This is a genomic window from Nocardioides sp. NPDC023903, assembly GCF_040639295.1.
GTDB lineage: Bacteria > Actinomycetota > Actinomycetes > Propionibacteriales > Nocardioidaceae > Nocardioides.
This window is the reverse complement of the sequence record NZ_JBEZZS010000015.1, coordinates 1-55,250: the sequence shown is the minus strand read 5'-3', so window position 1 is coordinate 55,250 and position 55,250 is coordinate 1. Positions and strand designations below refer to the sequence as shown.

General features: G+C 68.1%; 58 protein-coding genes (1 of these 58 running past the window's edge). 23 read left to right on the top strand and 35 right to left on the bottom strand.

Annotated elements, in window-relative coordinates; genetic code table 11:
• The 7 genes from AB0F44_RS16915 to AB0F44_RS16885 all read right to left on the bottom strand — a co-directional run.
• Positions 1–230, bottom strand: partial view of an enoyl-CoA hydratase/isomerase family protein gene (locus AB0F44_RS16915; RefSeq protein ID WP_357357292.1) — the 5' end (the start) only. It extends 568 nt beyond the left edge of the window; only the first 230 of its 798 coding nucleotides appear in the window; it begins with the start codon at positions 228–230; the stop codon falls past the left edge of the window.
• A 41-nt stretch (positions 231–271) separates the two neighbouring features.
• Positions 272–1,696 (bottom strand): MFS transporter, encoded by a 1,425-nt coding sequence (locus AB0F44_RS16910; protein WP_357357290.1) that lies wholly within the window; start codon positions 1,694–1,696, stop codon positions 272–274.
• Between the two features lie 87 nt (positions 1,697–1,783).
• Complete coding sequence (locus tag AB0F44_RS16905; RefSeq protein ID WP_357357288.1) at positions 1,784–3,001, bottom strand: acetyl-CoA C-acetyltransferase; 1,218 nt, start codon at positions 2,999–3,001, stop codon at positions 1,784–1,786.
• Between the two features lie 112 nt (positions 3,002–3,113).
• The gene (locus tag AB0F44_RS16900) at positions 3,114–3,581 is read right to left on the bottom strand and encodes a tautomerase family protein (RefSeq protein WP_357357286.1); all 468 of its coding nucleotides are present in this window, start codon (positions 3,579–3,581) and stop codon (positions 3,114–3,116) included.
• Positions 3,582–3,657: 76 nt separating this feature from the next.
• The gene (locus AB0F44_RS16895) at positions 3,658–5,661 is read right to left on the bottom strand and encodes an acetoacetate--CoA ligase (protein ID WP_357357284.1); all 2,004 of its coding nucleotides are present in this window, start codon (positions 5,659–5,661) and stop codon (positions 3,658–3,660) included.
• 12 nt (positions 5,662–5,673) lie between these two features.
• Positions 5,674–6,579, bottom strand: a complete 906-nt coding sequence (locus AB0F44_RS16890) for an alpha/beta hydrolase (protein WP_357357283.1) — start codon at positions 6,577–6,579, stop codon at positions 5,674–5,676.
• 131 nt (positions 6,580–6,710) lie between these two features.
• Positions 6,711–7,673 (bottom strand): AraC family transcriptional regulator, encoded by a 963-nt coding sequence (locus tag AB0F44_RS16885; RefSeq protein WP_357357417.1) that lies wholly within the window; start codon positions 7,671–7,673, stop codon positions 6,711–6,713.
• Between the two features lie 103 nt (positions 7,674–7,776).
• Here AB0F44_RS16885 and AB0F44_RS16880 point away from each other — a divergent pair, with 103 nt between their 5' ends.
• Both AB0F44_RS16880 and AB0F44_RS16875 read left to right on the top strand, forming a co-directional pair.
• The gene (locus AB0F44_RS16880) at positions 7,777–8,820 is read left to right on the top strand and encodes an AraC family transcriptional regulator (protein ID WP_357357281.1); all 1,044 of its coding nucleotides are present in this window, start codon (positions 7,777–7,779) and stop codon (positions 8,818–8,820) included.
• Between the two features lie 61 nt (positions 8,821–8,881).
• Entirely contained in the window at positions 8,882–9,724 is an 843-nt protein-coding gene (locus tag AB0F44_RS16875; protein WP_357357279.1) for an enoyl-CoA hydratase/isomerase family protein, read from the top strand.
• Here the strand turns inward: AB0F44_RS16875 and AB0F44_RS16870 are convergent.
• The 4 genes from AB0F44_RS16870 to AB0F44_RS16855 all read right to left on the bottom strand — a co-directional run bounded on the left by AB0F44_RS16870 (position 9,682) and on the right by AB0F44_RS16855 (position 15,436).
• Positions 9,682–10,563, bottom strand: coding sequence for an SGNH/GDSL hydrolase family protein (locus tag AB0F44_RS16870; protein WP_357357277.1), 882 nt, complete (start codon positions 10,561–10,563; stop codon positions 9,682–9,684). The genes AB0F44_RS16875 and AB0F44_RS16870 overlap by 43 nt on opposite strands.
• A gap of 176 nt (positions 10,564–10,739) precedes the next feature.
• Complete coding sequence (locus AB0F44_RS16865; RefSeq protein ID WP_357357275.1) at positions 10,740–13,070, bottom strand: LuxR C-terminal-related transcriptional regulator; 2,331 nt, start codon at positions 13,068–13,070, stop codon at positions 10,740–10,742.
• Positions 13,071–13,102: 32 nt separating this feature from the next.
• On the bottom strand, positions 13,103–13,267 hold the full coding sequence (locus AB0F44_RS16860) for a hypothetical protein (protein WP_357357273.1): 165 nt from the start codon (positions 13,265–13,267) through the stop codon (positions 13,103–13,105).
• Between the two features lie 54 nt (positions 13,268–13,321).
• A complete protein-coding gene (locus tag AB0F44_RS16855) occupies positions 13,322–15,436 on the bottom strand; it encodes an MBL fold metallo-hydrolase (RefSeq protein WP_357357271.1) in 2,115 nt (704 codons plus the stop codon).
• A gap of 401 nt (positions 15,437–15,837) precedes the next feature.
• Here AB0F44_RS16855 and AB0F44_RS16850 point away from each other — a divergent pair, with 401 nt between their 5' ends.
• Entirely contained in the window at positions 15,838–16,764 is a 927-nt protein-coding gene (locus AB0F44_RS16850) for an MBL fold metallo-hydrolase (protein WP_357357270.1), read from the top strand.
• A 94-nt stretch (positions 16,765–16,858) separates the two neighbouring features.
• Here AB0F44_RS16850 and AB0F44_RS16845 read toward each other — a convergent pair whose 3' ends face one another.
• The 10 genes from AB0F44_RS16845 to AB0F44_RS16800 all read right to left on the bottom strand — a co-directional run bounded on the left by AB0F44_RS16845 (position 16,859) and on the right by AB0F44_RS16800 (position 22,231).
• Complete coding sequence (locus tag AB0F44_RS16845; protein WP_357357268.1) at positions 16,859–17,128, bottom strand: hypothetical protein; 270 nt, start codon at positions 17,126–17,128, stop codon at positions 16,859–16,861.
• Complete coding sequence (locus tag AB0F44_RS16840; RefSeq protein WP_357357266.1) at positions 17,125–17,403, bottom strand: hypothetical protein; 279 nt, start codon at positions 17,401–17,403, stop codon at positions 17,125–17,127. The genes AB0F44_RS16845 and AB0F44_RS16840 overlap by 4 nt, the downstream gene beginning before the upstream one ends.
• Positions 17,400–17,675 (bottom strand): hypothetical protein, encoded by a 276-nt coding sequence (locus AB0F44_RS16835; protein WP_357357264.1) that lies wholly within the window; start codon positions 17,673–17,675, stop codon positions 17,400–17,402. Before AB0F44_RS16835 ends, AB0F44_RS16840 begins: the two co-directional genes overlap by 4 nt.
• On the bottom strand, positions 17,672–18,415 hold the full coding sequence (locus AB0F44_RS16830) for a hypothetical protein (RefSeq protein WP_357357262.1): 744 nt from the start codon (positions 18,413–18,415) through the stop codon (positions 17,672–17,674). The genes AB0F44_RS16835 and AB0F44_RS16830 overlap by 4 nt, the downstream gene beginning before the upstream one ends.
• A complete protein-coding gene (locus AB0F44_RS16825) occupies positions 18,409–19,131 on the bottom strand; it encodes a hypothetical protein (protein WP_357357260.1) in 723 nt (240 codons plus the stop codon). Before AB0F44_RS16825 ends, AB0F44_RS16830 begins: the two co-directional genes overlap by 7 nt.
• Entirely contained in the window at positions 19,128–20,009 is an 882-nt protein-coding gene (locus tag AB0F44_RS16820; protein ID WP_357357258.1) for a DUF1059 domain-containing protein, read from the bottom strand. The genes AB0F44_RS16825 and AB0F44_RS16820 overlap by 4 nt, the downstream gene beginning before the upstream one ends.
• Positions 20,006–20,329 carry a hypothetical protein gene (locus AB0F44_RS16815; RefSeq protein ID WP_357357256.1) on the bottom strand — a complete coding sequence of 108 codons (324 nt, stop codon included), beginning with the start codon at positions 20,327–20,329 and terminating at the stop codon, positions 20,006–20,008. The genes AB0F44_RS16820 and AB0F44_RS16815 overlap by 4 nt, the downstream gene beginning before the upstream one ends.
• Positions 20,326–20,571: a hypothetical protein gene (locus AB0F44_RS16810; RefSeq protein WP_357357254.1), complete on the bottom strand. Its 246-nt coding sequence runs from the start codon at positions 20,569–20,571 to the stop codon at positions 20,326–20,328. The genes AB0F44_RS16815 and AB0F44_RS16810 overlap by 4 nt, the downstream gene beginning before the upstream one ends.
• Entirely contained in the window at positions 20,571–21,146 is a 576-nt protein-coding gene (locus AB0F44_RS16805) for a hypothetical protein (RefSeq protein ID WP_357357253.1), read from the bottom strand. Before AB0F44_RS16805 ends, AB0F44_RS16810 begins: the two co-directional genes overlap by 1 nt.
• Before the next feature lie 470 nt (positions 21,147–21,616).
• A complete protein-coding gene (locus tag AB0F44_RS16800; RefSeq protein ID WP_357357251.1) occupies positions 21,617–22,231 on the bottom strand; it encodes a TetR/AcrR family transcriptional regulator in 615 nt (204 codons plus the stop codon).
• A 711-nt stretch (positions 22,232–22,942) separates the two neighbouring features.
• Between AB0F44_RS16800 and AB0F44_RS16795 the strand changes: the two genes are divergently transcribed.
• Positions 22,943–23,107, top strand: coding sequence for a hypothetical protein (locus AB0F44_RS16795; RefSeq protein WP_357357250.1), 165 nt, complete (start codon positions 22,943–22,945; stop codon positions 23,105–23,107).
• Positions 23,108–23,138: 31 nt separating this feature from the next.
• Here the strand turns inward: AB0F44_RS16795 and AB0F44_RS16790 are convergent, their stop codons facing one another.
• A complete protein-coding gene (locus AB0F44_RS16790; protein WP_357357248.1) occupies positions 23,139–24,428 on the bottom strand; it encodes a nucleotide disphospho-sugar-binding domain-containing protein in 1,290 nt (429 codons plus the stop codon).
• A gap of 51 nt (positions 24,429–24,479) precedes the next feature.
• On the opposite strand from AB0F44_RS16790, the gene AB0F44_RS16785 reads away from it, so the two are divergent.
• The 4 genes from AB0F44_RS16785 (at position 24,480) to AB0F44_RS16770 (ending at position 27,081) form a co-directional block, all read left to right on the top strand.
• Positions 24,480–25,136, top strand: coding sequence for a helix-turn-helix domain-containing protein (locus AB0F44_RS16785; protein ID WP_357357246.1), 657 nt, complete (start codon positions 24,480–24,482; stop codon positions 25,134–25,136).
• A 217-nt stretch (positions 25,137–25,353) separates the two neighbouring features.
• Complete coding sequence (locus tag AB0F44_RS16780) at positions 25,354–25,482, top strand: hypothetical protein (protein ID WP_357357244.1); 129 nt, start codon at positions 25,354–25,356, stop codon at positions 25,480–25,482.
• The gene (locus AB0F44_RS16775; RefSeq protein ID WP_357357242.1) at positions 25,483–26,205 is read left to right on the top strand and encodes a hypothetical protein; all 723 of its coding nucleotides are present in this window, start codon (positions 25,483–25,485) and stop codon (positions 26,203–26,205) included.
• 57 nt (positions 26,206–26,262) lie between these two features.
• Positions 26,263–27,081, top strand: coding sequence for an arylamine N-acetyltransferase (locus tag AB0F44_RS16770; protein ID WP_357357240.1), 819 nt, complete (start codon positions 26,263–26,265; stop codon positions 27,079–27,081).
• Here AB0F44_RS16770 and AB0F44_RS16765 read toward each other — a convergent pair.
• Both AB0F44_RS16765 and AB0F44_RS16760 read right to left on the bottom strand, forming a co-directional pair.
• On the bottom strand, positions 27,078–27,509 hold the full coding sequence (locus tag AB0F44_RS16765) for a hypothetical protein (RefSeq protein ID WP_357357238.1): 432 nt from the start codon (positions 27,507–27,509) through the stop codon (positions 27,078–27,080). The genes AB0F44_RS16770 and AB0F44_RS16765 overlap by 4 nt on opposite strands.
• A complete protein-coding gene (locus tag AB0F44_RS16760) occupies positions 27,496–27,867 on the bottom strand; it encodes a hypothetical protein (protein WP_141804792.1) in 372 nt (123 codons plus the stop codon). Before AB0F44_RS16760 ends, AB0F44_RS16765 begins: the two co-directional genes overlap by 14 nt.
• A 283-nt stretch (positions 27,868–28,150) precedes the next feature.
• On the opposite strand from AB0F44_RS16760, the gene acnA reads away from it, so the two are divergent.
• Positions 28,151–30,841 (top strand): aconitate hydratase AcnA, encoded by a 2,691-nt coding sequence (acnA, locus tag AB0F44_RS16755; RefSeq protein WP_357357236.1) that lies wholly within the window; start codon positions 28,151–28,153, stop codon positions 30,839–30,841.
• Positions 30,842–30,915: 74 nt separating this feature from the next.
• Here acnA and AB0F44_RS16750 read toward each other — a convergent pair whose 3' ends face one another.
• The 3 genes from AB0F44_RS16750 to AB0F44_RS16740 form a co-directional block, all read right to left on the bottom strand.
• The gene (locus AB0F44_RS16750) at positions 30,916–31,722 is read right to left on the bottom strand and encodes an endonuclease/exonuclease/phosphatase family protein (RefSeq protein ID WP_357357234.1); all 807 of its coding nucleotides are present in this window, start codon (positions 31,720–31,722) and stop codon (positions 30,916–30,918) included.
• 115 nt (positions 31,723–31,837) lie between these two features.
• A complete protein-coding gene (locus AB0F44_RS16745) occupies positions 31,838–32,524 on the bottom strand; it encodes a hypothetical protein (protein WP_357357233.1) in 687 nt (228 codons plus the stop codon).
• The gene (locus AB0F44_RS16740; RefSeq protein ID WP_350658669.1) at positions 32,521–32,748 is read right to left on the bottom strand and encodes a hypothetical protein; all 228 of its coding nucleotides are present in this window, start codon (positions 32,746–32,748) and stop codon (positions 32,521–32,523) included. The genes AB0F44_RS16745 and AB0F44_RS16740 overlap by 4 nt, the downstream gene beginning before the upstream one ends.
• A gap of 95 nt (positions 32,749–32,843) precedes the next feature.
• Here AB0F44_RS16740 and AB0F44_RS16735 point away from each other — a divergent pair, with 95 nt between their 5' ends.
• Complete coding sequence (locus AB0F44_RS16735) at positions 32,844–33,149, top strand: thiamine-binding protein (protein ID WP_357357231.1); 306 nt, start codon at positions 32,844–32,846, stop codon at positions 33,147–33,149.
• Between the two features lie 180 nt (positions 33,150–33,329).
• Here AB0F44_RS16735 and AB0F44_RS16730 read toward each other — a convergent pair whose 3' ends face one another.
• Together AB0F44_RS16730 and AB0F44_RS16725 are read right to left on the bottom strand one after the other, a co-directional pair.
• The gene (locus tag AB0F44_RS16730; RefSeq protein WP_350658667.1) at positions 33,330–33,821 is read right to left on the bottom strand and encodes a (2Fe-2S)-binding protein; all 492 of its coding nucleotides are present in this window, start codon (positions 33,819–33,821) and stop codon (positions 33,330–33,332) included.
• An 8-nt stretch (positions 33,822–33,829) separates the two neighbouring features.
• The gene (locus AB0F44_RS16725) at positions 33,830–36,151 is read right to left on the bottom strand and encodes a molybdopterin cofactor-binding domain-containing protein (protein WP_357357229.1); all 2,322 of its coding nucleotides are present in this window, start codon (positions 36,149–36,151) and stop codon (positions 33,830–33,832) included.
• Between the two features lie 224 nt (positions 36,152–36,375).
• On the opposite strand from AB0F44_RS16725, the gene AB0F44_RS16720 reads away from it, so the two are divergent.
• Positions 36,376–37,611, top strand: a complete 1,236-nt coding sequence (locus tag AB0F44_RS16720; RefSeq protein ID WP_357357227.1) for a helix-turn-helix domain-containing protein — start codon at positions 36,376–36,378, stop codon at positions 37,609–37,611.
• On the opposite strand, the gene AB0F44_RS16715 is transcribed toward AB0F44_RS16720, so the two are convergent.
• From AB0F44_RS16715 to AB0F44_RS16705, 3 genes are read right to left on the bottom strand one after another with little or no spacing between them, the layout of a single operon-like run.
• On the bottom strand, positions 37,608–37,823 hold the full coding sequence (locus AB0F44_RS16715) for a hypothetical protein (RefSeq protein ID WP_350658663.1): 216 nt from the start codon (positions 37,821–37,823) through the stop codon (positions 37,608–37,610). The genes AB0F44_RS16720 and AB0F44_RS16715 overlap by 4 nt on opposite strands.
• A 47-nt stretch (positions 37,824–37,870) precedes the next feature.
• On the bottom strand, positions 37,871–38,563 hold the full coding sequence (locus AB0F44_RS16710; protein WP_357357225.1) for a phosphonatase-like hydrolase: 693 nt from the start codon (positions 38,561–38,563) through the stop codon (positions 37,871–37,873).
• The gene (locus AB0F44_RS16705) at positions 38,560–39,318 is read right to left on the bottom strand and encodes a GntR family transcriptional regulator (RefSeq protein WP_357357223.1); all 759 of its coding nucleotides are present in this window, start codon (positions 39,316–39,318) and stop codon (positions 38,560–38,562) included. Before AB0F44_RS16705 ends, AB0F44_RS16710 begins: the two co-directional genes overlap by 4 nt.
• Before the next feature lie 168 nt (positions 39,319–39,486).
• On the opposite strand from AB0F44_RS16705, the gene AB0F44_RS16700 reads away from it, so the two are divergent.
• The 10 genes from AB0F44_RS16700 (at position 39,487) to AB0F44_RS16655 (ending at position 49,596) form a co-directional block, all read left to right on the top strand.
• A complete protein-coding gene (locus AB0F44_RS16700) occupies positions 39,487–40,644 on the top strand; it encodes a TIGR03364 family FAD-dependent oxidoreductase (protein ID WP_357357221.1) in 1,158 nt (385 codons plus the stop codon).
• 18 nt (positions 40,645–40,662) lie between these two features.
• Entirely contained in the window at positions 40,663–41,604 is a 942-nt protein-coding gene (locus AB0F44_RS16695) for a phosphate/phosphite/phosphonate ABC transporter substrate-binding protein (RefSeq protein WP_357357219.1), read from the top strand.
• Positions 41,604–42,416 (top strand): ATP-binding cassette domain-containing protein, encoded by an 813-nt coding sequence (locus AB0F44_RS16690; protein WP_357357217.1) that lies wholly within the window; start codon positions 41,604–41,606, stop codon positions 42,414–42,416. The genes AB0F44_RS16695 and AB0F44_RS16690 overlap by 1 nt, the downstream gene beginning before the upstream one ends.
• Entirely contained in the window at positions 42,413–43,288 is an 876-nt protein-coding gene (gene phnE, locus AB0F44_RS16685; protein WP_357357215.1) for a phosphonate ABC transporter, permease protein PhnE, read from the top strand. Before AB0F44_RS16690 ends, phnE begins: the two co-directional genes overlap by 4 nt.
• Entirely contained in the window at positions 43,288–44,277 is a 990-nt protein-coding gene (locus AB0F44_RS16680; RefSeq protein ID WP_357357213.1) for a zinc-binding dehydrogenase, read from the top strand. The genes phnE and AB0F44_RS16680 overlap by 1 nt, the downstream gene beginning before the upstream one ends.
• 11 nt (positions 44,278–44,288) lie before the next feature.
• Positions 44,289–44,741 (top strand): NUDIX domain-containing protein, encoded by a 453-nt coding sequence (locus AB0F44_RS16675; protein WP_357357212.1) that lies wholly within the window; start codon positions 44,289–44,291, stop codon positions 44,739–44,741.
• A 10-nt stretch (positions 44,742–44,751) separates the two neighbouring features.
• The gene (dxs, locus tag AB0F44_RS16670; RefSeq protein ID WP_357357210.1) at positions 44,752–46,707 is read left to right on the top strand and encodes a 1-deoxy-D-xylulose-5-phosphate synthase; all 1,956 of its coding nucleotides are present in this window, start codon (positions 44,752–44,754) and stop codon (positions 46,705–46,707) included.
• 8 nt (positions 46,708–46,715) lie between these two features.
• The gene (locus tag AB0F44_RS16665; RefSeq protein WP_357357208.1) at positions 46,716–47,831 is read left to right on the top strand and encodes a sugar diacid recognition domain-containing protein; all 1,116 of its coding nucleotides are present in this window, start codon (positions 46,716–46,718) and stop codon (positions 47,829–47,831) included.
• A 184-nt stretch (positions 47,832–48,015) separates the two neighbouring features.
• The gene (locus AB0F44_RS16660; RefSeq protein WP_357357206.1) at positions 48,016–49,161 is read left to right on the top strand and encodes a glycerate kinase; all 1,146 of its coding nucleotides are present in this window, start codon (positions 48,016–48,018) and stop codon (positions 49,159–49,161) included.
• Between the two features lie 213 nt (positions 49,162–49,374).
• Positions 49,375–49,596 carry a hypothetical protein gene (locus AB0F44_RS16655; RefSeq protein ID WP_357357205.1) on the top strand — a complete coding sequence of 74 codons (222 nt, stop codon included), beginning with the start codon at positions 49,375–49,377 and terminating at the stop codon, positions 49,594–49,596.
• 66 nt (positions 49,597–49,662) lie between these two features.
• On the opposite strand, the gene AB0F44_RS16650 is transcribed toward AB0F44_RS16655, so the two are convergent.
• Complete coding sequence (locus AB0F44_RS16650; RefSeq protein ID WP_357357203.1) at positions 49,663–51,756, bottom strand: 3-hydroxyacyl-CoA dehydrogenase NAD-binding domain-containing protein; 2,094 nt, start codon at positions 51,754–51,756, stop codon at positions 49,663–49,665.
• Positions 51,753–52,952 (bottom strand): acetyl-CoA C-acyltransferase, encoded by a 1,200-nt coding sequence (locus AB0F44_RS16645; RefSeq protein WP_357357201.1) that lies wholly within the window; start codon positions 52,950–52,952, stop codon positions 51,753–51,755. The genes AB0F44_RS16650 and AB0F44_RS16645 overlap by 4 nt, the downstream gene beginning before the upstream one ends.
• Before the next feature lie 217 nt (positions 52,953–53,169).
• Here AB0F44_RS16645 and AB0F44_RS16640 point away from each other — a divergent pair, with 217 nt between their 5' ends.
• Positions 53,170–54,210, top strand: coding sequence for a PAC2 family protein (locus AB0F44_RS16640; RefSeq protein ID WP_350658644.1), 1,041 nt, complete (start codon positions 53,170–53,172; stop codon positions 54,208–54,210).
• A 15-nt stretch (positions 54,211–54,225) separates the two neighbouring features.
• The gene (locus AB0F44_RS16635) at positions 54,226–55,104 is read left to right on the top strand and encodes an acyl-CoA thioesterase II (RefSeq protein WP_357357199.1); all 879 of its coding nucleotides are present in this window, start codon (positions 54,226–54,228) and stop codon (positions 55,102–55,104) included.
• On the opposite strand, the gene AB0F44_RS16630 is transcribed toward AB0F44_RS16635, so the two are convergent.
• On the bottom strand, positions 55,071–55,250 hold a 180-nt coding region (locus AB0F44_RS16630), incomplete at its 5' end, for a hypothetical protein (protein WP_357357197.1). The two genes, AB0F44_RS16635 and AB0F44_RS16630, sit on opposite strands and share 34 nt — an antisense overlap.

The following is a 55,250-nucleotide window of genomic DNA, read 5'->3' as shown; positions in this document are numbered from 1 at the left end:
CCGAACTCGGCCAGGTCTCCGCCGACGCTGAAAGTACGGCCCTGAGCGCTGACCACGACCACACGGGCATCGTGGAGTCGTACGTCTGCTTCGGCGCGCTGGGCCGCCTGGCGCAGGGCCTGGCCCATCTGACCGTCCAGGCTGTTGTGCGCTTGGCCGTGTGCTAGCTCGATCCGGACGACGCGGTCGACGAAGGCGTAGGTGATCCGGTCGTTGATGGTTTCGGGCACGCATGGCTCCTTGATGTGAGGGGCGATCGGTGAAGAGCTGGTCAGCTTGGGGTGCCGGCGGTGACCGGCGCCGCGACCGGCGCGGCAGAGCGGGACCCTCGTGGCAGGGCGTGGGCAGCGATCGAAGCCAGCACGCCGCAGGTGAGAATCAGGATCCACACCCTTTGGAAGTGCGCCACGGCGTCGGAGGGCGTCGCGCCGGCGAGGAGCGCGACCGTCAGTGCGATCCCGAACGTCGCGCCGAACTGGCGGATGGCCTGGTTGACCGCCGCGCCCGCGCCGAACTCGTCCGATGACAGCTCGCGCACGGCGGCACTCGTCAGCTGGGGAAGGACCAGGGACGCGCCGAGCCCGGTGAGCAACGAGGAGGGCAGAAGGTCGGTGAACCACGACGGATCGGTGTCGAGCGATAGCAGGAGGAGCACGCCGGACGCGGCGTACACGAGGCCGCCGGGGATCAGCAGCCTGCGCTGTCCGTACCGCGCCGCGACCCGACCCGTCAGAGGAGCCAGCACCATGACGGTGAAGGCCGCGGGCATCATCGCCAATCCCGCCTCGACGACGCTGTACTGCCACACGTGGGTCATGAATTGGATCAGCGCGAAGAACATCGCTGTGAAGCCGATCGTGAAGACAGCCGTGGTGATGTTCGCCCACCTGAACGACGGCCGCGTGAATAGGCTCAGGTCGAGCGCGGGGTGCGGCACGGATAGTGAGCGCCGGACGAACCAGAGGAGGACGACGAGACCGCACGCGACGACGGCGGCGGTGGGGAGACTGAGCGCGCCCCAATGCTCACTCTGCACGATGCCGAGGGAGAGCAGGGTGAGCGAGCCGGCGAGCAGAAGAATCCCCAGCACATCTGGGAAGCGCTCGCGGACAGCCTCACGAGACTCGGGCAGCAGGCTGGTCGACAGGGCCAGGGCGACGATGCCCACAGGCACGTTGGCAAGGAACACAGATCGCCAGCCGAATGCCTCGACGAGGAGTGCTCCGGCTGTCGGGCCCACTCCTGCCGCGAAGGCGCCGGCCGCACCCCACGTGGCGACTGCGACGGGGACCCTCGCTGGTGGGAAGACGGAGAGGACCAGGGCAAGGGATGAGGGCATCAACGCCGCTGCGCCGAATGCCTGAACCACGCGGAAGGCGACAAGCAGGCCCGGTGCGGGGGCTAGCCCGCAGACCAACGACGCAACGGTGAAGACGACCAGCCCGGTGACGAAGGTGCGTCGGCGGCCGAAGCGATCGGTCATCCGGCCGGCAGCGACAAGCGTCGCCGCGAGCGCGATCGTGTAGGCCGACAGCGTCCACGACATCGTCGCGATGGACACTGCCGGGAAGCTCGCCCGGATGTCGTCGAAGGCGACGAAGAGCACCTGTGTGTCAAGCATCACCATGAAGCCGGCTGCGCTCGCGATCGCGAGAACGGTCCACGGGTTGACCTCGCGGGTGGTGGAAGGCGTCATGGCGGGCCTCACGTAGTCGGGCGAAGAGGGAAGTGTGGGCAGACATGAGGCCCGGGCGGCGGTGGATCCGCCCGGGCCTCACACGGCTCAGCTGAGGCGCTCGATGACCATCGCCATGCCCTGGCCACCGCCGACGCACATCGTCTCGAGGCCGATCGTCTTGTCGGTCGACCGCAGGTTGTTGATCAGGGTGCCGGTGATGCGGGCACCGCTCATGCCGAACGGGTGGCCCAACGCGATCGCGCCGCCGTTGATGTTCAGCTTGTCCTCGTCGAGCTTCAACGCGTCGGCAGACCCGAGCACCTGCACCGCGAAGGCTTCGTTGATCTCCGCGAGGTCGATGTCGCCGATGCTCATGCCGGCGTGGGTCAGGGCCTGCTTGGTCGCCTCGATCGGGCCCAGGCCCATGATCTCCGGCGACAGGCCGGTGACGCCGGTGGAGAGGATTCGTGCGAGCGGGGTGAGGCCGAGTTCGCGGGCACGGACGTCGGACATCACGACGAGAGCGGCCGCGCCGTCGTTGAGCGGGCAGGCGTTGCCAGCGGTGACGGAGCCGTCCTCGCGGAATACCGGCTTGAGTCCGGCGAGCGCCTCGGGGGTCGTGCCGAAGCGCGGGCAGTCGTCGTCGGAGACGAAGGTGCCGTCGGCCAGGGTGATGCCGGTCATCTCGGCGGCAAAGTGGCCACGCTTGGTGGCCGCCTCGGCGCGCTGCTGGGATCGCAGCGCCCACTCGTCCTGCCTCTCGCGCGAGATGCCGGTGAACGAAGCGACGTTCTCGGCGGTCTCGCCCATGTCGAGGTACACGTCGGGAACCAGGCCATCCTCACGCGGATCGTGCCACGGCGAGTTGTTCGCCTTGCGGGCCGCAGTGCGCTCCATGGCGGTGGCGAAGATCGGGTTCTCGGTGCCCGGGAAGTGGTCGGAGCTGCCGCGGGCGAAACTCGAGACGGACTCGACGCCGGCGGACAGGTAGGCGGTTCCCTCGCCGGCCTTGATCGCATGGAAGGCCATGCGCGTGGTCTGCAGCGAGGAGGAGCAGTAGCGGGTGATCGTCGTGCCTGGGACGGTGTCCAGTCCGAGCTGAACGGCGACCCGGCGGGCCATGTTCCATCCCTGCTCGCCGCCAGGCAGACCGCAGCCGACCATGAGGTCGCCGATCTCCTGGGGCGACAGCTCGGGAAGGTCTGCCAGGAGCGACCCGATGACCTGGGTGAGGAGGTCGTCGGCGCGGATGTCTTTCAGGCTGCCCTTGAAGGCGCGGCCGATAGGGGAGCGGGTGTGGGCGACGATGACTGCTTCGGGCATGGGAATCACTCTCTGTGGTGGTCGGTGAAGCGGGGGTGGACGGGGCAGATGGATGAGGTCCTGGGGCGCGGAATGCGCGCCGCGCCCCAGGACCTCGCTCGTGGGGCCTCGGTCAGGAGGCGGAGACGGGCTCGAGCGGAAGCATCGTGGCCTCGTCGTAGGGGATCGGACGGTTCTCCTTGGCCCAGAGCTTCTCCATGTCGGAGTCTTCAGGGGGAGCCGTCAGGCCCTGAACTCGCCACAGGTCGATGGGAGTCTCATCGAAGTGGATCTCCCAACCGAAGCCGCGGTCCTTGACGTATGGAGCGAGTGTCGCTTCAAAGGTGGCCATGGCGAGCTTGCGGAACTCCGGGTCGTCCATCTGGCGGGCGATGTGGTCCACGACGATGCGGACGAAGTTGTTCTGCGGCTCGCCTCCGACGTACATCGTGTTCTCCGGCATCTCCTGGAAGCGGATGACGACATAGAACTCCGGAAGGTTGACGTAGTCGGCGTACACCTTGGTGAGGTCCTTGGTCAGCTGCTGCTTGTCCTCGGGCGTGAAGGCGTTCTCCGGCGTAAAGATTTCCCAGTACGGCATTGCAGTTCCTCCTAGTGAGTGTTTCCAGCCCGCCACGCGGTCTGATCTGGTCGACCTCTCGGGTCGGGGTGCATGGTCACGCGTTCGTCGACGCCGCGATCCGGTAGGCCTCGATGGCTTCGTAGCTGGTGACAGCACCTGGGGAGACGACCTGCTCCGGCGGGGCGCCGGCCAGGATCTTCTTGATGGGTGTCTCGAGCTTCTTGCCGGTGAGTGTCCGCGGTACTGCCGGGACGGCAGCCACGAGGTCGGGGACGTGCCGGGGCGACAGCTCCTTACGAATGACGCCCTTGAGCGCCTTCACGGTGTCCTCGTTCATCGTGTGGCCTTCTGCGAGCTGGACGAACAGCATCAGCTCACCGGGGCCTCCCGCGGAGTCCTCGAGATGGACGACGAGGCTGTCCTGGATCTCCGGAAGTGCCTCGACGAGGTTGTAGAACTCGGCCGTGCCGATCCGGACGCCACCGCGGTTGAGCGTGGCGTCTGAACGGCCTTGGATGACGACGCTCTGGCGGTCTGACACGGTGACCCAGTCGCCGTGCCTCCAGACTCCCGGGTAGATGTCGAAGTACGCCGCGAGGTAGCGCTCCATGTTGACGTCGTTCCAGAACGCCACCGGCATCGAGGGCATCGGGGATCGGACGACGAGCTCTCCGACCCGGTTGACGACTGCTTCGCCCCCGTCGTCGAAAGCCGCCACATCGGCTCCGAGCGCAGGGGCCGATAGCTCGCCCCGGTAGATCGGGACCCAGGGGTTGCCCGATACGAAGTTGGAGCAGATGTCGGTGCCGCCGCTCATGGAGTTCAGGTAGACCTCGGCCGGTAGGACCTCGTAGATCCAGTCGTAGGCCTCCGGGGGGAGCACCGCACCTGTCACCCCGAGGGTGCGGAGGGCGCTCAGGTCGAAGTGGTCGGCAGGTCGCACCGACTCAGTGCGACAGGCCATCAGGTATCCGGGGCTGGTGCCGAAGTTGGTGGCACCGGTCTCAGCCGCGATTCGCCAAGGCTCCTCGAGGTCTGGATAGAAGGGGTTTCCGTCCGTGACCACGATGCTCGCCCCTACCATGAGGGCGCTGACCATGCAGTTCCACACGGTCCACCCGGTGGTGCTCATCAGCATCACCCGGTCGCCGGCGCGGGTGTCGAGGTGCAGGGCATGCATCTTGCGGTGCTCGAGGACGATGCCTCCGTGACTGTGGACGACGGCCTTGGGCAGACCGGTCGTCCCCGAGGAGAACAACGTCCACAGGGGGTGGTCGAAAGAGACCGGCTCGAACGCGAGCGGCTCGTCCGTGCCATGCGTCTCGAGCAAGGACGCCCAGTCATGGGCGTCGCTGACCTCATGCGGCCCGTAGGACATGCCGACGACGTTCTCCACCGTCGGGAGTGAGCCCCGGATCGTCTGCAGCTCAGCGGTCCGGTCGACCTCCTTCGCCCCGTAGTTGTAGCCGGAGACGGCAAGGAGGAGCTTCGGTTCGAGCTGGGCCAGCCGGTCGACGACGCTCTTGGCGCCGAACTCCGGCGGGCAGCAGGCCCACGTCGCGCCGAGCGAGACGGTGGCGAGCATCGCGACGACGGTCTCCGGGATGTTCGGGAGGTAGCCGACGACGCGATCACCCTTGCGGACACCGAGTGCGCGAAACGCTGCGCGAGCTCGGCGGACCTGCTCGGCGAGCTCGCCGAAGGTCAGCTCGAGCGTCCCCCGCGCCTGTGATCTGCCCACGATGGCCACGCGGTCGGGATCATCAATTGACCCCAGAATCGTCTCGGCGTAGTTCACGCGAGCCGTCGGGAACCAGCTGGCGCCTGGCATGGTTCGGTCGCCGAGGGCGCAGTTGCCGGGCGATCCGGGGACCTCGAAGTATTCCCACATCGAGGTCCAGAAGCCGTCCAGGTCCTCTACTGACCAGCTCCACAGATCGTGATAGGAGTCGAAGAGCTGGCCGCGGTCGGCGAGCCAGGCGGCGTACTTGCCGATCCCGGTCTCAGCAAGCGCTGCTCCCTCGAAAGCGGGCCTCATGACCGCGCCGAGATCCGCGGCGAGGCCGGTGGGATCGGGGCGGTCGGTAGCGGTACTCATCATCGAGCTCGATCAGGCGCCGAGGTGCTTGACGAAGTGGTCACGGCCCGCCGACGCGCACTCCTCGAAACCGGGTCCGCCGTACGCATCGAAGTGACCACCCGAGAGCACCTTGAGCTCCTTGGGCTCGCGGGCGTCCTCGAAGGCATCCAGTGCGAACTGGAACGGGGCGACGGTGTCGTTGTCGGCAACGAGCATCAGCAGCGGGGTCGGGGAGATCCGGCTGATATAGCTGCCCGGCTCGTACTCCGAGGCCCACTCCAGGCTCCGTGCGGTGACCTCGTTCTTCCAGTTGGGCGCACGGTCGGCGGAGCCCTTGCTGAACCACTCGTAGGCGTCGGGTGCCGGCATCATCGCCTGGCCGGCGGGATCCTCGGTGATCGCTGGGAGCTTTGCCGGCTCGCCTCCGTTGAAGCGGTTCAGCCGGTCGCCGTTGAACTGGTCGCGGACGTGGGACACGAAGTCGGGCCGCACCTGAGCAGCGAAAGACCGGGATCCCGAGATGAACGGCACCTGCGACACGACCGCTTTGACGCGCTTGTCGATAGCAGCGACCAGGAGGGCATGCCCACCGGCGAAGCTCGTCCCCCACAGGCCGATCCGCGAGGCGTCGACCTCGGGGCGGGTGGTCGCGTAGGTGATGGCGTTGCGGATGTCGCGGTGCTGCAGGATCGGGTCGGTCTCCTGGCGGGGGAGGCCGTCGCTCTCGCCGTAGTTGCGGTGGTCGTAGACGACCACGTTGAGGCCGGCCGCCGAGAAGTACTCCGCGTAGTCGTCGAGGTAGAGCTCCTTGACAGCCGTCATCCCGTGCGTCATCACCACGGCCGGGGCCGGGCCCGTGGCGTTCTCGGCAGGGTAGAACCAGCCGCGGAGGGTGACGCCGCCCTCACCGGTGAACTCAATGTTTTCGCGAGTCATTTCAGTGCCGCCTTCTGTCGTGATGTCTGACACAACGACCGTATGAAACTGTGACGTCCGCCTCATATGACGATCGCGCCCGCCGGTGGAACCGGAGCGCCACGCCGATGGCAGCGCACGCCGACGGGTGCTCAGACGATGCCGTGGGCGGCGCGGTAGTCACCCGGAGACATCGCGAACTCGCGGCGGAACTCGCGCCCGAGGTGGCTGGCGTCGCAGAATCCCCAGCGGTGTGCGATGGCCGCCACGGAGGCAGACGTGTGCACCAGGTCGTTCCTGGCAGCAGCGAGACGGTGGGCTCGCACGACCGATCCCATGGTGTCGCCGGTCGCCGCGAACGCGCGGTGGACCGTGCGGGGGGCGACGTTGTAGGCGGAGGCCAGATCCCCCACCCGGATCACGCCGTCGGTGAGGTGCTCGGAGATCCAGTGCTCCATCTGCTTGCGTAGGACGGGGAGGAAGTCGGACTCGTTGGCGTCGGGAGCGTGCCCCGAGCGAATCATGCCTGCGATCAGCGTCAGCAGGGCGGCGCGAGCGCCTTCGACCTCGGTCGGCGTCAGTCGGTCGAGCTGGGCGACGACGCCGCTCATGAAGTCCCGGGTGAGTTGCGCCAGCCGGTTCTCTCGGGTGTCCAGCAGCAAGAAGTCGGGGATGCCCACGCCGGTGTCGTAGGGAGCGATAGCGGTGAGGGGCACCCGGAGGGTGCGCTTGGTGGCCGCCTCCGGGATCACGAAGCTGCCCGTCGCGCGAGTGCTCATCAGCAGCAGCCCGCCGGGCCGCAGGACCGCGGTCTCCTCTGGCGTCTGGATGATCTGGCGACCGGTCGTCACGGTGAACAGGACGAGGGAGTAGGCGTCGTTCCTCGCCTCGGAGCCGCGGCGCACGCCCTCGACCTCCGGGCACTGCCAGTCCGTGATCAGCAGGTCACCCAGGTCCCGTGCTTCCAGTGACCCGACTCCTGGGCTCGCTCCGGTCGATCGGAGGTTCATGGGCGCAAGGCGGTTGTGGACGGCGTCGCGCCAGCGCGCGTCGAGCTCGTCATACGAGGATCCCTGCTTCGGCGCGATGGAGAGTGCGGATCGGAGTTGGGTCATGGTCACGGTGATGCTCCTGCGGTCGGACTTGACTTCATCGTTCTCTTGAAGTGTGCTTCGATGTGACGTGCGTTACTTGCCCTCAGACGACAAGGATTTGGCCTTGCGTGACAGTGACCTGCCGATCCGGGCGGGCATCCTGCGTGGCCTTCCGGCGCTGGTCACCGAGCTCGGAGGCCAGGGCGAGGAGCTGCTCGCGGCTTTTGGCTTCGATGCCAGGGTGGTCACTCAGCACGACGCCTTCGTCAGCCTGCGCAGGGTGGAACGGCTCCTCGAGGACGCGGCGAGCCGACTCGGCGTACCTGACCTCGGCCTGCGCATGGCCGCCCAGCAAGACCTACACATCCTGGGCCCGTTAGCCATCGCGATGGAGAACGCGCAGACGGTCGGTGAGGCGCTCCGGTCGGCGGAGCGGTTCCTGTTCGTCCTCAGCCCGGCCCTCTCACATGAGGTCATCGCGGACCCGCTGGACAACCCTGCCCTCCTCGCGCTCCGCTACTCGAGTAAGACGGGCACGGCTTCGCCCCAGTCGATCGACTACGGCCTCGGCCTGGTCCACCGGGTGGTCACGCTGGTCAGCGGCGGGAACTACGGCCTGCGCTCCGTCCACCTACCGCACGGGCGGATCGCCCCGGAGGCGGTCTATCGGGAGCACTTCGGAGCCGACGTCGTGTTCGACAGTGCCGAAGCGCTCCTGCGGCTCCCGCGACAGTTCCTCACTGTCCCGGTCAGCGGCGGCAACGAACTGCTGCGGGACATCGCGATCGACTTCCTGGAGACGCACTTCGGGCACGACGAGGTGCCGGTGACCGACCTCGTCCTCGCGATCCTCGAGGGTCAGCCAGGACCGGACCGGCCCGACCTGGCCAAGGTGGCGCGCCTGCTGAGTATGCATCCGCGCTCCCTCCAGCGCCTGCTCGTCGCCGAAGGTGCGGGTTTCAAGGAGCTGGTCGACCGGGTGCGACGCGACCAGGCCCGCACGTTGATCACGACGACAAACTTGTCGTTTTCGCAGATCGCCGCCCAAGTCGGCCTACGAGAGCAGTCGAGTCTGACTCGCGCGGTACGACGGTGGTTCGGGACGTCGCCTTCAGCGCTCCGGAACGATGCGGCGCGGGAGTCCCAGGTGCGGGCGCAGCCGTTCTAGTGGGATCGGTCACAGCGTTCATAGCCTGCAAGGACAGCCCAACGATGAAAGGCGTTTGCTCATGTCTCTGCCGGAATCCACGGAGCAGTTCACGTTGGAGGATGCCGACGGCGTCCTGATCGTGACCTTCTCGTCCGAACCCCTGAACTACCTCAACGTCAACAGCCTCGACCAGCTCGGCAAGCTCGTCCCGGTGATGGCTGACCCGAAGTACCGCGCGGTCGTCTTCCAGTCGCGGCCCGAGGAGGTCGGCAACTTCACCCACTTCTCCGTCGAGGAGATCTACGAGCTGATCGTCAAGTCGCCCGAGACCTCTCGGTACGCCGCTGAGGTGGTGCGTCAGTTCAAGGCCCTCCTCGACCAGATCGCCGCCCTGCCCAAGGTGACGATCGCCGCTCTCAACGGCGACACCATGGGCGGCGGCCAGGAGCTGGCGTTGGCCTGCGACATCCGTATCGGCGAGCGCGGCGACTACCGCTACGGCCAACCGGAGGTCCGGCTGGGCATCATTCCCGGCGCAGGCGGCAGCCAGCGTCTCGCCCGCCTCATCGGCCTGGGCAAGGCGCTCAACATGATCCTCCGGGGTCGCGTGGTGGCGCCCGAGGAGGCCCTCGACATGGGCATCGTCACCGAGCTGGTCGATGACGCACCGGCGCGAGCGCTCGAGATCGCCCGCGAGATCGCGCAGCTCCCGCCCATCGGCATCGCCAAGGCGAAGGCCTCGATCTACAAGGGCTTCGACACCAACATCCAGGCCGGCTTCGAGATGGAGAGCCTCTTCTGGATGGAGGCCATGCAGTCCGACGACGCGAAGGCCGCGATGATCCACTTCCTCGACCTGCCCTACGAGAAGCGCCGCGACTACATCGAGAACGGCCCGTTCCCGGCCAGCACCGGCGTCTGACCGACTCCCTGCCGCAAACGCCGCGGACCCGCTGCGCACCAGACTGCGGGTTCGCGGCGTTGTCGATGGCGTGCGTCGACGAGGCATCGAACGACAGCCTCGACGACGGCGGGACCAAGGTCGCGCGCCCTGCGGGCGATCCAGGGAACGATGTCGTGAACGAGGGTACGGACTGCGTCGCGCCGGGTAGGGGGAGCGCTGGTACAGACCAGCGACGGCAGTCGAATGGCCACGCCCTCACCGCGGAGCAGTATGCCGGCCTGCCGGGCCAGCCATCGGTGGCCGAGTTCGGAGGGGTGCAGACGGTCGAGGGCCCAGAACGATCGGTCGTAGATGATCGGGTCGGCCGCCAGGTCAAGCCGTAGGGCGCCGTACCTCCCCTGGATCTCGTCGTAGATCTCGTTGAGGACCTGAATCCGCCGGCGCATCGGCCGAGCGAGCACCCCTGGAAGGCCCAGCGCCCGGGTGTGGTCATGGAACCGAACGCAGAGGAGAAGCGTGCCCTGGCGGGCCAGCTCATCGGCGCAGTGGAGCAGGTCAGCCCGGACTTGGTCGGGATCCCAGGTCGAGCGCATCGCGTCGTTGAGCCCGACGACGAGCGACGTCACGTCCGAATGGTGAGCGAGGGCGTCGGGCAGTTGGTCGTGCCGCACGTCGGCGACGGTTGCACCGGGGACGGCGAGCTTGCGGAAGGAGACGCGACCCTCGGAGTCGAGGGCGTCGGCGAGGATCTGGGCCCAGCCGCGCCACCCGTCTGGCGTGGGATCGCCGACGCCGCAGGAGGCCGAGTCACCGAGCGCGGTGAACCGGGTGTGGTCGTGTGTTGTCGTGGTGACCATGACGGGCGTCCCTCCTGGGCTTGCCGACCGAGGCGTTTGACCTCATTGAAGATCCGGCAGGTCGTCGTTGCCACGGGAGGACTACGCGCGTCGGTACCTGTTCCCTCCGTATCGTCCGATGCTCGCGAGCATCTGGGGCCTCATGTCGCCCGAAGGATGCCCAAGGGGCCTGTTGTTCAGGACCTCGACTGGTCCGAGACCCAGACCGCGAGCTGTGTGCGCGACGTGAACCCGAGCTTGGTCAGAGCCTTCTCGACATGGCCCTCTACGGTCCGCCGCGAGAGGGTGAGCTTGCTGGCGATGTCCTGGTTCGTCAGCCCGGTCGCGACCAGCTCCGCGATCTGCTGCTCTCGTCTGGTCAGACGCGCGAGTCCGGACGCAGTCACCGGCACGGCGGATGCCTGCATCTTCTTCTCTTCGTTCAGCGCGCAGCCGATCGCGGCGTCTTCGTCCATCGCGATTCCTGCGGCGTACGCCGCCTCGTACGCATCCGGCCCGAGCGACTCTCGCAACGCCGACTCGCAGCGCTGCCGCAACGACGTGAGCCCAGGTAGCACCTCGAGGGAGGTCGCCATGAAGCGCCAGAGGTGGTCGGCCGCACCGAGCAATGTGGCAGCTCGCACGGGAGCGCCCGCGGCGTGCATCCAGGCGCAGGCCTCGAGGCAGAGCGCCACTCCGAGCCGCTCACTCAGGCGCCGTTTGAGCGCGAGGCTCTTCCCCTCCAGATCGAGCGCCATGACCAGGTCTCCGCTCGCCCAGACGACCAGACCGAGGTGCCACAGCGAGAACGACCGACACCACGACTCACCGCTGGACTCGCAGATCTCCAGGCTCATCTCGTGGGATTCGGCAGCTCCGGTCAGATCGCCGGCGAAGCCACGAGCCATGCCGATCAGCATGTGGGTCTCCGCGATGTCGCGGAGGGCGCCACCATGCTCGAGGAGGGTTGCAAGCGCACGGCCGTGGCTCTCCACACAACCCTCGTGGTCGCCCAGGAACATCAGGTGCCAACCGGTCGCCTGGTCGGCCAGCCAGGTGGCTTCCAGAGGAAGCCGGTCTGCAAGCTCGCGAGCCTCGGAAGCGAGGGCCGCGCTCGACTCCCGATCACCCTGAATCGCCGCCAGCACGCACCCGGCGCGCAGCCCTCTGAGGCATACGAGGCTGTCGTCGGTCGCCAGGGCGGTGAGTCGGCGCAGCCAGTACCGCACCTCGGTGAAGGCGCCGTAGGCCATGGCGTACTTACGCATCCGGGCGGCCAGCTCGAGACCGGCTGTGGCCGCACCGTGCTCCATGCACGCGTACTCGAGTGCGATTCTGATGTTGGCGTCCTCCCGCCGCACCCGGCGCATCCACCTGATCTGTCGGGGACTCATCCAGTCCTCATCGATTCGCCCCAGCAGGGAGACGTAGAAGTCGAGGACCCGCTGCCGTATCGGGGCCGTGGAGCCCGCGATCGCCAGGTGGGCCGCGCCGAACTGCCGCAACACCTCGTGCATCCGGAACTGGGTGCGGCCGTCCACGAACTCCGCGGTGAGGATCGACTTGTCCACGAGCGCCTGCGCGCGGAGGGCGATCGACTCCGGTGTTGCAGACGGGTCGTCGCCGCGGGTGACATGCTCGATCGCGTCGATCTCTACGCCACTGGCGAAGCTCGACAGCAGCGCCCACATCCGGCGCTCCGCAGGCGAGCACTGTGCGTAGCTCCACTCGATGCACGCACTCATCGTGCGGTGCCGTGCGGGTGCGTTGCGGTCGCCGAGATCGAGCAGCTCCCAATGAGCCCGAAGTCGCTCGAGAAGCTCGACCGGGGACATCGCGCGCAGCCTCGTAGCGGCAAGTTCGAGCGCGAGGGGGATGCCCTCGAGATGGCGGCAGATCTCCAGCACCGCCGCCCTGTTCTCACCATCGAAGTCAAGACCTGGCGCCACATGACGGACCCGTTCCACGAAGAAGCGCACAGCTTCGTGGTCGTGAAGGGATGCATCGTCGGCGGAGGCGTCCGGGACCGCCAATGGCCCGACGGGATGGATGACCTCACCCGAGATTCGCAGGGGCTCTCTGCTCGTGGCGAGAATGCGCAACCGCGGACAGGTGCGCAGGAGCGTGTCGGCAATGACCGCGCAGTGCTCGATCAAGTGCTCACAATTGTCCAGCACGAGAATCAGGTCGCGCTCGCGGAGGTATTCGGTGAGCCGGATCATTCCGAACTGGCTCGAACGGTCGTGGATGCCGAGCACCGCTCCGGTCGCCTCCGGAATCAGTAGGGGATCGGACAGTTCAGCGAGCGGAACGAACCAGACACCGTCGCGGACACTCCGCTGCAGTTCTCGTGCGACCCGCAGCGCCAGCCGAGTCTTGCCGACGCCTCCCAGGCCGGTCAGCGTCACGAGCCGCCCCTCTGTCACCAGCTGCCGAACCTCGGCGCGGTCCTGCCGCCGGCCGATGAACTCGGTCAACTCGGCGGGCAGACTCGACGAGATCGCCGGGGCAGGGGCCAACTGGCTCACATCGCCAGCGTATGCCCCGGCTCAGCTGCGCGTCAGTGGTAGACGGCGACCCGGGATGGGTGATCGACGACGTACGTGACGGCGACATCGCCGTTGTCATGTGGCTTGCTGTGCGTGATGGTGCCGCCGCCGAGGCCGATCGCGGCCTGGAGAAGCGCCAGGTCCTTGGCTGGGACGACTTGTGTTCGGTACTCCATGACCTGATCGTGCGCCGAGCCGAGGCTCCGAAGGAGCGGGGTTTATACGTGAGTTCATACCTGGTCGGGCACCTGTGCGAAGGTCACCACGCCGTCCGGCGAGATGCTGCGCGTGGCCAGCCCGCGGGCGACCAAGAGCTCCAGGTGGGCCTTGGTCTCCATGGCAGCGATTCCCTGGTTGAACTGGTCGAGCTCATCGAATGACCGCTCGTGACGGGTCCAGCCGAGCATGTGCGCAGCATCGAAGGCAGTCAGAGGACCGTCGGTGAGTGTTGCCAGGCTCTTCGTCAGCCGTACCTCGTGGTGGGTGAGGAGTTCGTCGATCCGTGCGTGTGTCGACGGTGCCACCGGCCCGTGTGCTGGAAGCAACATCAGGTCGGGCAAGGCCCGCACCTTGGTCAACGAGGCCATGAAGTCGCCCAACGGGTCGGGTGCCGGAGGCATCGTGAAGCCGATGGATGGGGTGATCGTGGGGAGGACGTGGTCGCCGGCGAAGAGCAGCGCGGCCGTCTTGTCTGCGAAGACGTAGTGTCCCGCGGTGTGCCCCGGCGTGTGGACCGCATTGAGAGTCCGATTGCCGACCGCGAACTCGTGGTCACCGTCGAGCCAGGTGTCGGGATAGCGCCACACCGTCTGGGCGGGGACGGCATCGTGCAGGCCGTTCCACCGCTCGGCCAGGTCGGCGGCGCCGGCGCTCACGAGGCTCGCGAAGAACGGGGTCGACTCGCGCGGCCGCCCCTGGTCGTTCAGCAGATCGAGGGTGGCCTTTTCGGCTGCACCGAGGGCTACGTCTGCGCCGTACTCGTCGCCGATCTCCGCGGCCAGGCTGTAGTGGTCGCGGTGCACGTGGGTGACCAGAAACCGGTCGATGTCGCCGAACTTGCCGCCGATCTGGCCCAAGCCGCGCTTCAGCACGTCGCGCGCGGCCTTGATCGCCCAACCGCCGTCCACGAGGGTGAGCCCGCTGGGTGTCTCGATGGCGTAGACATTGACGGCCTTGAGTACGTCGGACGGCAGCGGCAGTGGGATCCTGTGGATCCCCGGGGCAACCGGCCACGCGCCCTCGTCGGCCCAGTGCCTGCCTGAGTCCGGCGACACTGCATACGCCGTGGGAGTGGTGCTGAACGGTGTTGTCGCAGGTGCGTCGGAGCGGACCGGCTCGCCGACGTCGATGAGAACCTTGCCGATCGCCCCGGCCTCCACCGCGTCGTGGGCCGCGGCGGTCTGCTCGAGGGGGAAGTGGTGCAACGGCAGTCCCGCCTGCTCGCCAACCCGCAGCGCACCACTCGCGACAGCGGCGGTCACGTCTTCCGCCGCCGCCTGCAGGAGGGTGGGGTCCAGCGGGTAGAGGAGGACGAACTGGTACCGGACGTTGAGCCACATGTTCTCGAGGATGTCGGGGGAGAAGGTGCCGCCGCCGTTGTCGGCGTAGACCGCGATCGTGCCGTGGTTCTTCAGGACAGCCAGGTTCAGCGCGTTGTTCTGCGACGGCGCGACCTCGATGACGAGATCCACTCCCTCGGGGCTGTTGGCCCGGATCTCGGCGGCCGCGTCGCCCGTGCGGTAGTTCACGACGTGGTGAGCACCCGCTGCGGTGGCCAGAGTGGCCTTCTCTTCGCTCGAAACTGTCGTGATGACCGTGGCACCTGCCCATCGCGCCAGCTGGATCGCGGCGTTTCCGACCGCCCCCGCCCCACCGGCGACGAGCACCACATGATCCGTGAGCGCGTCTGGGGCGAGCCGGGACGGACCGTCCTGGCTCGAGGTCAGTGCGCGGTGCGCTGTGATGGCAGGAACGCCGAGTGAGGCGCCGAGGTCGAAGTCCGCGCCTGTGGGCAGGGAGACGATGCGCTCGATGGGCTGGACGGTGTAGTCAGCGGAGGTGCCGTGAGGACGTCCGTGCTGGGCGAGGAGAAGCCAGACCGGGTCACCGACAGAGAACGTGACGACGCCCTCTCCGACGGCGTCGACGAGTCCGGCACCATCCTGACCTGGCACGACCTCGTCGTACGCGTTGGGGAAGCGCGCGCGGAACTTCCAGTCGGTCGGATTGACCCCCGATCGCAGGACTCGGATCCGGACCTCGCCGGGTCCGGGTTCGGGGACCGGCCGATCGACGAGACGGAGGACCGACGACGGTCCGTTTTCGGAGTACGTGATGGCTCTCATGCCTGCCGTTCCTCTTTGGTTGCAGTTCGGTCCCGGTCCCCGGCGGTCGGTTCGGCCGTCCGGCGCGGCTGGTCCTGGGGCCGGTTGACCGTCAACGACCAGAACCTCGTGCATCAGCTGTCCTGCGCTCACCGCTGCTCCTCTCCCGGAGCCTCGGCCGAGAAACCGAGATGCGCGCATCGGATCGTCGAATGTGGCGACATCGCAACAGTAGGAATCGGCGAGCAGCGGCTACTAGTACGCCTGTGCCCGGCATTGGTATCGACGCGCCACAGTGGTCATCTGACCTTGCATCGACCTCTGTCCCGCGCCGACGCTGCACTTGCGGACGACCAGTTCCGAACAACTGATGGATTCGACCCTCTGCACCCTCGTGCGGACGTGTGAAGGTGGAGCAACTGATGGCACACAGCGACCTTGGCCGGTTCGGTCAGGTGGTGGAGGTCAGCGACGGCGTCTACGCCTACATCCAGAGCGATGGGAGCTGGTGGATCAACAACACGGGCTTCATGGTCGGATCGCGCGGCGTCATCAGCGTCGACGCCTGCTCGACGGAAGCCCGCTCCAGGGCCTACATCGAAGCGATCGAGGAGCTCAGCGACCAGCCAGTGCGCACCTTGATCAACACGCACCACCACGGTGACCACACGTTCGGGAACTATCTGTTCCCCGAGGCGACCATCGTCGGTCAGGAACGTACGCGTGCCGCCATCCAGGCGTGGGGACCGCCTCGGTCCGCGCCCTTCTGGACCGAGGCGGAATGGGGCGACATCGAACTCGCGCCGCCGTTCCTGACCTTCGAGGAGTCCGTGACCGTCTACGTTGATGACCTCGCCTGCAAGGTCATGCACATGGGCGTGCCTGCACACACGAACAACGACGCTGTCGTCTGGCTGCCCGAGCGGAAGGTCCTCTTCAGCGGAGACCTGCTCTTCCAGGACGTCACGCCCTTCATTCTGCAGTGCTCGCTCGGCGGCATGCTCGAGACCCTGGCCGTGGTCGAGCAGCTCGGTGCCGAGACGATCGTCCCCGGTCACGGACCGGTCAGTGGGCCGCAGGTGTTCGCTGAGGTCGCCGAGTATCTTCGCTTCGTCAAGCGCGTCGCCGCTGAGGGGGTCGCCGCGGGGCTCACGCCTCTGCAGGTCGCTCTCGAGACGGACCTCGGTGAGTTCGGTGACCTGCTCGACAATGAGAGAATCGTCGGCAATCTCCATCGCGCGTACTCCGAGGTGCGGGGTGAACCCTGGGGAACGTCGTTGGACGTGGCGGCCGTGCTCGCCGACATGGTCACCTACAACGGCGGCAAGCCCCTGAGCTGCCACGCCTGAACCGAGGGATCCCTGACAGAGATCCGTGCGTTCCATCACCGGGTTGTTCGGGCCCGCTCGTGTGAGGAACAACGGATCTCGACTGCCCGTGAGGTCATGCCTTCGGCCGCTCCGCGAGTGCTTCGCTCTGGTCGCCGACCTCGGCCAGGTTCGCGCCGACCTCGTAGAGGTTCATGTTCATTGATCGGATGGCGGGGCTGATGGTCGCGCAGCTACGGCGAATGTCGTTGGTGGTGGCCGAGACGGCGTCCAGACGGTTCGCTGTGCTGTCGAGCACGCGCCGCAGGCTGTGCAGGAATCCGCAGATGACGGCGATGAAGCCGATGAGGACGGCGAGGCTTGCGCCGATAAGTATTCCGGTCATCGCGCGGACCTTTCTGCGAGCGCCTCGACGTGTCGTCCAAGCTCCTCCGCCATGGCAGCGATTCCGCCGGCGGTGCGGTCCAGCAGGCCGCTGGTTGCGGTGTTGCGTGCGAGGGCGGTGATTTCGGCGTCGAGATCTGCGATCTGGTTGTCGATGTCGATCAACAAGGCGCGTAGCAGACAGAGCAGGATGGCGACGCATGCGATCACCACGATGCCGATGCCGATGGTGATGGCCCAGATCAGGGCGACCGCGTCGGGAAGGGTGCTGTTCACCGCTGGCCTCCGGAGTAGATGGTGCCGAGACTGCGCCTCAGGGCGGCAAGCTGAACGTTGACCTGGTGGGTCTCGACGTTGATGCTCATGACCTCGGGCATCGCGTCGGTGTTGCGACGGGCTTGGCGCAGGGTGAGCGCCACGTCTCTCGACTTCGATCCCAGCGTGCGGGCGAGTGCGAGGATCATGGCCACGAGGACGACGACCGCGAGGATCGCGACCGCGCCGATGACAAGACCGGCGTACCAGCCAGTGAGGTCGGGTTCGTTCATGGCTGCCCGAGTAGGCCGTTGAGGATGGACTGCAAGACGTTGCCGAGTCGGATGATCCCGTTGTTCTCGATGCGCTGGGTGTGTACGCCGATCGCGTCCAGGTCGCTGCCGATGCCGTCGACAACTGGGTGCAGGTCGTCAACCGTGCCCCGGATCCGAGCGAGTGCAGTGTTGGACGAGGCAATGTCCCGCTCCATCGCAGCGGTCAGATCGGCGGTTCCGGACAACGAAGTGGTCATGGAGCCAGAGTGGGAGCGGATGTCGCCGACCCCGTCGTGAAGACGTCCGACAGGTCTGCGCATATTGGCGACGGACTTGTCGATGCCGCGTGCGGAGCGTTCGATGTTGGCAACGGAGTCATCGGTGGTGGCCAAATCCCCCCGGAGGCTGTGGAGTGCCACGACGGTCTTGGACAGGTGTCCCGCGAGCGGCTCGACCGTTCTGGCGATCTCACTCGTGCCGGCGACCGTGTGGTCGAGCTTCCCAACCAGTCGGGTGTCGTGGGCCATGCCCGAGGTCTCGAGGTTGATCGCCGCCTCGACGGAGTCATTGAGCTGGGCCGTGGAAACCGCTGCGCGGGTCAGGAAGACCAGCGCGGCGAGCGCGAAGGCGAAGACCACGACCAGGTTGACGTTGATGGCGCGCACGGCGGTGGTCGCAGGTGTCTCCCAAGCCGAGCGCCACGCGCGGATCATGCGACCGTGCAGCGACCGGCCGCTGGACCTAGGTGTTCTCAGCACGCCTGCCTCCCATGGAGAAGGTTGACGGGCGCGGAGGTACATACTCCGTGGAGGTGTCCGTTGACCAGCTCGATGAGTGTCAGCACGTCGGTGAGACTCGTGTGGGTGCCGTCGAGCGACGTGGTGACGGTGTTCACCTCTCGGCCGAGACGTCGAACACCGGTCTGGTCTGAGGAGCCGTACATCGCCTGGAGGCTCTTCTCGATGTCGCCGGTGCTCGCGAGGGTGGCGGCCAGGAGCGCAGAGGTTTCGTTCAGTTGCTTCGCGACCGGGTCCAAGGTTTCCGATGTGCCCTCGAGGTTCTTCGAGACTGTGGTGAGGCGAGTGGCCGTGCGGTCGAGCGAGTCGCTGGTCGTGCCGGAGTCTCGTTGGATGCTGGCGAGATCCGTGCGGATGTCGGCGGCATGACCGGACAGTGGCTCGACGGCGTCGCTGACCTCGGTCAGGTTCTGGTTCACGGCGTGGAGCTGATCGGGCAGGGTCTTGACGTTGCCCTCAGAGTCGGTCACCGCGCTCTGTGCGACTCCCATGTTGTCGTCGATGTCAGCCAAGGAGTTGCTGATGATCAGCAAGTAGGCGCAGATGACAGCGACGATGCCCGCACCAAGCGCGACCCAGGTGTTGACCCATCGGCGCACGTAGTCTTCGCGATCGCGCAGGTCACTGAGCTGACGGTGCTTCTCGGCGTCATCGGTCGGAATCGTCGTGGTTGTCATGGGGTGTGCTTCCTCTCGCATTCGCTGCCGCCGTTGAGCCCGTTGTCGATGCAGGATGCGTAGTGGTTCGTGGTACTCAGGCGGGTGCGGATGCCTTGGGCGTCGCGGAGCACCTGGGTTGCGAGTCCGGCTGTCGAGTCCAGGTCGGACCCGATGAGATCGATGCCGCGGGCAAGCGACTCCGCGGTGGAGAGAATGCCGGTGGCGTTGCCGTTGATACCTTCGAGCCTGGTGCTGACCGCTGGGATCGCGTCGGCGATGGACTTCGCGTCGCGATCGATCGCACGGGTGCTGGTGTCGATCGAGCTCGAACTGCCCTCGATGGACCGCGAGCTGGACTCGATCGACTCCAGATTCGAGGCAGCCGCACCCGACAGCGACGAGATGCCACGCAGATCACGGTTGAGGGGGGTCAGGGAGTCCCGGATGTCACCGGTGAGCTCGTTGGTCTTGTTGAGCTGAAGCAGTGAATCGGTGTACTCGTTGATGCCGCGGCCACTCTGTGCGATGGTCGCAGACTTCTCCTGGATCGCCGCGGCGTGCATCTGCGTTCGGTACAGAAGCGCGATCATCAGCAGCGCCGCGAGGCTCGCCATGACGATCGAGACACGTCCAGCCATCGTGATGCTGCGGTACCGAGTTGCGGCGCGACCGACTGGCGCCGGCAGTCGGTCGCGGCCGAGCCGTTGCCCCGACTCGCCGTGAACTTCCTCCGCGTGAGCCTGAACGTAGGACCGCAAGACCGGAGAGTCCACAGCGACGCGATGCTCCTCGCGCAGGTGGTCTACCGCGTGCCCGACGACCTCGCTGATCTCGGCACCTGCGGTCATCCAGTCGCAGCTGTAGCCAAGGTCAGCGCACACAAGGCGAGTTGTCATGTCAGCTCCTGCGGATCGAGGGCGGGCGTATCGGTTGCCAGGGAACGACGGCTGGAAGCGGTCGGTGGCTCTGTGCGAAGGGCGTCGACGAAGGCTGCGATTCCTTCGGTCTCTTCCAGGATTCCGTTGACGTTGGCTCCGATCCCGCGCACGTGCCTGTTGACGTTCTCGGTGGCGCCGACGACGGCTTCGGTGAGGATCCGGATCGAGGTCAGCGCCTCTGATACGCGAGCCATCAGCCGAATGAGCGCGACCAACCCCACGGTGAGGACGATCCCGGAGGCGAGCGCGAGCAGTCCTGCGACCATTGCGCCGATCATCGTGCTCTCCTCAGTGCTTCGCCGTAGCGTTCGACTCCTGGACGACCAAAGCCGGTGAGCATGACTGTTTCGGCCAGATCGGGGATGGCGTCCAACGATCCGACGGTCTCGTTCAGGTCGTCGACCACACGCTCGAGATGTTCAGCGATCTGCCGAATCGGTCGCAACAGAGAGGCGATCGACCACGCGAGCGCAGGCAGCAACAGGATTGCGACGATCAGGTCTGCGATCCACCACCACATCATTTGGACCTCGATTCTTTGGGTGGCTCCGAGGCGTCCGTCGGGCCGAAGGTCTCGAGGACGATGTCGAAAGATGGTGCGAGCGTGGCGAAGCGCTCGGCGCGCCCCGTTTGGAAAACCAGCGTGTAGAGGTCGCGGCCCTTGAATACGAAGTACTGGGCCTGCATGCCGCGCCCGGACTCGAATGGGAAGGTGTAGAGGTAGAACACCCCCGGGAGATCACCAACCTGTATGCCGCCGGTGTCGAGCACATCAAGGTTCGCCTTTGGGTCTCCGAGGATCCCGTCGGTGACGGTACGAAAGTCGGCGACGTTGGTGGCATTGACCTCTGCGTGCAGGATTGTCTTCCGGACCAGCACCAGATCGTCGGCATGCCCTGCCTCCAGAACCAGGAGATCGGCGCGAGAGTGAACCACGCGCCACGTCTTTGGATGATTGAACTCGACGCCGAGCTGCCCATCCTCATGGAAGGCGACGTCGTCGCCAGCGGTGGATGCCGTGGTGCCCGCAGGATCGGTGTGGTCGGACTTCGAGGGCTCCGATGCGGTTCGCGTGGCCGACTGGGCACCGATCATGACAATGAGCAGCAGCGCGATCAGGGCCCATCGCCGTCTGTCAGATACGAGTCTCGGCAGCATAGAAGCGGATCACGCATCCCAGCCGGTCGGCACGATCGTCCCATCGCGAACGGCGCCGTCGGGGCCGTCGGGGACGTCGGCACTTCCGTCGATGGCGAACGAACTCTCCAGTTCCACTGCCTGACGCTCCTGACTCTCACTGGGGCGGGCCCGTCCTCGATTCGGCACATGACCAGCGTCTGTGGGCTCCGTCACCGTGACGGTAGAGAACGCTCGCTCTCATGTCAAGGATGCGAATGCCTTCTTGAGCCGCGCGGGATCCGCCCGGTCCTGGGGACGACGATCGGCTCGGCGTGACTGCGCTGCGGCCTCATGTGCACAGATGGCTGCGGAGGCGTCGCGGCGCAATCAAACTCCCGCCGTTCGAGACTGACGGCGGGAGCGGTGGTACCAGTATCTGTAAAGCCCTAGCTCGCGACTCGCGCATGCTGGGCCGCAAGGGCGGCGTCGACTAGTGACTCCGCTGCGGCGCGCGCATGGCGGGCGTGGTCCTTCCGATGGGCTTGCATCTGCGCCCCAACAAAGACGCCATCCATCAGCATCAGCAGCTGGGTAGCGAGCGGCTCAGTCTGCTCGATGCCGGCATCGGCGAGATAGCCCGCGAAAGCCGTACGCACAAAGTCCTTATGTGCAGCCGCGATGTCGACGAACGGATGATGTGGATCCGCCATCTCGACGGCGACGTTGACGAACGCGCAGCCCCGGTAGTCGTCAGCCGAAACGAGGAGGTCGAGCACGTCAAAGACGGCCAGGACCTTCTCCTTGCCGGTCGAGGCGCGCTTGTCGATCTCGCGCTCAAACATGGCACGGGTGTTCTCGTCGCGATTGCGGAGGTAGGCCTCTACAAGTCCCTCCTTGGAGCCGAAGAGCCGGTACAGGCTCATGATGGGCGTCCCTGCTTCCTCCAGCACCCTGTTGACGCCCACAGCGCGAATGCCGTCCGTGTAGAACAGTTCCGCGGCGGACATGAGTCGCTCGCGTGGCGGAATCCGAGTCGGGTCCTTGCTCTTCGCCGCAGGCATGCGCCAAGGATAGCGAATGTTCTCACTCCCGAGTAGTGGATGGAGTCTTAGGTGTCCGGCCACGGTCGCTATCGCCCGTTCATGGACCGGCGTGGCGCTCGCACTCGTCGGAGCTGGCCCTTCGGCAACGCATGGGCGGCCGCCCTGACTGAGGTTTCCCGGGTCGCGGACGCAAGCCATGCGTTTGAGTCTTTGAGGCACTGCCGTGCTCGCGCGCCGGTAGAGCGAAGTGGGGTGCGCAGTTCCGCGAAGCGTTGCTCCAGGAGCGAACGATTCCTTCAGCTACGCTGACATGGACAGATGAAGAGGGGATGTGTGCCCGCCGTTGTGCCCAACTGGTGCCCAACTAGGCGAAAACGAAGTGTGGCCCCGACCCGGTTCTCCCAGGTCAGGGCCACAATCCAGTGCGTGCGCGAGGGGGGACTTGAACCCCAGACACCTGCGAGATCAGTGCGAGACCCGGCCATCGAAGTTCTCACCAGTAGGAAGTGAATCGCCCAAGAAGTCTTCGGGCTCGAGTACCTCCTCGGTGTATCCGAGTGGAAGTTTGTCGAGACTCATCTGAGCTCGCCCGGGACGACCGACCAGTGGGTCACGTTTCCCAGCGCAACTTCGGTGGCGCACGGGCCATCGGTCGTTTGCGATCGTCGGATCCCATTAACAGGAGGGCTCGGATTGGGCTCGCTTTGGTTCGCAAGAGACTGCAACCGTGTGTCGTCGCCGACAGATGCATCGGTCGACATCATCGCAGGTCAGCGGAACAGTTTGCCGCAGGAAGGCAGACGATCGCAAAGGATCGCGTTCACGCTCGCCAGCATCAAGGTCTTCCCGATGACCCACCACGTCGAGGCCGTCGCGCTGCTCGAGAAAGCCTGACTCTCGCGATCCGGAACAGCCGGATGACGACTCAAGTTGCTAGATCATGGCCGCGGGTAGCGATTGCGTTCTCGATGATCGTGATGGGGTCGTAGGCCAGGAGCTCCGCTCTGAGGGCTGCGACGGTTGCTGCGTAGCTGGGATCCCGTACGACCCGGTGGACCGCCTTGCGGATCGCCGCCGGCTTCGGGCGCTCGCTGCGCAGGTCGATTCCGAGCCCGTTGTGGCCGATCCGGGCGTTGATGTCGTTCTTGCCCTCGCGCTTGCCCGCGCCCACGACAGGGACGCCGTGCAGGAACGCAGCGAGATTGCTTCCGAAACCACCGCTGGTGACGAAGACGTCGACGTGCGGAAACAGGTCGTCGTAGTTGATGAAGTCGGTGACGACGACGTTCGGCTGGGAGAACCGCGTGCGAAGCTCCTCGGTACGGGCTCCGGAGGTGGTGGCCACCACGACGTACTCGGAGTCCTTGAATGCCTCGATGGTGGGGACGATCAGCTTGTCCGGATCGGTGTTGTCGACCGTGCCCTGAGATACGGCGACAACTCTGGTCGCAGGGTCGGTGACGACCTCCGGCATCGGGCTGGAGGAGCTCAGCGCTCGGCGGGCCGGAACGAGGGGGCCGACGTACTCGGCATTGGCGAGCGGTTGGTAACCCGGAAACTCCAGCCCGGGGGAGCCGTTCAGGAAGACCCGGCGCGTCCTGAGCATCGGTTCGTGCGGGAAGCCGTCGAGTGGGATGGGCGCAATGTCATGCCTGGCCAAGATGTCGTTGTAGTGAGTCGTGCCGGCCTTCATCGCACCGGCCAACATCCGGCGCACGATCGCGTGATGCACCCGGCCCACGGGCGTGCGTGCAGGACGCAGTCCGAAGAATGGTGGCGGACCCTTCTCGTCAGGCATCACCGTCGTCAGGCCCACGGCGAACACCGGTAGACGCAGGGACTCGGCGACGAGCTGCTCGGCGTAGAGAGCGCCGTCGCAGAGCAGCGCCTCGAACGGCCACTCGTCCATGACCGCGACGATGTCCCGGAAGTGGTTCTCGACCTGGCCCACGAAGAACTTGTCCAGCTCGAACGAGATCAGCTTGGGACCCCTGAGTCGCGCCCGCTCGGGATACAGGTCACCGAGGTTGCCGGCCATGACCTCGGTGGCCGCCCGGTAGGGAAACCACTGCATGCCGAGTCGGTCCAGCCTCGCGCCGTACGTCGGACCGGCGTACCAGCGGACGTCGTGCCCCCGCTCCGCGAGCCGCACCGCGACCCCGGTCAGGGGGTTGAAGTGCCCGTCTGCGGGCATCGATGCGCACAGGATCCTCATCCGCCGCCACCTCTCACTACAGTATGACTATAGTGAGTTATCCTCGAGTGTGTGTCTATAGCCTCCTCGACTAGAGCGGACCGAGCGCTGGTCACTCGTCGTCGCATGGTCCGCGCCGCCTATGACCTGTTCTGTGCCAACGGGTATCTCGGAACCACCATCTCCACGGTCGCCAGGGAGGCCGGGGTTGCCGTTCCGACCATCTACTACACCTTCGGGAACAAGGCGGCGTTGCTCAGCGAGGCGCTGGGGGCCGCGATCGTGGGATTCGATCGATGGCGCCCGCCGCCGGCGGACCCGCAGATCGATGAGCTCTTGCCCTGGAACCACTGGTGGGAAGAGTTCGAGTCGTCTCCGACCTCGGACGCCGCCTTCGACACCTTCTTCTCCCACGGCGTCAGGATCCTCGAGCGCGCAGCGCCACTTGTCGCCACGCTGCACGGTGCCAGTGGTGACCCGGAAGCAGCCGAAGTGTTGAGAATCAGCGAGGAACGACGTCTCGGTGCCTACCGGGAGTCGGTCCGGATCATGGCCGCCAAGCCGGGCGGCTTGCGCCCCGGGCTCACGGTGGCCGAGGCAACCGACATCCTCCTGGTGCTGTTCAGTGCCGAGCTCTACCAGTCCATCCGGACCGGCCGGGGATGGTCGGCCGACCGAACCGAAGCATTCCTCCACCAACTGCTCACCACCCAGCTGCTCGCCACCTGATTCGCCGCCGGCGCGGGTACGCAAGATTGAGGATGATTCCGGGCCCGCGCTGCAGGTTAATTGCTAGTAGTAAGCAGCGAATCAAATCCGAGAGTGCCGGGCCCACGTGTCGGCGACTCGGTTCCTGTGGCGCAAACGCCATCTAATCGCCAGGCCCCGATTCGTAGGGGCTCCGAATGGCTACGAGCTGCTAGAGCCTCTCAACGAGGGATGAGTAATGAGTGAGAAGACGATCGAAGAGCCTGGCGTGGTGGCGGAGCCCGAAGACGAGCGCAACCCGGACGACCTGGCCGGTGACTACGTGGACGACGTCTTCGTAGCCGAAGAGGAGAAGGAGGGGTTCTAGATGTCCTTTTTCCTGGTGCCTGCGCTCGTGACGCTGCGTGATGAGGTGAACACCCGTTTCTCGCACCGCGACAAGGCCAGTGATGGCTGGATCGGGGACCCGTCGCACCAAGCCCGGAAGTCCTCCCACAACCCTGACTGGGCGCACGGAGGCGCTGTGCGTGCGATCGACGTCGACATCGACGACAAGGACCCGACTGCTGACCTGCGTCTGATGGTCGTCGAGGCCGCCCGTCACGACAAGCGTGTCTGGTACGTCATCAGCAACGGCGTCATCTACTCCCGCACCTATGGTTTCGCGCCCCGGAAGTACAAGGGCAGCAACGGCCACTTCAAGCACGTCCACGTATCCGTGGTGGAGAACCCCGCGAAGTGGACCGACACCACCCGATGGCTCAGCTCGGAGCCGGTGTGGAAGTGGAACCCCGAGGCGGTCTCTGACCTGGCGCTGGTGCAGAAACAGTTCCAGATCGCCGCCGGCGCGAGGAAGGGCGCTCGGAAGCGGTACCACGGTGTCGCTACGATCCAGAACGCTCTGAACGTCAGCTTTCTCCCTAAGGGCCAGAAGCTCGCTGTGGACGGCTGGGCTGGTCGGGCGACGGTGAACGCGTGGCGTGGTTTCGAGGCGAAGAAAGGTGGGACGGGTCGGGAGATCACGCCCGACCCGGTGTCCCTGAAGCATCTTCGCATCCTGGACCGGTTCCGTGGGCAGGAAGCACAGTAGGCTCGCATTCGTCTGATATCGGTTGCGCGTCTCGCGCATCGGCGTTGAGATGCTCCCGTGAGCGATGACCTGTGGGGGACCGACCGGCTCGACCTGACGGCGTACCTGGAGCGGATCGGGGTGACCGAGCCACCCGGCCCGTCGCGGGAGGCGCTGGAGGAGATCTACGACGCCCACCTGCGCACCTTCACCTTCGACAACATCGACGTGCTGCTCGACCAGCATCCCGGCGTCGACCTGCTCGACGTACAGCAGAAGTTCGTGGGCCGGGGGAGAGGCGGCTACTGCTTCGAGCACGGGACGCTGTTCGCGGCGGTGCTGGACCGGCTGGGCTTCGCCGTCGAGCGGCGCCTGGCGCGGGTGGGAGCAGACCCGACCGCGGCGGGACGTACGCATCTGGTGGTCGTGGTCGATCTCGACGGGGAGCGGCTGCTGGCCGATCCCGGGTTCGGGCTGAGCGTCTGGCGACCGATCCCGATGGTCGACGGCGCCGTCGACGAGGTCCGGGGCATCACCCACCGGGTGCGGTGGGGCGAGCACGGCTGGGCGCTGGAGCGGGCCAAGGACGACGGCTGGGAGCTCATGCACACCCACGACGAGGCGCTGGTCGTGCCCAGCGACGTCGCGCTCGGCCACCACTACACCAGCACCCACCCGACGGTGCATTTCCGTCACCGGATGATCGTGACCAAGCTCCTCGAGGGCCGACACGTCAGCCTCACCCACAACACCGTCACCATCCGCCGCCAGGGCGAAGAGACCGAGCACCGCGAGATCGGTCTCGACGAGGTGATGGCCTACGTCGAAGAGCTCGAGGTGCCGCTCACCGACGACGAGCGGACCCGCCTCACAGAGCGGCTGAAGACGCTCGACTAGCGACTGGCGTCGTCGGTGATGATCCGCATCGCCATCGTCGGGTCCTCGGAGAGGTCGGTGATGAGCTGTCGACGGTCCAGCACGGCCTCGTCCAGGTGAGGGCCGAGCGTGCCCAGCAGCTCACCGGTCGTGGTGGCCGGCATCGCATTGAGCACGCGCGGCGCACGTCGCCCGGAGTAGGGCACCACGCGAGCCAGTGCACCGGCCACCGACCGGGTCGCCTCCGCGAACGGTGTGGTGATCTGGTCGGTGATGGGACTGAGCCAGTCGGCGGCACGCTCGGCCTCGGCGACCGACGTGCGCGCCTTCAGGTCAGCGAGGCGTACGTCCTCCAGGGCCTGTTCCAGACGACGCTGCTCCAGGAAGGCGAGAGCGACGATGACGCCGGCACCGAGCACACCGAGCAGCGCGAGGCTAGCGACCAGCATGGACCTTGACCTCCGCCACGACGCCCTCGTCGGCGAGCCGTTCGCGCAGCGACTCGGCGGCCTGGTCGTAGACCATCTTCGAGAGCAGCGCCGGCCGCACCTTGTGCAGCATCGTGGCCGCCTTGGTCTGGGCGGAGGCCAGCTCGAGCGGATTGAGGATGCGGATGCTCAGCAGCCGGTCCTCGGGCGGAAGCTCGGCGTAGGCGGTGCGCGGGGCCGAGATGTCGGCCTGCTCCAGTCGCCACAGCAGACCGATGGTCTCGGCACGCAGCGCCTTGTTGGCGCGCCGCAGGCGCCACGCGACAGCGGCGGCGGCCACGGCGATCACCAGCGCCACGACGGCGATCAGGGTGCTCAAGGCTCTCCTCGAATCACTAGTGCCCGACGAGTAGCGGCCCGACGGGTGGCCCGGTCGGACCAATCATGGAGCATCCGAGGATCGCTGTCAGCGGCGGTGGTCACAACACGGCGCGCCGGGGTGATTCGAAATGTCGTTCGACATCATGTATCTTGATATCAAGAGATCGACGGCATGTCCGTCGTAAAAGGTTAGGTGAGCCTTTGTTTTCCCGGCGTACGTGGCCGGGGCAGGATGGGCCTCAAAGACTTGAATTCGTACGTCTGTGGACGCGAGCAAGGAGATGAACGCGTTGGCCAGCAAGGACAGCTTCGGTGCCAAGAGCACCCTGGACGTGGACGGTAAGTCCTACGAGATCTTCCGCCTGGATGCGGTCAAGGGTGAGGGCCTCGACGTCGCGTCGCTGCCCTTCTCGTTGAAGGTGCTGCTGGAGAACCTCCTGCGCACCGAGGACGGCGCGAACATCACCGCCGACGACATCAAGGCCCTGGCGGGCTGGGACGAGACCGCCGAGCCCGACAAGGAGATCCAGTACACGCCGGCGCGCGTGATCATGCAGGACTTCACCGGCGTGCCCTGCATCGTCGACCTGGCCACCCTGCGCGAGGCCGCGGCCGAGCTCGGCGGCGACCCGACCAAGATCAACCCGCTCTCGCCCGCCGAGATGGTCATCGACCACTCCGTGATCGCTGAGGTCTTCGGCACCCCGGAGGCCTTCGAGCGCAACGTCGAGATCGAGTACGAGCGCAACCGCGAGCGCTACCAGTTCCTGCGCTGGGGCCAGACCGCGTTCGAGGACTTCAAGGTCGTCCCGCCGGGCACCGGCATCGTCCACCAGGTCAACATCGAGCACCTGGCCCGCACCGTCTTCACCCGTGAGGTCGACGGCGAGCTGCAGGCCTACCCCGACACCTGCGTCGGCACCGACTCCCACACCACCATGGTCAACGGCCTGGGTGTCCTCGGCTTCGGCGTCGGTGGCATCGAGGCCGAGGCCGCGCTGCTCGGCCAGCCGGTCTCCATGCTGATCCCGCGCGTGGTCGGCTTCAAGCTCAACGGCGACCTGCCCGAGGGCTCGACCGCGACCGATCTGGTGCTCACCATCACCGAGATGCTGCGCAAGCACGGTGTGGTCGGCAAGTTCGTCGAGTTCTACGGCGACGGCGTCACGGCGCTGCCGCTGGCCAACCGCGCCACCATCGGCAACATGAGCCCCGAGTTCGGCTCCACGATCGCGATCTTCCCGGTCGACGAGGAGACCATCAACTACCTCAAGCTCACCGGCCGCTCCGAGGAGCAGCTGGCGCTGGTAGAGAAGTACGCCAAGGAGCAGGGCCTCTGGCACGACCCGGCCGCCGAGCCGCGCTTCTCGGAGAAGCTCGAGCTCGACCTCTCCACGGTCGTCCCCTCGATCGCCGGCCCGAAGCGCCCGCAGGACCGCGTCTCGCTCACCGACGCCAAGACCTCCTTCGAGGGTCACCTGCCGACGTACACCTCCAAGGCGACCGACGCGAAGATCCCGGTCACCCTTGCCGACGGTCAGCAGTTCGAGCTGGAGAACGGCGCGGTCACGATCGCCTCGATCACCTCCTGCACCAACACCTCCAACCCGTCGGTCATGATCGGTGCGGCGCTGCTGGCCAAGAAGGCCGTCGAGAAGGGCCTGACCCGCAAGCCGTGGGTCAAGACCACCCTCGCGCCGGGCTCGAAGGTCGTCACTGACTACTACGACAAGTCGGGCCTCACGCCCTACCTGGAGAAGGTCGGCTTCAACCTGGTCGGCTACGGCTGCGTGACCTGCATCGGCAACTCGGGCCCGATCATCCCCGAGGTCTCGGCTGCGGTGAACGAGCACGACCTCGCCGTCGTCTCGGTCCTCTCCGGCAACCGCAACTTCGAGGGTCGCATCAACCCAGACGTGAAGATGAACTACCTCGCGTCGCCGCCGCTGGTCATCGCCTACGCCCTGGCCGGCAACATGAACCTGAACCTGTTCGAGGACGCGCTGGGTCAGGACCAGGACGGCAACGACGTCTTCCTCAAGGACATCTGGCCGACCCCGGCCGAGGTCGAGGAGACCATCGCCACCGCGATCTCCTCCGACATGTTCACCAAGGACTACGCCGACGTCTTCGCGGGCGACGAGCGCTGGCAGAACCTGCCGACCCCGACCGGTGACACCTTCACCTGGGACGAGGACTCGACCTACGTCCGCAAGGCGCCCTACTTCGACGGCATGGCCAAGGACCCCTCCGCGGTCACCGACATCGAGGGTGCCCGCGTACTGCTGAAGCTGGGCGACTCGGTCACCACCGACCACATCAGCCCCGCGGGCAACATCAAGAAGGACTCGCCCGCCGGCAAGTACCTCATCGAGCACGGCGTCGAGCAGCGGGACTTCAACTCCTACGGCTCGCGCCGAGGCAACCACGAGATCATGATCCGCGGCACCTTCGCCAACATCCGGATCAAGAACCAGGTCGCCCCGGGCACCGAGGGTGGTTACACCCGCGACTTCACCCAGCCCGACGCTCCGGTCAGCTTCATCTACGACGCGGCGCAGAACTACGCCGCGGCCGGCACCCCGCTGGTCGTCCTCGGCGGCAAGGAGTACGGTTCCGGCTCGTCTCGCGACTGGGCCGCCAAGGGCACCTCGCTGCTGGGCGTCAAGGCGGTCATCACCGAGTCGTTCGAGCGCATCCACCGCTCCAACCTCATCGGTATGGGCGTCATCCCGCTGCAGTTCCCCGCGGGCCAGAACGCCGACAGCCTCGGCCTGACCGGTGAGGAGACCTTCTCGATCTCCGGCATCACCGCGCTCAACGAGGGTGTCACCCCGAAGACGGTCAAGGTCACCACCGACACGGGCGTCGAGTTCGACGCGGTCGTCCGCATCGACACCCCCGGTGAGGCCAACTACTACCGCAACGGCGGCATCCTGCAGTACGTCCTGCGCAGCCTGGTCAACGCCTGAGTCTGACCTGACGAACGGCCCGTCACCCCCGACTGGGGTGGCGGGCCGTTTCGCGTCGTGCGACCTGGAGGAGCTCAGGGCTTGGGGGTGACGGTGCGGGCGATCATCACGTCGTGGTCGGTGTAGGTCGCGCCCTCGATCTCGAGGGTCGGCTCGCCGATGTTCCCGTAGATGTGCTGGATTCCAGGCAGCTGGGCGGCATCGTCGTCCGTCAGCGTCCAGAAGCCCTCGGGCGCGCAGGAGGCCTGCCGGTTCATGTCACCGCCGAAGAGGGTCGGGTTGGTGCGCGACTCGAGGACCGCACGGAGTTCGCCGCACTGGAGGTTGTTGGCAGAGGCCGGGTCCGCCTCGCCGTCGGTGGACAGGTGAGTGGTGCACACGTCGACGCCGCGAGCCGTGGTCACACAGAGCCAGCGGCGCTGCTCGGAGCCGTTCCAGCGGGAGTACGCCACGTCCTGGGAGCTCATGATGGCCTCCTTGGTCAGCACCGCGTTGCCGAAGACGCCGCGGCCGCTGGGGGTCTTGCACTGGTAGGGAGCCGTCGGATAGAGGACGGTCGCGAACCGCATGTGGTAGCCGGTGCGCTCGGCGATCTTCTCGACGTCGCCGCTGCAGGCCTCGTTGAAGGTCACCGCGTTGACGTCGTTCTCCTGGATCCGCTCGATGGCCTCGTCGAGGATCTTCGGGTACTCGGTGTCGGGGTAGCAGCGGGCACCGCCGCTGAGGCAGAGGTTCATCTGCATGAGGGAGTACGGCGCGCCGACCTGAGCCGGCCTATCGGGCGTCGCGGCGAGGGCCGGAGCGGCCGTCGAGAACGCGGACAGCACGATGAGGGCCAGCGCGGTCAGGGCGCGGACGGCAAGCAGGCGTGGAGTGTTCACGGGCCGACGAAACCAGCCCTCCCACCTGCGCGGAAAGGCTACGCGGGAGTCGTTCAGCCAACGCTCACGTGAGCGAACCCCGGCATCCGCCGCCAGGTCACCGAAGGCCCGCGTCTCAGGTCAGCGAGGCGATCCTGGCGCGGCTGTCCTCGTGGAGCGCGGCGAGGAGGGCATCGGCGGCCTCGCCGTGCTCGGCCGTGGCGGCGGCGATCTCCGCGACGGTCTCATCGGAGAGCCCAGCGAGGATCGGGTCGACCACGGAGGGCTCGTCGATGAAGAGCGCGAGCTGGAGGATCTCGGTGCCCGAGGCGCCGTCGACGACCTCGAGCGACGTCTCAGGTGGTACGACGCCGGTGAACCTGGCCAGAGTGAGCAGGTGTCCCTCGGCGAGCAGGCGGCGGCCGACCTCGACGACGAGCGCGCTGTCGAGCTTGGCGATGATGCCCTCGACCCGGCTCGGATCGAGGTGGACGGAGAGCTCGGCGAGGAACTGCGGCTTCAGGTGGCCGGCCAGCTTCGCGGCGTCGGCCGGGTCCATCACGGCCGCGACCCGGGCGCTGAGCATCGGGCCCATCGCGATCTCGGTGATCTTCGCGGTCACGGCCGCGGGAAGCTTCTTGCTGACCGCGGCCAGCCCCTTCACCCGGGACTCGTGACGGCTGAACATCGCGTGCGAGACGATCCCCCGCAGGTCGCGGAGGTCGTCGGGGGAGGTGGTGGCGAGGAAGGCGAGCTCGGCCTCGTCCACGTGCATCTCGTGGGCGAGCTTGGTGATCTCCAGCGCGCTGGTCAGGGCGGTCATCGGCTACCTCCGAGCATCTTCTGGACGACCCCGCGCAGCATCTTCGGCACCAGCTTCAGCGCCTCGTCGAGGGAGGCATCGAAGGCCTTGTCCTCCGCGATCATCGCGCCCTGGGTCAGTTCGTTGAACCGGTCCAGCTGCTGATCGTCGTACGCCTCCAGCGGCGCGAGCCGCGTGGCCGGAACGCCCAGCGTGGCAGCGAGCCGGTCGAGTCCCTCACTCATCGGTTCCTTCCCGCCGGCGGTGCACCTTCGGCCCCCGGCGGCGCCACTATATGCAGGCCGAGGTGGGGCGTGCCGGGTTTGGATAGTGTTTCGACATGCTTGTCGCCTTCTCGATCGCCCCGACGACCACCGACGACCCCGATGGCTCGGTGGCCGCCTCCGTCGCGGAGGCGATCCGCATCGTCCGCGAGTCCGGACTGCCCAACGAGACCAACGCCATGTTCACCAATCTGGAAGGTGAGTGGGACGAGGTCATGGGTGTCATCAAGCAGTGCGTCGACGCGGTCGCCGCCGCCTCCCCGCGGGTCGGGCTGGTGCTCAAGGCCGATATCCGGCCCGGCTACACCGGCCAGCTCACCGCGAAGGTCGAGCGGATCGAGCAGGAGCTCTCCGGGGACTGACCGGAGACTGGCCTGAGAGCGCGTTCTGGAACCCGGAAGCGCCGGCCAGGCGCCGCCCATCACGCACGCTCGCGGCGTTGTCGTCGGTCGACGGCCAACACCGGGCCGCCTCCCTCCTCCGCCTTGCGATCGCACGCGCTGGCCGACGCCTGACTCGGCGCCGAGTTCCCGAACGCGCTCTTAGAGCCCTCGGGCCATCGCGTCCTGTCCGGTCTTGATGGCCTCCCGGATCCGGGAGTACGTCCCGCAGCGGCAGACGTTGCGGATCGCGTCGAGGTCGGCCTCGGTGATGGCGCGGCCCTCCTTGCGGACCTTGTTGACGAGGGCGACCGCGGCCATGATCTGGCCGGGCTGGCAGTAGCCGCACTGGGCGACGTCGTGCTCGAGCCAGGCCTCCTGCATCGGGTGCAGGCCGTCGCCCGGGGCGGTGTCGGCGAGGCCCTCGATGGTGGTGATCTCGTCGTCGGCGCCGATGTCGGCGACCCGCACCGAGCACGGGTTGAACGCCTTGCCGTTGATGTGCGACGTACAGGCCTTGCAGACGTTGATGCCGCAGCCGTACTTCGGGCCGGTGACACCGAGGACGTCGCGCAGCACCCACAGGATGCGTACGTCGTCCTCGACGTCGACCGTGACGGTCTCGCCGTTGAGCTGGAAGGTGTGAGAAGGCATCGAAGACCTCAGAACGTGTAGGCGAGGCCGTCGGTCGGCGACTCGGGGACGGACGGGATGAAGGACTTGGGCTTGAAGTGGAGCGGCTCGTGGAAGTTGATCGGGAACTCCGTCGGCACCTCGCCGGTCGCCCGGGCGTATGCGCAGGCGACGGCGGCCATCGAGGCGGCCACACCGGCCTCACCGACACCGCCCGGCTGGCTGCCGTGCGACTCCATCACCTCGCACTCGAACTCGAACGGCACGTTCCATTGCCGGGTGTAGGCCGAGTTGTCCCAGCTGGCCTCCAGGAACTGACCGTCGACCAGGTGGTTGCTGTAGGTCAGCGCCTGGCACATGCCGTCCGAGAAGCCCCCCATCATCTGGGCCTTCACCCCGGCCGGGTTGATCACCAGCCCGACATCGGCGACCACGATGGCCTTGGTGACCCGCGGCCCGGTGACCGCGTCGCGCACCTCGCGGTTGACCGTCTCGGGGCGGCAGTCGATCTCGACGAGGACCGCGGTGGCGCCCTTGTACTCCTTGTGGATGGCGATGCCCTGGGCCGTGCCGGCGGGCATCGAGCGACCCCAGTCGCCGAGCTCGGCGGCACGGTCGAGCACTCGCTTGACGGTGTCGCTCTTGAGGTACCTGCGCCGGAAGGCGACCGGGTCCTGCTTCAGCTTCTTGGCGAGCTGGTCGACCATCAGCTCGCTGGCCGTGGCGACGTCGGGGGAGTAGATGTTGCGCACCGAGCTGGTGTTGAACCGGTCGACCGAGGGCTTCGGCTCGTTGAGCAGCTGGGTGACGACCCCGAAGTTGTAGGGCAGCTCGGTGGCGAGCATGAAGATCGACTCCGAGAAGCTCAGGTTCGACAGACCGGTCGGCAGCGCGGCCGCCTCGGCGGTCAGCCGCTCACCGAGCCCATGGGTGAAGTCGCACGCCACGCTGGCGTGGCGCTGCTCGAAGGTGAGGATGCTGCCGGCCAGCACCGTCGCCCGGATCTGGGAGACGGCCATCGGGTGCACCCGGCCCTGTCGCGGCTCGTCGGCGCGGTGCCACATCAGCTTCACCGGCGCGCCGAACGCCTTGGAGGCGTGGGCGGCCTCGACGGCGGCGTCGCTGAACAGCTTGCGGCCGAAGGAGCCACCGCCCTGGACCACGTTGACCGTCACGCTGTTCTGCGGGAGGCCGAGCGCCTTCGCGATCCTGCCCTGGGCATCGATCGGCGACTTCAGACCTCCCCAGACGGTGGCCTTGTCGTCGCGTACGTCGGCGACGGCGCAGTTGGGCTCGAGGGCCGAGCCGCTGCGGAAGTGGAAGGTGAACTCGCCGTCGACCGAGGTCGCCCCGATCTTCGGCACCGCCAGCGGGATCTGTCCGGCCTTGAGCTCCGCCTTGATGTGCTTGGCCGACATCGTGGTCACGGTGCCGGAGTTCCAGGTCACGTCCAGCGCGCGTACGGCGTCGATGCACTGCCCGAAGGTCTTGGCCCGGACCGCGACGCCGGTGGGGATGATCGCGACGTGCGTGACGCCCGGCATCGTCTCGACGTCGCCCTTGTTGTTGATCGAGTCCGGGGTGCCGTTGAGCTCGGGCGCCCGGCAGACCATCGTGGGCAGCGCGTTGGGGACGTCGAGGTCCATCGCGAACTTCTTCTTGCCCGTGACGGCAGCGCGTGCGTCGATGCGGCGGTGGGGCTTGCCGACGACTGTGTGCTCGGAGGTCTCCTTGAGCTCGACCTCGACCTTCTCGGTCGTCGGCGCTGCCGCCTTGGCGGCCGCCTCGCCGTACGTCACCGAGGAGCCACCGGGGACGCTGATCACGCCGCCCTTGGCGACCAGCTGGGCGACCGTCGTCCCGAGCAGGATGGCGCCGGCCTCGAGCAGCGCCTTGCGGGCGATGGCGGCGGCGACCCGGACCGGGGTGTAGACCGAGATGATCGTGTTGGACCCACCGGTCAGCTGGTTGAAGAGCAGTTCGGGACGGGCCGGCGCCAGGGTGACGTGCACGTGGTCGATCGGGAGCTCGAGCTCCTCGGCGATCAGCATGGCCACGGCCGTGGTGATGCCCTGGCCGACCTCCATCCGCGGCAGGGCGAAGTGGGCGTGCCCCTTCTCGTCGACCTCGATGGCGATCAGGTTCGACGTCGGCGTCGCGCAATGGGTGAGGAAGTCGTTGAGGTCGTAGACCTCGGGGACTTGTGGCACCGACGGGATCAGTGCGGCGTGGGCGGCCGAAGGAGCCAGGCCCAGGTCTGCGGCTGCGATCAGCGTGGTGCCGCCGATGACGTATCCGACGAACGATCGTCTGGAGACCCGAGCAGGGCCTTCCGGGTTGTGCGTCCCCATGTGTAATCACTCCTGGCGTGGGCAGGGTCCGAGTTTTGTGACCCCCGACACATAGCACCATTCACCAGCCAGATCTCGGTTGGGAAGGGCGCGTCGGGAAATGTGTGAGGGCGCGACAACCCGGATGGAGACCGATCACATGGCCCCGAAACCGTGACTGTCGCCACACTCGCGCGTTGATCTGGTTGACGCCGCAACCGCCAGCGAAACACCGAGGGAGCGCGATGAGCATGGAGCCGATCAAACGCATCGTCGCGGGCATCAGGGAGGACCTCCCGCACACCGTGGAGCTGTTCCTCAAGCACAACTGGGACCAGGTTCCGGCCTACGCCGTCAGCCCCGATCCCGAGCTGCGCAAGGAGGTCGGCGATCACGCCGAGGCGGTCTTCCTGGCGGTGCTCACCACGCTGGAGGAGGGACGCGCGGCCGTACGCGAGGACTTCCAGTTCACCGTGGACCAGGCGACTCGCCGGGTCCGCCAAGGAGTCGCGCTCGCCGACTTCCTGCAGGCCTTCCGTATCGGTCAGGTGGCGCTGTGGGAGCGCATCGTCGAGATCGCTGCTGCCGACCCGGAGACCAGCCGTGCCGCGCTCCCGGTGGCCTCGCACGTGATGCAGGTGATCGAGGTCGGCAGCACGGTCGCGGCCGAGGCCTACCTCGCTGCCCATCAGGTCGAGCTCGCCGAGGGCGACCGGATCCGGCGGGACCTCGTCGAGGACCTGCTCGCCGGACGAGGCGCCCGGCCGGGTCCGATGCTGGAGGTGGCTCGCAGGTGCGGGCTGGAATCGGACGACCGGATCATCGTCCTGGTCGCGGTGCCGGTGCGGCCGCTACGCCCGGGACGGAGCCTGCGGGAGGCGCTGCGGCACGTACGCACCGAGCTGGGCCCTGCGCGGGAGGGCGTCACGGTGATCCGTCAGGAGCAGCTCGTCGCGATCCTGCCCGTCGCCTCCGACGACGTCAGGACGATCGTGCCCGACCTGCGGCGCATCTACCGTCAGCTCGCCCGGGAGGGGTTCGAGCTCGCCATCGGCGCCAGCACCGTGCACGCGGGCCTGGGCGCCGCGCCCGCCGCGTACGCAGAGGCCGGGATCGCTCGCGACGTCCTCGGTGCGGATCCCGGCGTGATGGCCCTGCCGATGATCTCGACGATCGACTACCTCGTGCTGCGCGAGGACCCGACCGCCCGCCGCCTGGTGCGCCCCGCGCTGCGCCAGTTCGTCGAGGAGGACCTCGCGCGTGACTGCGTGATGATCGAGACCATGCTGGCGTACGTCGCCTGCGACCTCAACGCCAAGCTGGCCGCCGAGCGCCTGCACGTCCACGTCAACACCGCCTACCACCGGCTCGAGCGGATCGCCGAGCGCACCGGCTGCGACCTGCGCCGGTTCGCCGACGTCGAGGAGCTGATCTTCGCGATCCGGCTCCTCACCGAGCCTCGCGGCGTGGCGAGGGCCTAGGCCTGCGCCGCGGCCGGCTTGCGGCCGTAGAACCAGTAGACCGCCGCGCCGAGCAGGTTGGTGCTGCCCCACAGCCGCCACAGGGTCCGCGGCCCGCGGATCTCGTCGTCGGAGCGCGTCTGCAGGTCGCGCAGGATCACCGGGGCGACCGCCGCCTGGGCCACGAGCGCGCCGGTGGTCAGGATCGTCTTCTGCTTCTTGGTCAGTGCCATGGAGCCAGTCTTTGCCTTGGCTTGTGTCCAGTCAAGGAACGTACGTCTCACAGGAGTGTCGGCAGGTCCGCGGTGGAGGGGAGGAGGTGGGTGTGGGGCTCGGTGGCGAGCCGGTCGTGGGTGAAGGAGCCGGTGGCGACGCCGACGACGAAGCCGGCCCCGGCGTTGGTGCCGGCGCCGAGGTCGTTGGGCGTGTCGCCGGCGACCAGCACGCGGCGTACGTCTTGGACGCCGGTGGCCTCCATGCAGTGGAAGACGAGGTAGGGGGCGGGGCGGCTGGCGGCGACGAGGTCGGAGGTGACCAGGGCGTCGACTGTCGAGTCGGCGTCGGGGCCGACGGTCCAGCCGAGGCCGTCGAGGATGGCGGCGGCGATCTCGGTGGAGTAGCCGGTCTGCAGCGCGACCTTGACGCCTCGTGAGCGCAGCGTCGCGAACATCTCGGGCACGCCCGGGAATGGCTGCGGCGGGGTCTCCCGGTAGGCGGTGACGAGGCGCTCGCCGAAGCCGTCGAAGATCTTGTCGACCTGGGCGGTGGTCGGGTCCTGGCCGAGCCCGCGCAGCAGTCCCTGGATCGCCTCCCACTTCGAGGTGCCCTTCCACTGCAGCAGCAGGTCGTGGGGGACCGGCTCGCCGGCGGCGTCGGCGACAGTCGACTCGAGCACGTCGTAGACCAGCCCGCCCTCGGCGACAGTGGTGCCGGCCATGTCGAGGGCGGCAAGATCGTAGGCAGGGGCGGTCACGAGATCTCCTTGAGGATGCGTACGTCGGTGCGGATCCCCGCCGCGGACGGGCGGGTGTTGTCGATGGTGAACGTGACCCGGTCGGGCCGGTAGCGGTCGTCGGCGTACTCCAGCGGCGTGCCGTCGGCGGAGGTCGCCCGGCGGCGCTCACGCAGGAGCGGGCTGCCCACCGCGATGTCGAGCAGGTCGGCGTCGGTCTCGTCGGCCGCGACCGCGTCCATGGTGTGACGCGCGCCGTGCAGGTCGACGCCGGCGGCGATCAGGTGGGCGTAGAGCGAGCCGGTGTCGGGATCGAAGTCGAAGAGCATTCGCCCGACGCGCTCGACGAAGGTGCTGCGCTCGAGCATCGCGGGATGACCGTCGAGAAGACGGAGCCGGAGCACGTCGACCACCGGGTCGCCCTCGTTGATGTCGAGCGCCTCGGCGGCAGCAGCCGTGGCGCCGCGCCGGGCGACCTCGATCGTGCGCTGCCCGGCGGTGTGGCCGATCTGCTGCACCCAGGCGCTGAACGAGATCAGCTGCTCGAAGGGCTGCCCGAGCGCGGTGTCGCGCACGGTCGGCGGACGCCCCTGGCCGCCGCTGAGCAGGCCTTCGCGGCGCAGGCTCGCCAGTGCCGTACGGATCGTGCCGCGGGAGGCGCCGAACTGCTCGCACAGCTGCGCCTCGGAGGGGATCGGGGCGCCGGTCGGCAGCTCGCCGGCGATGATCCGCGCGCGGATGGCCTCGGCGACCTGGACATGCAACGGGCTACTCATGGACAGCAGGCTACAACTTGATCAGACAAGTGTGATGAAGCGCTTCGTGAACGGCCGGATAACGCTCAGAGGACCAAACGGTGCGCAGGAAAACGACCGGTTAACTTGTCTGTACATGTTCGTCGAGAGTGTTGACCGGGGCTGCCGCGAGACAGAAGTGTTCGGGCCGTGCCAACTCATACGACCACCCCCGACGGTGCCGCCGACCTTGTTGTTGTCGGTGCCGGGATCGTCGGCCTCGCGCACGCCGTCGAAGGGCTCGCGCGCGGCCTGAAGGTCCATGTCATCGAGCGCGACGAGCGCGCCGTCGGCGCCTCGATCCGCAACTTCGGGCACATCTGCACCACCGCTCAGTCGGGCCAGTCGCTGGCCTATGCCCTCGCGGCCCGCGAGCGCTGGCTCGCCCTTTCCGCCAAGGCGGGCTTCGGTCTCCGGGAGACGGGCACGGTCGTCGTCGCCCGGACCGAGGCCGAGATGGCCGTGCTCGAAGAGTTCGCGGGAATCCGCGGCACCGAGCAGGCCCGCCTGCTGGACGCCGGAGCCACCCGCGACCTGTTCCCGCCGGCCACCGCGGAGGTCCTCGGCGGTGCACACCTGCCGCTCGACCTGAGGGTGGACCCGCGCGAGGCGCTGCCCGCGATCGCGGCGTGGCTGGAGTCCGAGGGGGTCCGGTTCAGCTGGGCGACCCATGTCGGTGCCATCGACCCGGACGCCGACGGGATCGACGTCCGCACCAGCCGCGGAACCATCCGTTCCGCCCGGGTCGTCCACGCCGCCGGCCATGACATCGACCGGCTCTTTCCGCAGGTCGCCGAGGAGGCAGCCGTACGCCGCTGCCGGCTGCAGATGCTCGAGGTCGCGCCTCCGGCTGACGTCGAGATCGGGCCTGCGGTGCTGACCGGACTCTCGATGCTCCGCTACGGCGGGTTCGCCGAGACCACGGCGGCCGCCGACGTACGCAACGAGCTCGAGGCGACCGCGCCCGAGCTCCTCGACGTCGTCATGAACCTCATGCTCACCCAGCGCCCCGGGAGCGGCGGCAGACCCGGCTCGATCGTCCTGGGCGACACCCACCACTACGACCGCACCCACCTGCCCTTCGACGACGAGCACGTCGCCGAGCTGGTGCTGCGGGAAGGGGCGCGGCTGCTCGGGGCTCCGCTCACCGTCCGACGTCGCTGGCGAGGGGTCTACGCGGACTCGCCGCGGACCGACTTCCTCATCGCAGAGCCGTTCCCGGGCCTCCGGGTCGTCTCGGTGACGTCGGGCATCGGCATGACCACAGCACTGGGCCTCGCGCCCACCGTCCTCGACCAGCTGTTCTGACCACAGGAGAAACCGAACATGTCCACCCTGCGCTCCCTCACCGCCCTCGCCGGCGCCGCCACACTGACCCTCGCCCTGGCCGCCTGCGGCAGCGAGGCGACGACCAACAAGGCCGCCGCGGGCGGCGAGGTCGGTCCCGACCAGATCTGCCCCGACGGCACCCTGAAGATGGGCGTCGAGCCCTTCGAGGACCCCAAGAACCTGATTCCCGTCTACGAGACCCTGGGCAAGGCCCTCGGCGATGAGCTCGGCTGCGAGGTCGAGGTGCAGATCTCCGACACGTACGTCGCGGAGATCCTGGCCATGCAGAACGGCAAGCTCGACATCGGCCAGTTCGGGCCGCTGGGCTACGTCTTCGCCCAGAAGCAGGCCGGCGCCACGCCGCTGGCCTCCTTCGCGGGCGAGGACGGCAAGGTCTCCTCCTACACCGGCGGTATCTGGGTGCCGAAGGACTCGCCGGTCAAGTCCGTCGAGGACCTCGCGGGAACGACCCTGGCGCTGTCCGAGTCCGGCTCCACCTCCGGTGACGCGGTGCCGCGCAAAGCGCTCATCGATGCCGGGATCGAGAAGGACGTCAAGGCCGAGTACGCCGGTGGCCACACCGAGGCGCTGCTGGCCCTGGTCAACGGCAAGGTCGACGCCGCCGAGATCAACAGCCAGACCCTGGCCTCGGCGACGGCCGAGGGCCAGTTCGACGAGTCTGCCTTCCGCCAGATCTGGAAGTCCGAGCCGATCCTCAACGACCCGATCGCGGCCGGCCCGAACATGACTCCCGAGGTGTCCAAGGCCGTCCAGGAGGCGCTGTTGAACCTGCCTGCCGAGTCGGTCGCGGAGATCGGCGAGTACCTCGACTTCACCCCGCCCGCCGGCAAGCCCGCGCTGGTCGCGGTGACCGAGGAGGACTACCAGCCGGTGACCGACCTCGCCGAGGCCCTCGACCTGACCACGGACGACCTCTGATGGGCGCTGATCACCTCCCCGGGGCGGCCCTGCGTATCGACGGCCTGAGGAAGGCGTTCGGGGAGAAGACGGTCCTGGACGGCTTGGCCTTCGAGGTCGCCTCCGGGGAGGTGGTCAGCCTCCTCGGAGCCAACGGATCCGGCAAGTCCACCTCACTGCGCTGCGTGGTCGGTCTGGAGCGTCCCGACGGTGGCACGATCACGGTCGACGGCGTCAGAGCCAAACCCGGCGAGGCGGTGCCGACGGTGGCGATGGTCTTTCAGAAGATCCATCTGGTGCCCCGTCGCAGCGTGCTCGACAACGTCTGCGCGGGAGCGCTCGGACGGCTCGGCCTGAGCCGGTCCTGGTCCGTGCTGGCCTTCCCGCGCGAGGTGCAGGCCGAGGCGATGGCCTGCCTGGACCGGGTCGGTCTCGCCGACCGCGCCCGGGAGAAGGCGGGTCGCCTCTCCGGCGGCCAGCAGCAGCGAGTCGCGGTGGCTCGCGCGCTGTGCCAGCGCGCCAAGGTGCTGCTCGCCGACGAGCCGGTCTCGGCGCTCGACCCGGCCGCCTCCGAGCAGGTGATGAACCTGCTCCGCTCGCTGGCCGACGACGACGGCCTCGCCGTGGCAGCGGTGCTCCACCAGCCCGACCTGGCACGCCGCTTCTCCGACCGGATCCTCGGACTGGCCGGCGGCCGGCTCGTCTTCGACAGCAGCAGCGCCGAGGTCACCGACGAGACCGTGGCCGGCCTCTACCGGCCCGCCCTGGAAGCGCTGGAGGCCGCCGAGGCGGCCGAGGCGGCCGCGGTCGCCGAGATGAGGGAGTTCGCATGAGCAGCCTGACCAAGACCCCGGAACCGCGTCTCGACATCCCGCCCCGCTTCCGCCCGTCCGGCATCGCCCTCGGGGCGGCCATCACGGTCGCCCTGATCCTGGTGCACTGGTACGCCGCGGTGCAGACGAACACCTCGCCCAAGGAGCTGCTCGAGGGCTGGCGGGGCCTGTGGAACTTCCTGTTCGGGGTCGACCGCACCTACCCGAACGGCAAGACGATCCACCAGGACGGTGCCTTCCCGCTCGACCTGCGCTGGTCCGAGACCATCCGGCCCGGCCTGGAGTACTGCCTGCTCACGATCTGGATCGGCCTGCTCGGCACGACCCTGTCGATTCCGGTGGCGCTGCTCTTCGCGGTCATCTCCTCGCGTACGACCAACCGGTTCGTGCCGCTGTGGCTCCTGGGTCGCGCGGTGATGTCGGTGCTGCGTGCCGTCCCGGAGACGGTCTATGCGCTGATGTTCATCGCCGCGGTCGGCTTCGGTGCTTTCCCGGGTGTGATCGCGCTGGCGATCCACAACGTCGCGGTCATGGGCAAGCTGTGGTCGGAGGCCATGGACGAGGTGGACCAGGGACCGGTCGAGGCGCTCCGCGTGGCCGGAGCCTCGCCCGCGCAGTCGGCCGCGCACGCCGTACTGCCCGCGGTCATGCCGTCACTGCTCGGCCTGCTGCTCTACCGCTTCGACACCAACGTACGCAGCTCGGTCATCCTCGGCACCGTCGGTGCCGGCGGCGTCGGGTTCTTCATCAAGACCGAGGTGGACAGCTTCCACTTCGACACGATGATGACGTACGTCTGCATGGTGATCGTCCTGATCATCGTCATCGACCTCTTCTCGGCCTGGCTGCGCAAGAAGGTCGGCGCGGTCTGATGGCACGGCTCGCGGTGTGGCGTGGCGGCGCCGAGGTGACGCTGGAGACCGTGGACCTGCCGGTGCCTGGGCCGGGGGAGGCGCTGGTCGAGATCGACCTCGCGACCGTGTGCGGCTCCGACCACCACACGGTCTCCGGCCGGCGTCCCGGTGCCTGCCCGAGCGTCCTCGGGCACGAGGGCGTCGGACGGATCGTGGGCACCGGCCAGCGCGTGGTCTGGGGCGTCACCGTCTCGTGCGGGAGCTGCGACCGCTGCCGACGGGGGCTCACCGCGAAGTGCCGCTCGGTCCGCAAGCTCGGCCACGAGCCCCACGAGCCGGCCTGGCCGCTGTCCGGCACCTACGCGACCCATGTGCTCCTGCCCGCCGGAACCGCGGTCTTGCCCGTCCCCGACGCCGTGGCCGACGAGGTCGCCGCGCCAGCCGGGTGCGCGACCGCCACCGTGATGGCGGCGCTGGAGCGGGCCGGCTCGCTGCGCGGGAAGCGGGTGCTGGTGGTCGGCGCCGGGATGCTGGGGCTCACCGCGGTCGCCGCCGCGGCCGACGCCGGGGCGGCCGAGGTCGTGGTGAGCGACATCGAGCCCGCGAGGCTGGAGCTGGCCGTCGACTTCGGTGCGACATCGACGCTGACCGCAGGTCAGGCGCTTCCGCCGGTCGACGTGGCGATGGACTTCTCCGGAGCCGCCTCGGCGGTCGAGGCAGCGCTCGGGGCCCTCGACATCGGCGGCTCCCTCGTCCTGGTGGGGTCGGTCTCGCCGGGGCGCGCGATCTCGGTCGACCCCGAGGCGATCGTACGGGGCTGGCGGTCGGTCAGCGGCGTACACAACTACGAGCCGCGCCACCTGGAACAGGCGGTCGCCTTCCTCGCCGCGTCGACGCGGCCATGGGCGGAGCTGGTCGAGGAGCCCGTCGGGCTCGAGCGCGTCGGTGACGTACTGACGAGCGAGCTGGGGAGGCCGCGGGCGTCGGTGCGTCCGCGCAGCAACTAGGCTCGCGCATCATGACCGAGTTCGCCGCTGTGATCCTTGTCGACCGTCGTGGCTGGGTGCTGCTCCAGGAGCGCGACGAGCGCCCCGTGATCGCCCCGGAGAAGTGGGCCTTCTGCGGCGGCCACCTGGAACCGGGGGAGGACCCGCTGGCCGGGGCGGTGCGCGAGCTCGAGGAGGAGACCGAGGTCAGCCTGAGCCCCGCCGAGCTGCAGCTGCTCGCCGTCCACGACGTCCACCACCCAGAGACCGGCACCGACGACAAGCTCCACCTGTACGCGGCCGGCGTCGACCTCACCGACGCGGACATCGTCTGCCACGAGGGACGACAGATCGTCTTCGTCGACCCCGCGACCGTGCCTGACCTGGACCTCAGCGACTCGGCCCGGATCGGGCTGACGCCCTTCCTTGGATCACCCCAGCACGCGGCGCTATCCGGGTCGGCGGTCCTCAGGGTCGAGACGTAGAATCCGGGCCATGGGTCTCCTCGAACGCATCGCCGCGCCGCAGGATCTTCGTGATCTCTCCGACGACCAGCTCGAGCTCCTCGCGAGCGAGATCCGGGACCTGATGATCCGGACGGTGGCCACCAACACCGGCCACCTGGGGCCGAACCTCGGCGTGGTCGAGTTGACCCTGGCCATGCACCGGGTCTTCGACAGCCCGCGCGACAAGATCGTCTTCGACACCGGCCACCAGTCCTACGTCCACAAGCTCGTCACCGGCCGGGCCGGCGACTTCGGCACGCTGCGCCGCGAGGGCGGGATGAGCGGCTACCCGAGCCAGTCCGAGTCCGACCACGACGTGGTCGAGAACTCTCACGCCTCCACCGCGCTCTCCTATGCCGACGGCCTGGCCAAGGCCTACACGATCCGCGGCGAGGACCGCCACGTCGTCGCCGTGATCGGCGACGGCGCGCTGACCGGCGGGATGGCCTGGGAGGCGCTCAACAACATCGCGATCCAGCACGACTCCAGGCTGGTCATCGTGGTCAACGACAACGGCCGCTCCTACACCCCGACCATCGGTGGCCTGGCCACGGCGCTGACGGCGCTGCGAACGAACCCTCGCTACGAGCTGGTCCTCGACATGGTCAAGCGCCGCCTCAACGCGGTGCCCGGGATTGGCGCGATGGCCTACGACGCGCTGCACGCGGTGAAGAAGGGGCTCAAGGACGCGGTCGCGCCCCAGGGCCTCTTCGAGGACCTCGGCCTGAAGTACGTCGGCCCCGTCGACGGCCACGACCGGCACGCCGTCGAGCAGGCGCTGACCTCGGCCAAGCGGTTCGGCGGTCCCGTGATCGTGCACGCGATCACTCGCAAGGGCTACGGCTACGACCCGGCCGAGCGCCACGAGGCCGACCAGTTCCACTCGCCGGGTCCCTTCGACGTCCAGACCGGCGCCGAGAAGCCCAAGGGCCGGATCTGGACCGACCACTTCTCCGACGCGATGCTGCGGCTGGGGGAGAGCCGCCAGGACATCGTCGCGATCACCGCTGCGATGATGCACCCGGTCGGCCTCGACGCGTTCCAGGCCAGGTTCCCCAAGCGCACCTTCGACGTCGGCATCGCCGAGCAGCACGCCGCCACCTCGGCCGCCGGCCTGGCCATGGGCGGCCTGCACCCGGTCTTCGCGGTCTACGCGACCTTCCTCAACCGCGCCTTCGACCAGGTGCTGATGGACTGCGCCCTCCACCGGGCAGGCGTGACGTTCGTCCTCGACCGATCCGGGGTGACCGGCGACGACGGCGCCTCCCACAACGGCATGTGGGACATGTCGCTCCTCCAGGTCGTCCCCGGCCTCCGCCTGGCCGCGCCGCGCGACATCGCTCGCCTCAACGAGCTCCTCGACGAGGCCGTCGAGGTCGACGACGCGCCCACCGTCGTACGCTTCCCGAAGGGCCCGCCGCCCGAGGACATCCCCACGATCGCCAAGCTGGGCGAGGCCGACGTGCTCGTGCGCAACGGCACCAAGGACGTCCTGGTCATCGGCGTCGGCTCCATGGCCGAGGTCGCCGTGGGCGTCGCCGAGCGGCTCACCGCCCAGGGAATCGGCGTCACCGTCGTCGACCCGCGCTGGGTCAAGCCGATCGACCCCGCCCTCATCGAGGCGGCCGCCGACCACCGCCTGGTCGTCACCATCGAGGACAACGGCGTCGCCGGCGGCGTGGGAGCGTCCTTCCTGCAGGCCGTGACGGCCGCGGGCGTACGCACCCAGGTGAAGATCCACGGCATCCCCCAGGAGTTCCTGGACCACGCCAAGCGGCCGAAGATCCTGGAGACGATCGGTCTGACCCCGCAGGCGATCGCGCTGGACACCATCACGGTGCTCGACGGCGGCCTCCAGGACGACGCCGGCCTGCGTCTGGACGAGCCTGAAGGCGACGCGCAGGCCGAGGGCGAAGGTAGCTCGCCGCGCCAGGCGCGGCTCTGACCGTTGTGGTGAGCGCCGCGCTACTGACCTCGGACCTGGCGCGGCAGGTCGTCGAGCGGACGATGAGCGTCATCGGCCACAACGTCAACGTGATGGACCCGCACGGGGTCATCCTGGCCTCGGGGCACGACGACCGGATCGGCGCCGTGCACGAAGGTGCACTCCTCGCGGCGCAGCAGGACCGAGTCGTGGAGATCGCTCACTCCGACGCGCTGGCACTGCGCGGCGTCCAGCCCGGGATCAACCTGCCGCTGCGTTCCCACGGCCAGCTGGTCGGGGTCGTCGGCATCACCGGCGATCCGGAAGAGGTACGGCTGCTCGGCGAGCTGATCAGAGTGACCGCGGAGCTGATGGTCGACCAGGCCCGGGCCGCGGAGTCCCGCCAGTGGCGCTACCGGGAGCGGGAGGAGTTCATCGGCCATGCGGCCGCCGGACGGCTCGCCCCGCGCGAGATCACGGAGTGGGCCGCAGGCCTGGACATCGACCTCGAGATGCCCCGGCGGGCGACCGTCGTCGCGCCCGCCGCTCGGACGCAGACGCATACGGACGCTCTTCTCGGACTGCAGCGGGATCTGGCGCAGGTACGCGGCGTCCTGGTCGGCCGGGTGGAGCCGCAGGAGCTCGTCGTCTTCAGCCCCGCCGGTCGCTCTTCTAACCCGAACGTGGACGTCGCGGCGCTGCTGCGTGCCGCGGAGGGTGATCTCCGACATGCCACCGGTCGCGCCTTCACCGGGCCCGCCGCGTTCGAGCACGCCTACCTGACGGCTCGCGACACGCTGACGGTCACCGGCCTCATCGACACGACCGGCGGAGCGTACGACTTCGACGACGTGCCGCTGCTCGCCCTGGTCAGGGGCATGGGCGACGGGTGGCGAGGCGACCTGCTCGCCGAGCCGTGGCAGCGGCTGGTCGCCGCCGACCGGTCCGGCGAGCTGGTGGCCACCTTCGCTGCCTACATCCAGCAGAACGCCAGCCCGACGGCCGCTGCCGGGGCGCTGCACGTCCATCGCAACACCGTCCGCTACCGCCTCGCCCGGATCGGCGACATCACCGGTCTGCGGATGGACCACCTGCCTGACGTCCTGATGCTGTACCTCGGACCGGTGCTCGGCTCGGATCAATAGCCGCGCCCATTGTGCAGATGCACAAGATCTGGGTCCAGGGCCTTGGCCATCTGCCTGTGGACGCCATCGCATCGCGCAACAGATGCTGTGCAGCACATGCCTGGCACACGCCAGGCGCACGCCGTTCCTGTCCGACGATGAAGGACCTTCGATGGCCGACCTACTGATCCTGATCGCCTGAGTCATGCGCGTCGTCATAGCTCCAGACTCCTTCAAGGGCAGCTGCGAGAGCCCGGCGGCAGCGGCCGCCATCGCGACCGGGTGGCGGCGCGGCGCCCCCGACTGGGAGACCGTGACCCTGCCCGTCGCCGACGGGGGAGAGGGCACGTTGCACGCGCTGATCGGCTCCCTCGGCGGCCAGATCGTCCGTCACACGGTCACCGGGCCGCACGGTCGGCCGGTCGACGCGGAGCTCGGCCTGATCCCGGCCGAGGGGCCTGCGGGCCGGCTGACCGGCGTCGTCGAGATGGCGTCCGCGTCAGGGCTGCACCTGGTCGATCCCACACCCGAGAGCGCCGCGACTGCCACCACGTACGGCACCGGCGAGCTGATCAAGGCCGCCCTGGACGCCGGGGTCGAACGGCTCATCCTCACCCTGGGCGGCAGCGCGACCACCGACGGCGGCGTCGGAATGGCCCAGGCGCTCGGCGTACGTCTCACGTCCGCGACCGGCGCTCGGGTGACACCCGGCGGCGCCGGGCTGCGCGACATCGCCACGGTCGATCTAGCGGCCCTGCACCCCGGCCTGGCGCGATGCGAGGTGATAGCAGCGTGCGACGTGGACAACCCGCTGCACGGTCCGCGCGGCGCCGCCAGCGTCTTCGGCCCGCAGAAGGGGGCGGACGAGGCGACGGTCGAGATGCTCGATGCGGGGTTGCGCCGGCTCGGCGAGGTGTGCGCCTCGCTGGCGGACCCGGAGTCTCCGGGGGCCGGGGCGGCGGGCGGGCTGGGGTTCGCGGCGCTCGCGTTCCTGGGTGCCGAGCTTCGCTCGGGCTTCGAGCTGGTCGCCGACGCCGTCGGGCTCGGCTCCGCGATCGCCGGGGCGGACCTGGTCATCACCGGCGAGGGCAGGCTGGACACCCAGTCTCTCGGGGGCAAGACCCCTGTCGGCGTGATGCGGCTGGCCCAGGCACGGGATGTCCCCGTGGTCGTGATCGCGGGCGACGTGTCCCAAGGCGCGAGCGGGGCGCTCGCGGCCGGCATGACCGCGGTGTTCTCCGCATCTCCCGGCCCCGGTTCGCTGCATGATGCGCTGGACCGTGTCGAGGATGACCTGTCGCGGATCGCGGAGTCGATCGCGCGGCTGTGGGGCGCGGCGTCGGCCGGCTAGCGGGCAGTCTCTGAACCTGAGACATCGCAATGCTTGGACGGGAGGGACGGTTTTCGCAGGTCAGACGTCGAAGAACGACGGGGACGATCGTACGTCACAGGCGGTTCGCTGCCCGATCGGGCCGCATCCCGGTCTAGAGTGTCATAGGTCCCGGGACCGGCAAGCTCCCCGGACCGTCACCAACCTCAACCAAACAGCACCTCGGGGGAATCAATGCTCTACGACGACATCGTGGCCGAGTTCCACTGGTCACCGGAGCAGATGTCGCCGCCGTTCGACCTGCACGCGGCGAACGAGCTGGTCCGCAAGAAGATCGAGAGCCGGCGCGCCTCGGCGCAGACCAGCGGCCAGCAGAGGCCACCGGCTCGACAGCGGGCCGCGAGGCCGGCGACCGGCGGCAGCGGGAACGGCCCGCTCGCCGGCAACAACGTCTGAGCCAGACCTCGGCTGAACGTGAACCGCCCCCGGCCACATCGTGGCCGGGGGCGGTTTCGTCGAGGGTCAGTGGAACTTCTTGCCCGTGACCTTCTCGGAGATGCCCTCGCGGTCGAGGAGCTGGGTGATGCCGCCGTTCCAGAACTGGAAGCCGGCACCGGTGATCATCGCCAGGTCGATGTCCTCAGCGGCCTGGGCGACGCCCTCCTCGAGCATCCGGCCGATCTCGTCGGCGATGGCCTCGAGGGCCTGCTGGCGGGCCTCCTCGGCGGTCTTGACCACGTCGCCGGAGACGAGCAGCGCCTCGACCTCGGGGTCGAGGGTGCGCCCGTCGGGACCGAAGAAGGAGCTCTTCTTGGCCTCGACGACCCGGTGGAGGTTCTCGGAGAGGTGGAACCGGTCGGGGAAGGCCTTCGCGAGCGTCTCGTTGTTGTGGTACGCGATCGCCGGGCCGACCAGGCCGATCAGCGCGAACGGGCCCATCGGCGCGACACCGGCGAAGGCGGACTCGACGACATCGATCGGGGTGCCCTCGTCGGCGACCTTGGAGACCTCGCCCATGAAGCGGCCCAGGAGCCGGTTCACGATGAAGGACGGGCTGTCCTTGACCAGGATCGAGGTCTTCTTCAGCGACTTCGAGACCGAGAACGCCGTGGCCAGGGCCGCGTCGGACGTCGTCTCGCCGCGGATGATCTCCAGCAGCGGCATCACCGCGACCGGGTTGAAGAAGTGGAAGCCCACGACCCGCTCCGGGTTCTTCAGGTCGGCCGCCATCTCGGTGATCGAGAGGCTCGAGGTGTTCGTGGCGAAGACCGCGGTCTCCGGCGCGACGGCCTCGGCGTTGGCGAAGACGGTCTTCTTGACGCCCATCTCCTCGAAGACGGCCTCGATGATGAAGTCGGCGTCGGAGAATGCCTCCGCGTAGTCGATCGACGACGTCACGAGCGCCTTGAGGCGGTTGGTCGCGTCCTGCGACGCGCGGCCCTTGGCGAGCTTCTTGTCGAGTTCGGCGTGGACGTACGCCACGCCCTTGTCGGCACGCTCCTGGTCCAGGTCGACCATCACGACCGGCACCTTGAGACGCTGGACGAAGAGCAGCGCGAACTGCGAGGCCATCAGCCCGGCACCGATGATGCCGACCTTGGTGACCTTCTGCGCGAGCGCCTTGTCGGGCGCGCCGGCGGGACGCTTGGCGCGCTTCTGCACCAGGTCGAAGGAGTAGAGCGAGGCGAGCAGCTGCGGGGTCTTCGACATCGCCACGAGCGCGTCGTCCTCGGCCGCGAAGCCCTCGTCGCGGGTCGCGGTCTTGGCCAGGGTGAGCAGTTCGACGGCCTTCTTGGCGGCCGGAGAGGCGTCTCCGGTCTTGGCCCAGGCGAAGAAGCCGGCGTTCTTGGCGGCCTCGTCCCAGGCCTCGCCCCGGTCGATCTCCTCACGGCTGACGGTGACGTCACCGGACAGGATGCCGTCGGCCCACAGCAGCGACTGCTCGAGGTAGTCGGCGCCGCCGAACATCGCGTCCGCGATGCCCAGGTCGAAGGCCTCGGTGCCCTTGAGCACCTTGCCGTTGTTGAGCGGGTTCTCGATGAAGACCTTGGCGGCCTTCGCCGGGCCGATCAGGTTCGGCAGCAGGTAGCCACCGCCCCAGCCCGGGATCAGGCCGAGCATGACCTCGGGCAGGCCGACGGCCGGCACCGAGTCCTGGATCGTGCGGTAGTCGGCGTGCAGCGCGACCTCGAGGCCGCCACCGAGCGCGAGCCCGTTGATGAAGCCGAAGGACGGCTTCTTGACCCCGTCGGCACCGTCGCCGAGCTTGCGGAAGACCGCGTGACCGAGCTCGGCGATCGTACGGATCCCGTCGGGGCCACCCGCCTGCAGCGAGGTCAGGTCGGCACCGGCCGCGAGGATGAACGGCTTGCCGGTCACCGCGATCGCGTCGATCTCGGGGTCGGCCAACGCGGCGTCGTACGCCGTGTTGAGCTCGACCAGCGACTTCGGCCCGAACGTGTTCGGGCGGGTGTGGTCGTGCCCGTTGTCGAGGGTGACCAGGCCGAGGACCTTGCCGGAGGGCAGGGTGACCTTCGCCAGCTTGGCCGCGGTCACGACCTCGTCGTCGGAGAAGAGCGTCCGTACGTCCGTGAGAAGCGTGTTGATGTCAGTCACTTCGACTCCCCAGTCCAGTTCGGGTTCTCCCAGATGACCGTGCCGCCCATACCCAGGCCGATGCACATGGTGGTGAGGCCGTAGCGGACCTCGGGGCGCTCCTCGAACTGGCGCGCGAGCTGGATCATCAGCCGCACGCCGGAGGAGGCCAGCGGGTGACCGAACGCGATCGCACCGCCGTACGGGTTCACGCGCTCGTCGTCCTCGGCGATGCCGAAGTGGTCCAGGAAAGCGAGGACCTGGATGGCGAACGCCTCGTTGACCTCGAAGGCCTCGATGTCGTCGATCGTGAGGCCGGCCTTGGCCAGCGCCTTCTCGGTCGAGGGGATCGGGCCGACGGCCATGACCTCGGGGGCAACGCCGGCGAAGGCGTACGACACCAGCCGCATCTTGATCGGCAGACCGAGCTCGCGGGCGACGTCCTCGGAGGCCAGCAGCGAGGCGGTCGCGCCGTCGTTGATGCCCGCCGCGTTGCCCGCGGTGACGCGGCCGTGCGGACGGAACGGGGTCTTCAGCTTGGCCAGGTCCTCGGTGGTGGTGCCGGGACGCATCGGCTCGTCGGTGGTGGCCAGGCCCCAGCCGTTCTCGGCGGAGCGGGTGGCGACGGGGACCAGGTCGGGCTGGATCTTGCCGTCGGCGTACGCCTTGGCCGCCAGCTCCTGGGAGCGGACGGCGAACGCGTCGGTGCGCTCCTTGGTGATCGCCGGGTAGCGGTCGTGGACGTTCTCGGCGGTGTTGCCCATGACGAGCGCCGAGGGGTCGACGAGCTTCTCGGAGATGATCCGCGGGTTGGGGTCGACGCCCTCGCCCATCGGGTGGCGGCCCATGTGCTCGACACCGCCGGCGATGACGACGTCGTAGGCGCCGAAGGCGATGCCACCGGCGGTCGTGGTGACCGCGGTCATCGCGCCGGCGCACATCCGGTCGATGGCGTAGCCGGGGACGGACTGCGGAAGCCCGGCGAGCAGGCCCGCGGTGCGGCCGATCGTCAGGCCCTGGTCGCCGATCTGCGTGGTCGCGGCGATGGCGACCTCGTCGATCCGCTCGGGGGGAAGCTCAGGGTTGCGGCGCGTGAGCTCACGGATGAGCTTGACGCCCAGGTCGTCTGCGCGGGTTTCGGCGTACTGGCCCTTGGCCTTGCCGAAAGGTGTGCGTACGCCGTCGACGAAGACGACTTCTCGCAGCTGTCGGGTCACCGTGTCACTCCATGTGGGTTGCCGGTCGAATGCCGCCGGGCGGCGCTGTTGATGCGGGCACGGGTGGTGCCCGCCGCTTACATTACCCGCTAGTAACAACGGCCGCACCGAGGGGGAGGTCACACCGGCTCTCGCGGGTCGCCGCGCGTCGGCTTGGGAATAACGCGGGCGTCCAGGATGCTGCGCTGTCGTCATGTGGAAGCGTGTATTGAGAAGGTTGAGCCCCAGGGTCGCGATCCCTGGCGAGGCGAGCGACGACGAGGCCCGCGAGGGCCGTACGCAACGGGAGGAGACACCGATGGCCGGATCACGACTGGTGCACATCGTGGACGACCTGCCCGAGGAGATCATCCTTGCCGGAGGTGACCAGCTGCCGCTGGTGGTCGTCCTGGACGGCTTCCTCGACGCGGGCAAGGCCGCCGAGCGCGCCGCGGCCCATCTGATCCAGACCTCGAGGCGAGCGCCGGTGGTGGCGACCTTCGACGTCGACGAGCTCCACGACTACCGTGCCCGCCGCCCGGCGATCTCGTTCGTCAGCGACCACTACGAGTCCTTCGACGCGCCGCGGCTGGTCGTCCGGCTGCTCAAGGACACCGGCGACGCCCCCTACCTCCTGCTGCACGGCCCCGAGCCGGACAACCGCTGGGAGGCCTTCGCCGGCGCCGTACGCGAGGTCATCGAGCGCCTCGGCGTGACCGAGGTGATCTCGCTCGCCTCGGTGCCGATGGCGGTGCCGCACACCCGCCCGCTGACCACGACCAGGCACGCCAACGACCCGGCGCAGGAGCTCGCCGGCCAGGTCTGGGAGAGCCAGTGGAAGGGCGAGATCCGGATCCCGGCCTCCGCCCAGGCCCTGGTGGAGGTACGCCTGGGGGAGTGGGGCCACCCCGCTGGCGGCTACGTGGTGCACATGCCGCACTACCTGGCTCAGAGCGACTACCCCGCCGCGGCGGTCGTGCTCGTCGAGGCGCTCGAGCGCGCGGCCCGGCTGACGATCCCGGTCTCCGACCTGGAGGCCGAGGCGCAGCGCCGCGAGGAGGAGATCGCCTCCTACATCGAGGACAATGCCGAGGTGCGGGAGGTCGTGGCCGCTCTCGAGCAGCAGTACGACACCTTCCAGCGCGGGGAGGAGTCCGGCCGCTCGCTGCTGGCTCCCGACGAGCCGCTGCCGACCGGCGACGAGCTCGGCGAGCAGTTCGAGCAGTTCCTGGCCGGGCTGAACGGCCCCGACCCCGATGACAACCCTGAGAAGGATTGAGAGACACTCACTCCCATGACGACCGACGCCGTAGCGGCGGATCAGGCAGTGGCCGAGCTGGTAGGCGTGCTCGACCTGGTCGAGATCGACAAGGACCTCTTCCACGGTGCCACCACGACCCGCAACTCGCGCGGGCGCGCCTACGGCGGCCAGGTGGCCGCCCAGGCGCTGATGGCCGCGGTGCGGTCGGCCGACCCGGCCTTCACGGTGCACTCGATGCACTCCTACTTCCTGCTGCCGGGCGACCCGTCCTACCCGATCGTCTACGACGTCGAGCGGATCCGTGACGGGCGCTCCTTCGAGACGCGGCGGGTCCGGGCGCGCCAGAAGGGGCGCGACATCTACTACCTCACCGCCAACTTCCAGCGTGAGGAGTCCGGCTTCGAGCACCAGGACGCGATGCCGTCCGTCCCGGCGCCCGAGAAGTGCATCGACTTCCTGAAGATGATGGCCGACTCCGGCAGCCCCGAGGCCGTCTCGTTGGCGCGCGAGTGGGAGGCGGTCGAGGTGCGTGCCGTCGGCAACTCGCTGCTCGGCATCAAGCCCGACCCGACCCATCCCGCACAGCAGCGCCTCTGGATCCGCCTGGGCGCCTCGCTCCCTGACGATCCCGACATCCAGCGCGGCGCCTTCACCTGGGCCTCCGACATCTCGCTGCTCGGCGCCTCTCTGGCGGCCCACTCCCTGGACCACAAGGGCATTCAGATGGCCTCGCTCGACCACACCATCTGGTTCCACCGCCCCTTCCGCGCCGACGAGTGGTGGCTCTACGACCAGGAGAGCCCCTCGGCCTACGGCGGTCGTGGCCTGTCCATCGGCCGCGTCTTCACCGCCGACGGCATCCTGGCCGCAACGGTCGCTCAAGAGGGCCTCATCCGGCCGCCTCGCGCCTGACCCCTCTTCGAGTCGGCTCGTCCTGACGGGATTCGGCGCCGAGTCGGCTCGTCGGCCAGGCACGCGGCGACGAGCGGCCGCAGGTAGACCGGGCAGAGGCTCAGGTTGGGCGACTCTCCCTTGAGGAGATGGCCCATCGAGCCGAT

Coding starts and splice junctions, on each gene's coding strand:
- phnE (WP_357357215.1), top strand. CDS start 42,413: ATGAGCAGCCTGACCAAGACCCCGGAACCGCGTCTCGACATCCCGCCC.
- AB0F44_RS16775 (WP_357357242.1), top strand. CDS start 25,483: ATGTCCTTTTTCCTGGTGCCTGCGCTCGTGACGCTGCGTGATGAGGTG.
- dxs (WP_357357210.1), top strand. CDS start 44,752: ATGGGTCTCCTCGAACGCATCGCCGCGCCGCAGGATCTTCGTGATCTC.
- AB0F44_RS16705 (WP_357357223.1), bottom strand. CDS start 39,318: ATGAGTAGCCCGTTGCATGTCCAGGTCGCCGAGGCCATCCGCGCGCGG.
- acnA (WP_357357236.1), top strand. CDS start 28,151: ATGAACGCGTTGGCCAGCAAGGACAGCTTCGGTGCCAAGAGCACCCTG.
- AB0F44_RS16800 (WP_357357251.1), bottom strand. CDS start 22,231: ATGCCTGCGGCGAAGAGCAAGGACCCGACTCGGATTCCGCCACGCGAG.
- AB0F44_RS16855 (WP_357357271.1), bottom strand. CDS start 15,436: ATGAGAGCCATCACGTACTCCGAAAACGGACCGTCGTCGGTCCTCCGT.
- AB0F44_RS16890 (WP_357357283.1), bottom strand. CDS start 6,579: ATGACTCGCGAAAACATTGAGTTCACCGGTGAGGGCGGCGTCACCCTC.
- AB0F44_RS16805 (WP_357357253.1), bottom strand. CDS start 21,146: ATGATCGGTGCCCAGTCGGCCACGCGAACCGCATCGGAGCCCTCGAAG.
- AB0F44_RS16635 (WP_357357199.1), top strand. CDS start 54,226: ATGACGACCGACGCCGTAGCGGCGGATCAGGCAGTGGCCGAGCTGGTA.
- AB0F44_RS16875 (WP_357357279.1), top strand. CDS start 8,882: ATGTCTCTGCCGGAATCCACGGAGCAGTTCACGTTGGAGGATGCCGAC.
- AB0F44_RS16730 (WP_350658667.1), bottom strand. CDS start 33,821: ATGCCTTCTCACACCTTCCAGCTCAACGGCGAGACCGTCACGGTCGAC.
- AB0F44_RS16850 (WP_357357270.1), top strand. CDS start 15,838: ATGGCACACAGCGACCTTGGCCGGTTCGGTCAGGTGGTGGAGGTCAGC.
- AB0F44_RS16790 (WP_357357248.1), bottom strand. CDS start 24,428: ATGAGGATCCTGTGCGCATCGATGCCCGCAGACGGGCACTTCAACCCC.
- AB0F44_RS16835 (WP_357357264.1), bottom strand. CDS start 17,675: ATGAACGAACCCGACCTCACTGGCTGGTACGCCGGTCTTGTCATCGGC.
- AB0F44_RS16885 (WP_357357417.1), bottom strand. CDS start 7,673: ATGACCCAACTCCGATCCGCACTCTCCATCGCGCCGAAGCAGGGATCC.
- AB0F44_RS16815 (WP_357357256.1), bottom strand. CDS start 20,329: ATGATCGGCGCAATGGTCGCAGGACTGCTCGCGCTCGCCTCCGGGATC.
- AB0F44_RS16780 (WP_357357244.1), top strand. CDS start 25,354: ATGAGTGAGAAGACGATCGAAGAGCCTGGCGTGGTGGCGGAGCCCGAA.
- AB0F44_RS16905 (WP_357357288.1), bottom strand. CDS start 3,001: ATGCCCGAAGCAGTCATCGTCGCCCACACCCGCTCCCCTATCGGCCGC.
- AB0F44_RS16910 (WP_357357290.1), bottom strand. CDS start 1,696: ATGACGCCTTCCACCACCCGCGAGGTCAACCCGTGGACCGTTCTCGCG.
- AB0F44_RS16820 (WP_357357258.1), bottom strand. CDS start 20,009: ATGACAACTCGCCTTGTGTGCGCTGACCTTGGCTACAGCTGCGACTGG.
- AB0F44_RS16715 (WP_350658663.1), bottom strand. CDS start 37,823: ATGGCACTGACCAAGAAGCAGAAGACGATCCTGACCACCGGCGCGCTC.
- AB0F44_RS16680 (WP_357357213.1), top strand. CDS start 43,288: ATGGCACGGCTCGCGGTGTGGCGTGGCGGCGCCGAGGTGACGCTGGAG.
- AB0F44_RS16735 (WP_357357231.1), top strand. CDS start 32,844: ATGCTTGTCGCCTTCTCGATCGCCCCGACGACCACCGACGACCCCGAT.
- AB0F44_RS16895 (WP_357357284.1), bottom strand. CDS start 5,661: ATGAGTACCGCTACCGACCGCCCCGATCCCACCGGCCTCGCCGCGGAT.
- AB0F44_RS16845 (WP_357357268.1), bottom strand. CDS start 17,128: ATGACCGGAATACTTATCGGCGCAAGCCTCGCCGTCCTCATCGGCTTC.
- AB0F44_RS16825 (WP_357357260.1), bottom strand. CDS start 19,131: ATGACAACCACGACGATTCCGACCGATGACGCCGAGAAGCACCGTCAG.
- AB0F44_RS16720 (WP_357357227.1), top strand. CDS start 36,376: ATGAGCATGGAGCCGATCAAACGCATCGTCGCGGGCATCAGGGAGGAC.
- AB0F44_RS16900 (WP_357357286.1), bottom strand. CDS start 3,581: ATGCCGTACTGGGAAATCTTTACGCCGGAGAACGCCTTCACGCCCGAG.
- AB0F44_RS16655 (WP_357357205.1), top strand. CDS start 49,375: ATGCTCTACGACGACATCGTGGCCGAGTTCCACTGGTCACCGGAGCAG.
- AB0F44_RS16745 (WP_357357233.1), bottom strand. CDS start 32,524: ATGACCGCCCTGACCAGCGCGCTGGAGATCACCAAGCTCGCCCACGAG.
- AB0F44_RS16695 (WP_357357219.1), top strand. CDS start 40,663: ATGTCCACCCTGCGCTCCCTCACCGCCCTCGCCGGCGCCGCCACACTG.
- AB0F44_RS16765 (WP_357357238.1), bottom strand. CDS start 27,509: ATGCTGGTCGCTAGCCTCGCGCTGCTCGGTGTGCTCGGTGCCGGCGTC.
- AB0F44_RS16660 (WP_357357206.1), top strand. CDS start 48,016: ATGCGCGTCGTCATAGCTCCAGACTCCTTCAAGGGCAGCTGCGAGAGC.
- AB0F44_RS16860 (WP_357357273.1), bottom strand. CDS start 13,267: ATGGAGTACCGAACACAAGTCGTCCCAGCCAAGGACCTGGCGCTTCTC.
- AB0F44_RS16740 (WP_350658669.1), bottom strand. CDS start 32,748: ATGAGTGAGGGACTCGACCGGCTCGCTGCCACGCTGGGCGTTCCGGCC.
- AB0F44_RS16690 (WP_357357217.1), top strand. CDS start 41,604: ATGGGCGCTGATCACCTCCCCGGGGCGGCCCTGCGTATCGACGGCCTG.
- AB0F44_RS16675 (WP_357357212.1), top strand. CDS start 44,289: ATGACCGAGTTCGCCGCTGTGATCCTTGTCGACCGTCGTGGCTGGGTG.
- AB0F44_RS16870 (WP_357357277.1), bottom strand. CDS start 10,563: ATGGTCACCACGACAACACACGACCACACCCGGTTCACCGCGCTCGGT.
- AB0F44_RS16810 (WP_357357254.1), bottom strand. CDS start 20,571: ATGTGGTGGTGGATCGCAGACCTGATCGTCGCAATCCTGTTGCTGCCT.
- AB0F44_RS16725 (WP_357357229.1), bottom strand. CDS start 36,151: ATGGGGACGCACAACCCGGAAGGCCCTGCTCGGGTCTCCAGACGATCG.